The sequence below is a fragment of the Sedimentitalea xiamensis genome (assembly GCF_030164465.1).
Taxonomy (GTDB): domain Bacteria; phylum Pseudomonadota; class Alphaproteobacteria; order Rhodobacterales; family Rhodobacteraceae; genus Sedimentitalea; species Sedimentitalea xiamensis.
Window position 1 is genome coordinate 56,966 of the sequence record NZ_JASNJE010000012.1, and the last position, 56,420, is coordinate 113,385.

Sequence of the window (56,420 nt, forward strand, 5' to 3'; positions counted from 1 at the left end):
CGAGTCCGGTCATCAGGCGATTGAACACCGCGATGCTTTCTTCGCCTTCCTGCGGCGCGAGGCTGCGGATCGTGTCCACCACGGCCGGGACGGTGGTGGCCAGCCCGTAGAACGTGCCCAGAAGCCCGAGAAAGATCAGAAGGTTGACGATATACCGCGTGATGTCGCGCTCTTCGTCGATCCGGGTCGCAACCGAATCCAGGATCGACCGGGTGGACGAGGAACTGAGCTGCATCCGCGCCCCGCGGGAGCGCAACAGCGAAGCCAGGGGCGCGAGAAGCTGCGGCGGGCTGACTTCGCTGTCCGCTTCGCCCAGGGCAAAGCGTTCGATCCACCGGACCGATCCGATCAGCTGAATGACCTGGTAGAAGGTGGCCAGCACGCCGATGACGAAGACGAAAAGGATGAACCCGTTGAGATAGGGGTTCGCTTCGAACACGGGCAGCACCCGGGGCAGGGCGACGAAAACGCCAAAGCCGGACAGGCCGAGCGCTGTCAGCATCATCAGGATCTGACGCACCGGCTGGCTGAAATGTGGCGTGGGTTCGCGGTCTGGCTTCGCCATGCGCCTTGGTCCTGACGGTTTTCTGCTCTTTTCGGGACTCTACAGAATAATCACAGGCTGCGCCAAGGCTTTATGCTGTCAGCGCACGGACCCGCGCGGCGAGCCAATCGAGATCGGGATCGTTCAGATTCATTTCCGCCAGATGGTCCGTCGTGTTGAAGAGGTATTCGGTGTTCGGGCCGCGCCCGCCGACCGCGCGGGCGATGATCCGCGCCTGTTCCTCAAGCGGGAGACCGCCGCAATACTGGCCGTGGTTCCGATCTATCACATAGGTCACGGCGGTCACGGACTCGCCGCTGTCGAGGGTCACGGACAGGTTCTTTTCCAGGTAGGCCGATGAAATCAGCTCGCGTTCGCGCAGGTAGTCCAGGGTCGGTTCTTCCTGACCTTCGGCGACGGCCAGCGCCAGCCCGCGACAGCTTGCGCCCGCGACCTCGTCCAGGGCCAGGACAAGTCCGGGATCGGTCTCCGTGCCGCGGTGATGGATCGAGCGCATGCAGAAGGACCGGGCGTAATGCGGCAAGGTGGCCAGGGCAGTTTGCGCCACCTGGAATCCGGGATTCCACAGAAGCGATCCATATCCGAATACCCACATCGTCATAGTGCTGGTCCTTGTTGATTTCGCCCTATAAACAGCAAAGCGTTGTCCGCGAAAAGGGGTCGGAACATGATCCGCCTGTTGAAAATCTGCATTGGTCTCGGTCTCGTCTGGTCAGCCTACTGGTATGGCTCCGGATTCCTGGTGCGCCAGGGCGTGGCGAGGTGGTTCGATCAGCAGGCGGCCCTGGGCTGGCAGGCGGACTTTGTCGATATCTCGACCAGCGGCTTTCCCTTGCGCCATGTCACGACGCTGACCAACCCGGCGCTGGCGGACCCGGCGAACGGGACGGCCTGGCAGGCCGACTGGCTGGTCATGGACAATCCGGCGATATGGCCGGGTCATCAGACCCTGCTGTTCCCGCCCACGGTGCAGCGCCTGTCCTATCTGGACCAGACCGTCGAGCTCATGGCCGAGGACATGACCGCCGATTTCCACCTGAAACCGGGAACCGACCTGCAGGTGGAACGCATGGCGCTGACCGCCGGCGTGTGGTCCGTTCACGCCCAGGGCACGGACGTGCTGGGCGGCCAGGAACTGATCCTGTCGATGCAGGAAACCGACGGGCCAGCGACCTATCACTTTACGGTTGCGGTGCCGCAGTTCGTCCCGGATGAACGGTTGCGGGGCGCACCGGGCGCCGCATCGGCTTTGCCGGCCAGCTTTCAGACGCTGGAACTGGACATGAAGGTCGGGTTCGACCGGCCCTGGGACCGGCGCGCGCTGGAAGAGCGCCGTCCACAGCCAACGTCCATCGATCTGCGGCTGGCGCGGGCGGAATGGGGGCCGCTCAGCCTGTTCGCGGCTGGCCAGTTGACCGTCGATGCCGGCGGTGTGCCGACGGGGACAGTGACGCTCAAGGCCGAGAACTGGCGCGACATGCTCGCCATTGCGCAACAGTCCGGGACGATCCCGGACATCGCGGTGGAGCCGACGGCGAAGATCCTGAACCTGCTGTCGCGGGTCAGCGGCAACCCGGACACGCTGGACGTGGAACTGACCCTGCGCGACGGGAAGATGTCGATGGGGTTCCTGCCGCTCGGGCCGGCCCCCTACATCTACCTGCGCTAGCGGCAGTAGGGGCCGCTGCGGTAGCTGGCGGTGTCGAAGTGGAAATGATCCTTGTGATACCCGTCGGAGTCAGGCCCAAGGGTGGTGCCGAACGGGCCGCAGGCGCGGTTGTACGCCCTGCGCAGCGGGCGCAGCGTCGTGCCTTTGCCCCAGCCGTTCAGCACCGTGATGACTTCGCCGTCCTTCATGGTGAAAGCCGAAAGGTCGATGGCGTTGCCCTTGCCGTGCTCTGAAACGCGGCCGCCCGCCTGGTTGTTGCGGGTGCGGCAGGCGTAATGGGCCGCGACCCGCATTTCCACCACTGGTCCGCGCTGGCGGAAAGCGGGTTTCAGGCCATTGTCCGTCCATTCCCGCAAGGCAAGCGCCGTCTTGCAGTTCATCAGCGCGGGCGGAGACAGCACCACACCTGAAACCGACCGGACCCGCACCGCGTCCTGGATGCCGCAGGCCTTGATCTTGCCGGGCACGTGACCGACCGCGTCGCCCTGTATCGCGATGTCGCCGCAGACGGCGCCCTTGCGTTGCTGCCGCTTCCTGGCCATCGCCTTCTGTTCCAGTTCGGACGGGCGCAGCCAAGGTCTGAGAGAGGTGCCGGGCGACAGGAAGGCCATGGTTTCCGGACGGGCGGCCAATCCCGCGATCTGTTCGGACAGCGGGCGCAGCGACGGGCGCATCAGGGCGGCGTCGATCAGGGTTTCCGCGGCCGCCGCGGGGCCGGGCCGCTGGACGGGACGCAGCGATTGATCCGGGGCCGCCGGCAGGGCCGGCGAAGCCCAGACCGCAAGAGCGATCACGACCGCGATGTGCCGGGCCGCTGTCACCGCACCGACTTTGCGCGGCCGAAGTCCGGCGCATCCGTGTCCTGGCCCGCTTCGATGATGCCGCGCCGGATCGCGCGCGTGCGGGTGAAATAGGCGTGCAGGTGGTCGCCATCGCCGATCCGGATCGCCCGTTGCAGGGCAAAAAGCTCTTCCGTGAACCGCCCGAGGATCTCCAGCGTCGCATCCTTGTTGTTCAGGAAGACATCGCGCCACATGGTCGGGTCGGAGGCCGCGATCCGGGTAAAGTCGCGAAAACCGGCGGCGGAGAACTTGATCACCTCGCTGTCGGTCACGCGGCGCAGGTCGTCGGCCACCCCGACCATCGTATAGGCGATCAGGTGCGGCGCGTGGCTGGTGACGGCGAGCACCAGGTCGTGATGGTCCGCATCCATGATCTCGACATTCGAACCGATGCCTTCCCAAAGCGCGGTCAGCCGGGCCACCGCGTCGTCGTCGCTGTTTTCCACCGGAACCAGCAGGCACCAGCGGTTGTCGAACAGTTCCGCGAACCCGCTTTCTGGGCCGGAATGCTCGGTCCCGGCCAGCGGGTGCGCCGGCACGAAATGCACCCCGTCCGGAAGATGCGGCGCGACCGCCTCTATCACCGCGCGTTTGACCGACCCGACATCCGTGACCGTCGCGCCGGGCTTCAGCGCCGGGGCGATGTCCCGTGCGACCTGTTCCATTGCGCCGACCGGCACGCAGAGAACGACCAGGTCGGCGCCTTCCACGGCCTCTGCGGCGCTGTCGCAGACGCGGTCGCACAGCCCGATCCGCCGCGCCGTGTCCCGCGTCGCCCGGGACCGGGCATAGCCTGTGACTTCATCCGCCAGCCCGGCGCGCCGGATCGCCCAGAACATCGAGGATGCGATCAGGCCAAGGCCGATCAGCGCGACCCGATCATAGATTTTGGTGCTCATGACGCTCCGTTCTTGAAGGCTGCGACCGCCGCGGCCACGCGGCGGCAGGCGATCTCGTTGCCGACGGTGATCCGCAGCGCGTTCGGCAGGTTGTATCCCGCCACCCGCCGCACGATCAGCCCCTGGGACTTGAGGTAGTCGTCGCAGGCTTCGGCTTCGGCCCGGCTGGCAAACCGGGCGAGGATGAAATTGGCGCAGGACGTGTCGGACGGCACCCCGAGTTCGGCGAGCGCCTCCGCCAGCCAGGTGCGCCACCGGGCATTCTGCGCGCGGCAATGTTCCACATACTCCGTGTCCCGGATAGCGGCCTCGGCGGCGGCCAGCGCGGTTCCGGACAGGTTGAAAGGGCCGCGCACCCGGTTCAGCACGTCGATGATATCCCGCGGTCCATAGCCCCAGCCGACGCGCAGGCCGCCAAGACCGTAGAGCTTTGAAAAGGTCCGGGTCATCACCACGTTGTCACGCGCCGAAACGATCGACGCCCCCCCGTCAAAGCCGTCCACGAATTCCGCATAGGCGCCGTCCAGGACCAGCAGCGCCTGCGGCGGCAATCCGTCCGCCAGCCGCGCGACTTCCGACGCGCCGATCATCGTGCCTGTCGGGTTGTTGGGGTTGGCGATGAAAACGAGTTTCGTGCGGTCGGTGCAGCCCGCCAGCAAGGCGTCCACATCCGTCACCCTGTCGCGTTCGCCCACCTCGACCGGGGTTGCCCCCGCGGCCAGCGCGCTGATGCGATACATGGCGAATCCGTGTTCGGTGTGCACAACCTCGTCGCCGGGTCCGGCATAGGCCTGGCAGAGAAAGGTGATGATCTCGTCGCTGCCGACGCCGCAGATGATGCGCTCCGGATCAAGCCCCATCGCCTCGCCGATGGCCGCCCGCAGCTTGGCATGGTCGGTCGACGGATAACGGTGGATTTCCGAAGCGCTGTTTCGGACCGCCTCGGCGGCCTTGGGGCTGGGGCCAAGCGGGTTCTCGTTGCTCGACAGCTTGATGACGTTCTCGACGCCATCCACATGCGCGGCCCCGCCTTGGTACAGGCTGATATCCATGATTCCGGGCTGCGGCGTGATCTTGGTCATGACAGGAGGCTCCTAGACGTGCCCCGTCATAGCGTCACCGCCGCTGCGTGAAAACCCGCAAACCTCAGGCGACCCGCGACATCGGCTTGAAACGCGCGGTCGCCGAATCCACGGCATAGCGTGGCGCGTAATCTTCGGTCGTGCGGCTCAACGCATTGACGCTGTCGATGATGAACCGCGCCGTTCTGTCATCCATCATGTAGCTGAAATTCAGCCGCACCCATCCGGGTTTGCGCAACTCGCGGCCCTCTGCCAACTCCCTGTGCAATGCGGTTGATTCGGCCTCGCCAATTTGCAGCAGGCGGTGCGCATAGGGTCCGGCGCAGGCGCAGCCGCCGCGCGCCTGGATGCCGTAGACGTCGCTGAGCATGCGGGTGAACAATTGCTGGTGCACCGGGGCGCCCTTCGCGTCGCGGACCCGAAAGGAGAAGATCGGCAGCCGGTGCGGGTGATCGGCGCCCAGCAGTTCCAGGTGAGGATTGCCGCGCCAGCCCTCCAGCGCCATCCGGTTGAACCGCGCTTCGCTTGCGGCGATCGCATCCGTCCCCACCGCGTCCTTGACGATGAAGGCCAGCGCCGCCCGGATGTCGCCGATCACGTTGGGCGTGCCGGCCTCTTCGCGGGACGCGAGGTCTGCGGAATAATCGTGCCGCCAGGGCGAAACGAAGGACACCGTGCCGCCACCCGGCCAGCTGGGCGTCGTGCGGCGCAGGGCGGACTGGTTCACCACCAGCACTCCGGATGCTCCGGGACCGCCCGGAAACTTGTGCGGCGACACCACGACGGCATCCTTGCGCGCTTGCGCCCCGTCGGCCATGTCGATCGGCAGGTAGGGGCCGGCGCCGGCATAGTCCCAGACCGACAATGCGCCATGCGCCTTGAGCAGCCGGGTCACGGGTCCGGTGTCGGTGATCACCCCGGTGACGTTGGAGGCGGCGGAAAAGCTGCCGATCTTCAGGTCGGATTCCGCGTGTTCGGCCAGCGCTTCGGCCAGCGCGGCGATATCGACGCCGCCATGCCGGGCTTCGGGAATTTCCACCACCTTTGCCTTGCTTTCGCGCCAGGGAAGGATGTTGGAATGGTGCTCGTATGGGCCGATGAAGACCGCCGGCGAACGGGCTTCGTTGACGCCGAAGAGGCTGACCAGACGGTTCAGCCCCGCTGTCGCCCCGGACCCGGCAAAGATCACCTTGTCATTCTCGCCCGCGCCGACAATCCGGGATATCTCAGCCCGCGCCGCGCGCCTGAGGCGGGTCATGTGGGCGCCGCAGAACGAGGCTTCGGTATGGCTGTTGGCGTAGAACGGCAAGACATGGGTCGCAATGAAATCCTCGACCTGCCGCAGCGCGCGCCCCGAAGCGACGTAATCCGCGTAGACCAGCGGCACGTCGCCGTTCAGACCCGGTATCAGGATGTTTTCCCCGATCAGACCGTCGCGCAGCGTTCCTGCGTCGGTTGCGGCCAGAATCGTATCGCGGAAGGCGGGCAGGGTCATCGGCGGGCTCCTTTTCATGACTGAAATATGACCTTGGCAATGCGCGAAAACTTCACCTATCTTTACGTTAAAGTGTCAATAATTGGGTCAAATAAATGAAAACAAGTCAAAATCCAGATCAAATTGATATCAGCCTGCTGCGGGAATTGCAGCGGGACGCAAGCCTGTCGCAACGCGATCTCGCGGAGCGGGTGGGACTCTCCCAGAACGCCTGCTGGCGGCGTCTCCGGGCATTGTCTGAGAACGGGGTGCTGCTGGGAACCACCGCGCGCATCGACAGGGCGCGGCTGGGGCTATCGCTGGTGGTGTTCGTGATGCTGCGCACCCGGCACCATTCGGCGGGCTGGCTGCAAGCCTTCCGCCGCCATGTGCTGACGATTCCCGAGGTGGTCGATTTCCACCGCATAGGCGGCGACTACGATTACATGCTCAAGGTCGTGACCGAGGACATGACAAGCTACGACAAGGTTTACCAGCGGCTGATCGAAAAGGTCGAACTGGACAGCGTAACGTCCTATTTCGCGATGGAGGCCATCGCCGAAAGCCGCCCGCTGCCCTTGTAGGCGTCAGGTCGCCAGCACGTTCCGGAACTGCCAGGGATCGCTTTCGTCGATGTCCTCGGGGAAATGTTCCCACCGGTCCTGAAGCGGCGTCCAGTCGGTGTAATGCGCCTCGACCGGCCCAAGATAGGGGCGCTGCACTTCAAGGCAACGGATATGGTCCATCTCGTCGGTTTCAACGATCCCGGCCTCGGGGTTTTCCAGTGCCCAGACCATGCCCGCCAGAACCGCGCTCGTTACCTGAAGACCGGTGGCGTTCTGGTAGGGCGCGAGCTTGCGGGTTTCGGCGTTGGAGAGGCGCGATCCGAACCAGAGCGCGTTCTTCTCGTGGCCATAGAGCAGCACGCCCAGCTCGTCGATGCCCTCGACGATCTCGTCCACGTCGAGGATCTCGTGCGTGCTCTGCTGGCGTCCCGAACCGAACATCTCGTGCAGCGACAGCACCGCGTCATCGCAGGGATGGTAGGCGTAGTGGCAGGTCGGGCGGAACTCCGGCGCGGCGGCGTCGCCGACGGTGTAGTAGTCGGAAATCGAAATCGCCTCGTTATGCGTCACCAGGAAGCCGAACTGCGGCCCCGGAGTCGGGCACCAGGTATGCACCCGCGTGATCGCGCCGGGCCGGTCCAGCCAGATCCCCGCCAGGCAGCCGCTGTCCTGCCGGTGTCCGTTTTCCGGGAACCAGGTCTCATGGGTGCCCCAGCCCAGTTCGGCTGGCTGGAACCCTTCGGAAATGAAACCTTCGACAGACCATGTATTGACGAATGTTCCGCGCGGGCGCGGCAGGCGGCGGGCCTGGGTGTCGCGTTCCGCGATATGTACGCCCTTCACGCCCAGCGACTGCATCAGCGCCGCCCAGCCCGCGCGGTCCGTGGGCGTATCCACCGCGCGTCCGGTATCGCGGGCAAGCGTCAGCAGGGCTTCCTTGACGAACCAGCTGACCATGCCGGGGTTGGCGCCGCAGCAGTTGACCGCCGTGGTGCCGCCGGGGTTGGCCGCCTTTTCGTCGCGCACCTTCTGGCGTAGCGCGTAGTTGGTGCGATCGGCGTTGTTCTCTGTGTCGAAATAGAACCCGGCCCAGGGTTCGGCCACGGTGTCGATATAGAGAACCCCGAGTTCGCGGCACAGTTTCATCAGATCCAGCGACGAGGTATCGACGCTGAGGTTCACGCAGAAACCGCACTTGCCGGGAAACAGGCGGGTCAGCACCTCGCGGTAATTTTCCTTCGTGATGGCGATCTCTTCGTGCCGGATGCCATGCTGGGACAGGAACAGATGCGTGTCGGGGTTCGGGTCGATGACCAGCAGCTTGTCGGCGTCATAGTCGAAATGGCGCTGGATCAGCGGCAACGTGCCTTTTCCGATCGACCCGAAGCCGATGATGACAATGGGGCCGTCGATGTGGCCATAGACGGGGTGGGACATGAAAGGCTCCTGCGGCGATCAGCGGGCGAAAACGGGAAGGGGCCGCGCCGGATCCGGCGCAGCCCCTGAAGAACGGATCGGATCTGCGCTTAGTTCTTGGCGTAGAATTCGACGACCAGATTCGGTTCCATCACCACGGGATAGGGCACATCGCCCAGTTGCGGCGTGCGCACGAAAGTGCAGGTCAGCTTGGAATGGTCGACTTCCATGTAGTCGGGGACGTCGCGTTCCGGCAGTTGCGTGGCTTCTAGAATGGCGGCCATTTGCTTGGAGCGGTCGCGCACTTCGATCACGTCGCCCTCCTTGACGCGGTAGGACGGGATGTTGACTTTCTTGCCGTTCACCCGGACGTGGCCGTGGTTCACGAACTGGCGTGCCGCGAACACGGTCGGCACGAATTTCGCGCGATAGACGACGGCGTCCAGGCGGCGTTCCAGCAGACCGATGAGGTTTTCACCGGTGTCGCCCTTGACGCGTTCGGCTTCGGCATAGATGCGGCGGAACTGCTTCTCGGTCAGGTCGCCATAGTAGCCCTTGAGCTTCTGTTTGGCGCGCAGCTGGATGCCGAAATCGGACAGCTTGCCCTTGCGGCGCTGGCCGTGCTGGCCAGGGCCGTATTCGCGGCGGTTGACCGGCGACTTGGGGCGGCCCCAGATGTTTTCGCCCATGCGGCGGTCGATCTTGTACTTGGCAGACGTGCGTTTGGTCACGGCTGATCTCCTTCTGTGTGGCCCGATGTGGGCATGAAGGGCGTTGTCCTCTGGATTGCTCCTGACAGGCTGTCCCTTGCGGGGGCCACCAACACCAACGAAGCCGCGCTTATACGCGCCAATCCGGCAGAGTCAACAGGGCCCGGTGCCTTGACAGGGCTTGGGCGCATATCCCAACTGAAAGCAGGCATTCGAGGGGGCAGGGATGGGAAAAGTCGTCGTACTGGGGATCTTTGTCGCCGATGCCGCCTTTCGCGCGGACCGGATGCCGCGCATGGGCGAAACCGTGCTGGGCAACGGGTTCCTGCTCGGCCCTGGCGGCAAGGGATCCAACCAGGCGGTCGCTGCCGCGCGGATCGGGGCCGAAACGCATTTCCTGACCCGCCTTGGACAGGACGCCTTTGCCGACATGGCGCGCGGCGTATGGGAAAAGGCCGGGGTTATCGCGCATGTGCGCACCGATCCCGACAGCCACACCGGGGCGGCGTTCATCTATGTGGACGACGCGACCGGGGACAATGCCATCATAGTCTCGCCCGGCGCTGCCGAACGGATTTCCCCGGCGGACGTAGAGGCCCACGCGGCTCTGATCGCCGGGGCCGACGTGTTCATGGCGCAACTGGAACATCCCGTCGCGGCCACGGTCGCGGCGCTGCGAATCGCGCGGACCGCGGGCGTGGCGACAATCCTGAACCCCGCTCCGGCCGCCGATCTGCCGCCGGAGGTGCTGGCGCTCTGTGACTACCTGACCCCCAATGAAACCGAGGCGGAGGCTCTGACCGGACTGGCCGTGACCTCTGTCGCGGGTGCCGAACGGGCCGCCGCGCGGCTGTGCGAGATGGGGGTCGGCACGCCGATCATCACTTTGGGTGAACGTGGTGCCTATCTGCACGGTCACGGTCTAGTGCCGTCGTTCAAGCCGGGTTCGGTAGTTGAAACCACCGGCGCCGGCGACGCGTTCAACGGCGGTTTCGCCGCAGCCCTGTCGCGCGGAGCGGAACCGCTCGAGGCCGTGCGCATCGGCTGCGCGACCGCTGGGCTGTCTGTCACGCGCCGCGGGGCTGCGGCGTCGATGCCGGCCCTGGCCGAGGTCGAAAAGCTGATCGGTTGAACCCGGTCAACCGCCCGCGCGCAGCGCTTCGGTGGCGGGGTAGTCCACTTCGGTCCCTTCCCCGCTCAACGCCACGCCGAACAGGTCCCGTGCCTGAGTGGCGGTGTATCTGTCCAGCCGCACGTCTTCCAGCACCGCCTCGGGCGGGCGCTGGAACGGGTCGCCATAGCCGCCGCCGCCCGGCGTGCGCACATGCACCCGGTCGCCCGGCGCCAGCGGAATGTCCTGTTCCTTGGACAGATGCGAGGGCGTATAGGGTTGGCCCGCCTGCCAGACCGTCACCCGGTTCACGCCCCCATCCGCGCCGCCCAGAACGCCCTGCGGGCCGAACCGGCCGTGATCCATGACAAAGCTGGCCGTCGCCGTGCCGCGCCGCAATTCGACCATGTAGTCCAGCCCGAACCCGCCGCGCTGCCGCCCCGCGCCGCCGGAGCCTTCGTGCAGCGCATAGTGGTGATAGAGCACCGGAAACGCCTGTTCCATGATCTCGACCGGCGGGGCCTTGGAAATTCCGATTGTCGAACAGCCGTTGGACAGCCCGTCGTGATCCGCATTGCCGCCATAGCCGCCGCCGGAAATCTGATACATCACGAAATCCCGCCCCCGCGCCGGGTCGTGGCCGCCAAGGGCGAAATTGCCGCTGGTTCCGGCCGGGGCCGCCGTCACGCGGTCGGGCAGGGGGGCGACCAGGGCGGCGAACACCGCTTCGGCGATGCGCTGGCTGACTTCCGCGGCGCAGCCCGACACGGGCCTGGGATATCGGGCATCCAGAAACGTGCCCTCGATCCCCGTGACCTTCAGCGGTTCGAACGCGCCCGCGCTCATCGGAACTTCGGGAAAGATGTGGCGCATGGCGAGATAGACCGCGCTCAGCGTCGTCGCCCGGACCGAATTCATCGGTCCCCGGCAGGGCGGGCTGGAGCCGGTGAAATCAAACCGCAGGTCGTCACCGTCCCGCGTCACCGACAGCCTGATTTCGAGCGGTTCGTTCACCACCCCGTCGCTGTCGATCCAGGCGCTGGCGCGGTAGGTGCCGTCCGGAATGCCGGCGATGAAGGCGCGCATCTGCACCGCCGCGCGTTGACGCAGTTCGGCGATCGCCCCGGCCACAGTGTCGTCGCCATAGCGGTCCATCAAGGCGTTCAGCCGGTCCTCGCCCACCATCAGGGCGGCGGCCTGCGCCTTCACGTCGCCGATCCGTTGGTCGGCGACGCGGATGTTGGAGTTTATGATCGCCATGATTTCGGGATCGAGCCTGCCCTGCTTGAACAGGCGCACCGGCGGCAGGCGCAGGCCCTCCTGTTCCACGGCCGTGGCGCTGGCCGAAAACCCGCCCGGCACCGCGCCGCCGGTGTCGGGCCAGTGCCCGGTGTTGGACAGCCAGCAGAAAAGCTGTCCCTGCCGGTAGAAAGGCCGCGCGAAGCGCACGTCCATCAGGTGCGTGCCGCCGAGATACGGGTCGTTGACGATATAGATATCGTCCGGCTGCGGCGGAGCGGCCTGGCCCGCGGCGATCATCTCGATCAGCGTCCGGGTGGAATATTGCATGGTGCCTACGAAGACCGGCAGGCCGCCGGCGCCCTGCGCGATCAGGGATCCGTCCTTTGCCGCATAGATCCCGTCGGAACGGTCGTTGGCTTCGGCGATCACCGGCGAGAAGGCGGCGCGGGAAAAGCTCAGGTCCATCTCGTCGCAGACCTGCTGCAAGCCCGCCTCGATGACGGAAAGCGTGATCGGGTCCAGCGTCATGGCCTGTCTCCGATCCGGATCAGGATATTGCCGCCCGCATCCGCGGTGGCGGTGTCGCCCGGTTCTATCAGAACCGTGGTGTCCATCTGTTCGAGGATCGCCGGGCCGGGCAGGGAGAACTTGAGCGGCAGGTGGTCGCGCCGGTAGACCGGCGTGTCCCGCCACATGCCGTCAAAAAAGACGGGGCGCTGGCCGGATTGCGCCTCTTGCACGGTGGCCTTGCGCCCCGCCGGGTCGATCAGCGCATCGAGATCCAGGTCGGCCCGCACGCCGATCACCGAGGTGTTGGCGTTCACGAGATTGGCGCGGATATTGTCCAGTTCGACCCGGAAACGGCGAAAGTAGGCCGCTTCGAACAAGGCTTGCAGATCCTGCGGCGTCACGTCCGGGCTGTCCAGCGGCACGCGCAGCAGGTGGGTCTGGCCGATGAACTGCATGTCGACGCTGTGAACGTGCCGGATGGCGCGGACAGCGATGTTTTCCTGCGCGATCTGCGCGTTGCCCTCGGCGGTCTGGGCGGCGAAGACCGATGCCAGGTGATCCGGGTCCAGGTTGTCCAGCGGGCGGTTGATCGTGTTGACGAAGTCGTGGCGCAGATCGGCCACGACGCAACCGATGGCATTGGTGATGCCCGGACGGCCCGGCACGATGACCCGCGGAATGCCCAGTTCCCGCGCCAGCGCGGCGGCGTGCAGCGGTCCGGCCCCGCCAAAGGCGAAAAGCGCGAAATCGCGCGGATCTGCCCCGAGCGAGATCGACACCATCCGGATCGCCCCCGCCATCCTGGTGTTGGCGATCCTGATCACCGCATCCGCCGCCTGCACCGGGTCCAGCCCCAGCGGTTCCCCCAGTTCGCGGGCGAACACCGATTTCACCTGATCGAGCGGCACGCCGCCCCGGACCGCGTTCAAACCGGACGGGTCGAGCCGCCCGAGCAGCAGATTGGCATCCGAGATCGTCGGCTGCGTGCCGCCCTTGCCATAGCAGATCGGTCCCGGATCCGCCCCGGCGCTGTCCGGACCGACCGCCAGCAACCCGCCGGGCGTGACCCGCGCGATCGACCCGCCGCCCGCGCCCACGGTGCGCACATCGACCATCGGCACATGGATCGGCATCGCGTATTCGATCTCGATCTCGTTTGACACCGCCGGTTCCGCGTCGCGGATCAGGGCCACGTCGGTCGAGGTGCCGCCCATGTCGTAGGTGATGAGGTTCCGGACGCCCGCCTTGCGCCCGGTATAGGCCGCCGCCATGACCCCTGAAGCCGGCCCGGACATCACGGTCTTGGCGGCCTCATCGGCGACGCGGGCGGCACTGACCATGCCGCCGTTTCCGTTCATCACCAGCACCTCGCCGGCGTAGCCTTTGCCGTGCAGTTCCCGAACCAGCTGTTTGATGTAGCGATCCAGCAACGGCTGCACCGCGGCATTGGCCGCCGCCGTCACGCCGCGTTCGAATTCGCGGCTTTCCGACAGCAGCGCATGACCCATCGTGATGTGGTCGTTCGGCCAGACCGCCGTCAGGATTTCGGCGGCGCGGCGTTCATGCGCCGGGTTGGCATAGGCGTGCAGGAAATGCACGACCAGCGATTCACATCCCATGGACAGCAGCCGAAGCCCCGCGGCCCGCACCGCATCCTCGTCCAGCGGCACCACCACGTCGCCGGCGGCATCCATGCGCTCGGGCACTTCGAGCCGCAGGTCGCGGGGGATCAGCGGCGTGAAACGCCCGGTCATGCCATAGGCCTGTGGACGGGTCCGGCGGCCCAGTTCCAGTACGTCCCGAAAGCCCTGGGTGGTGATCAGCCCGGTCCTGGCCAGCTTGCGTTCCAGGACCGCATTGGTGGTGGTCGTGGTGCCATGCACGATCAGGTCGAGCGCCGCGAGATCGCAGCCCGCCTGATCCAGCGCCTCCAGCACACCGAAGGCCTGGTTGTCCAGGGTGCTCGGCACCTTGGACAGGCGCACCCGGCCCGTGGCCTGATCCAGTTCGATCAGATCGGTGAAGGTTCCGCCGACATCGACACCGACAACCTTGCCCGGAGAGTCACCCGTCATGCCGGCCCAGTTCCCAGAATTCGCTCTTCGGTGGATGGTGTCTGCAAGGCCCCGGCAATGTCAACGCTCCGCAAGGCGTGGGCCGGATATCAGGGAACGGTGATCAGCGCCGTGGCCGTCACCGGATCGTCGCCGACCACATAGGCGCGGTGATCGTTGGTGTTGAGGGTGACGCGGACTTCATGGGTTCCTGGCGGCAGCGCCCCGATCCGTACTTCGGGCTCAAAGAACCGCTGAAGCTTCAGCCCGCCGAGATAGAGGTGTCCGTGCCCGGTTCCCGGCACATGCGGTCCGTCCAGCATGTCCTGCGAAAAGGTGAAATCCTCGGCCTTGACCGCGACGATCCAGTCCGCGCCGTCCGGGCGGACCTCGAGCGCGAGGCGCGGCGCGGGTTCGCCTTCTTCGACGGTGCAGATATCGCCGATACCGAACAGGCCGTAGGCCCCGGCGATGCCGGTCGTCCGCGGCATGACCAGACGGGCCTGGGTGCGCAATTCTCCCGCGGTTTCGAACCGGAGCGTTATCGGGATCATCCGGCCTTCCTTGAGATCGCCGCCGACGCCGTCCAGCAGGATGAACGCGCCGTCGGGCGCGAGGGACGCGGAACTGTCCGCCGGGATCGGCAGCCCGGCGTCGGCGATGGAGGACTCCAGCCGGGCGCGCTGGGCCACGATGGAGCGCGCCGCCGTCAGCCTGTCGGGTCCGCCGGAATTCTCGATGGTCAGGAAGACGCCGACGGTGGCCGGTTTGCCCAGAAGCGGCGCGGCGGTCGCGCCGGTGATCAGCAGCGTGTTCCTGTCCGGCAGGAGAACGAACAGAACCGCGAGCAGCGCAGCCATCGCCAAAAGACCGACCAGAACGACAGGTTTTGCGGCTTTCATCCGGACCTCCTCCGGCTATCATCGCGTGTCATGAGCTTGTTCCACAATAGGCGGCAGATCAAGAGTCTGGCCATGGCTGCGGTTCTGCCCGCGCGGGCAGGGCGGGCGCATGTGTCAGAACAGGGCTTCGTGCTCCTGCTGCCGACGGATGTCTATATCTCCGCCGGGGCCGCCTGTGTCGCGCTGACGGTTCTCGTGCTGACTCTGCTGCCGGATCGTGCCGTGTCCGGGCTGTTCCGCCCGGTCGCAACCCTGCGCTGGCCGCTCTGGACCGGGGCGCGGCTGCTCACGAGCTGCCTGTCCTTCGCCGGTTTCCTGGCGCTGCTCTGGGTCGGACTGGCCGGGCCGCGGGATCCGCTGGCCAATCCGCTGACCCTCGTGGTCTGGACGGTCTGGTGGATCGGCTTGGTCACCCTCCAGGGGCTGTTCGGGAACCTGTGGCGCTGGATCAATCCCTGGACCGGCCCGGTCGCCCTGACCCGGCGGCTGCTGAATCTGCGCCCCGCCCTGCGGCTGCCTGCCTGTCTCGGACAGAGCTTTGGGATCCTGACCTTTCTGGCCTTCGTCGCGATCCTGCTGGCCGATCCGGCCCCGTCCGACCCGGCGCGGCTGGCTGGCTATGCGGGGGGCTACTGGCTGTTCACCTTCGCCGCCCTGCTGGTGTTCGGGCCACGCTGGGCGGCGCGTGGCGACGGCATTTCGATGCTGATGCGCCATTACGCGGCGCTGGGGCTGTTCGGACGTCTGCGCGGACGGCTGGCGCTGGGCCTGACCGGTTGGCAGGCGCTGCATCGTCACCCGCCGCGGGCCGGGGCGGCGGTCTTCATGCTGCTGATGCTGGGCAGCGGCAGCTTTGACGGGCTGAACGAAACCTACTGGTGGCTCGACCTGATCGGGATCAACCCGCTGGAGTTTCCCGGCCGTTCCGCGGTGATCGCGCAGAACCTGACCGGGCTGATCCTTGCCAATGCATTGCTGGTGGCGGCCTATGGGCTGGCGGTCTGGATGGGGGTGCGGCTGGTCTCTTCCGGTATCGGGCCGGGGCAGGCATTCTGCCTGTTCGCGCCGTCGATCCTGCCGATCGCACTGGGCTATCACATCGCCCATTACCTCACCAGTTTCCTGGTCGACGGGCAATATGCGCTGGCGGCGCTGAACGATCCGCTGGCGCGGGGCGACGATCTGCTGGGCCTTGGCACCTTTTACGTGACGACGGGTTTTTTCAACGCTCCGGACAGCGTCCGCACGATCTGGCTGACGCAGGCGGGGGCCGTCGTCGCGGGACACGTTCTGGCGGTGATGATGGCCCATACGATCGCGCTGCGCCGGTTCGGCGATACCCGCAAGGCGGCGCTCAGCCAGGCGCCGCTGGCGCTGTTCATGGTGCTCTACACGCTCTTCGGGCTCTGGCTCCTGGCTTCGCCACGCGGTGCCTGACCCGGCCTCCGATCCGCCAAAACACTGGACAAGACAGTGCCGGGATCGCAAGATCGACCGACAGCCAGAGATCGCGGGCCGATCCGCCCGAGGCTGATCCAAGGGGGTATTCCATGACCGATGCTTTGAAGGCACAAACCCGCCGCGCGGCGCTGAAGACGCTTGCCCTCGGGGGCGCGGCGGCGGCCGCGGGAGCGAATCTGCCACTCTGGGCGCGCTTCGCCGAGGCCCAGACATCCGAGCCGATCCGCATCGGCTTCCAGGTCCACCGCACCGGGATCGGCGCGGCCTACGGGCGCTGGTATGACCGGACCACGATGGCGGCGGTGAAGCGGATCAACGACGCCGGCGGCATCAACGGACGGATGGTCGAGATCATTGCCGAGGATGATGGAACGGACCCCAAGCGCGGTGCCGAGGTGGTCGAGAAATTCGCCAACCAGCACAATTGCGACATTGGCTTCGGCACCCTGTTTTCCCATGTGGTGATCGGCTCCGCCCCGCGCGCGGGGGAATTGAAACTGCCGTATTTCGTGGTGTCCGAAGGCCATCATGTCGCCTCGGGCATGCTCAACCGCTACACGCTGCAACCGGGCATCACCGACGTGAAAAGCCAGGTGATCGCGATGGCGCCCTTCGTATCCGGAAACCTCGGCAAGAAGGTCACGATGATCTACCCCGACTTCGCCTTCGGCCACGATCACCGCGACTATTTCAGCGCCGCGATCGAGGCGCAGGGCGGCGAGGTGGTCGCCAGGATCGCGATTCCGCCGACGGAAACCAGCTTCACCAAATATTTCCCCAAGATCCCGCGCGAGACCGAAGTCGTCTATCATGTGATGGTCGGCCCGGCGGTTCTGACCTTCGTCAAGGAAATGGGCGAATTCTTCGGCCCGAGCCGGCCCGAGATGTTCGGCTTCATCGACAGTCTGGAAGCGGTGGACATTGCCAGCCCCGGTCTCGAATTTCTCGAAGGCACCTATTTCTGGGAAGGCAACCCGCGCTATGCGCAGCCCGGCCAGACCAGCCACGACAAGATGTATCGCGCTGCCGTGGGCGTGGACGAGAACGGCGCATCGGTCAGCGATCCGAAGGATATTTCAACCTACGCCCATATGTTCGGCTGCTGGGAAACCCTGAACGTGGTCAAGGCCGGGATGGAAGCCGCGGGCTACCAGGGGCCCGCCGACCGGCCCGCTCTGATCGAAGCGGTGGAGGCGATGGGAGACATGCCCCTGTCCGACGACCATCCGCAGGGCGCGAAACGGTTCAACGGCAAGACCCACCAGGTGTTCGGCCACCAGTATATCAGCAAGGTCGAGAACGGCCGCCTGAACGTCGCGCACATGACGTCGATCGAGGATACGCTCTATCCCGACGAGGTCGATTACACGCAGCAGAGTTTCTGAAGCGGCTCAGTACTGCGGCGGTGGCGGCAGGCTGGCGCAATCGACCTGGGTTTCGCGCGCATAGGCCAGCCCGTCCAGCATGGCGCGCTGGCCGCACAGCGACATCTTGCAGTCATGGTCCGGGTCGGCGATGCGGATGCCGGCTTCGGGGGTGACGCGGATTTCCATCCGGCAGAGCCGGCCGTAGAAATCCTCCTGGTAGATCCAGCCGCCCGCGACCGGCTGCGCGGTGCCCGCCGCGCTGCAGGAATGCCCGCCCCCCTGCCAGCTTTCCAGCGTGAACCGCGCGCTGCCGTCGCCCGCCACATAGAGCCGGAACTCGTCGCTCCCGGAGCGATAGCAATAGCCTGTCTCGCCCGCCGGCGCGGGCGCCGCCGCCGGTCGCGGGTCGCAGGTGACGCCTGACAGCGCCCAGCCGGGATAGCCGATATCATTGATCCGCCAGAACCCGTCTTCGACGATGAAATCGTAATGGATCTGCGCCGGAGTCCCGAAATTGGTGAACCGCGCGGTGATCCGCTGGCGCGTCGTATCGGCTTCGGTGGTGAGGCTCAGGGTCCTGTTGATTTCGGCGGCGTCCATGTCGTTGCCGGGAATCTCGAAACCCCGCTCGAAACAGGCGTTCATGAGATTGTCGCCGAAATTGCTGTTCAGATCGTCGGTGTCGTAGAGCCGCACCAGGCGCTGCGACAGGTAGGTGCCGCGCCGCTCCGGCACTGTAAGATAATGCAATCCCTTGGCCTGTCCGTCCGGCGGCAGCGCCAGCGAGCTGTAGATCCAGCGCACGATCTCCTCGGGTGTCTGTGCCATGGCGGCTTCAGCCCCTACGGCCCAGACCAGCAGGGCAAGCCATCCAAACTGCCGTCTCATGCGCGAACCTCCCATCCCGTTCCGGAAAAGAATATCCCGGAGCGTTGCCCGGGCAAGCGCCAGTTCACGACGGGTGCCGATTTTTCGCCCGCGAACAGCCGCTTGCCCTTGCCCAAGCCCCGTTCCTGCGCAATCGTGCGCCTCGATGGACATCGGACCCTATCTCCTGCTCGCCTCGCTCGAAGGGGCGGTGACCGCAGCGGTGCTGGCGCTGACCGCCGTCGGCCTGTCGCTGGTCTTCGGGGTCATGCGCGTGGTCAACGTGGCGCATGGCGAGTTTTTCATGCTCGGCGCGGTGCTGGCCTGGTGGGTCACCAGCCTGGTCGCCGGGCATGCCGCGCTCGGCTTCGTGCTGGCGCTGCTGGTGGTGCCGGTCATGGTCGGGGCGCTCGCGGCGCTGGCCGACATGACGATCCTCAAGCGCATCGCCTATGATCCGGAGCGCACCATCGTCGCGACCATTGGCATCCTCTACATCATCCAGCAGGTCACGCTGATGACCTACGGCCCAGATGCGCGGCCTGTGGAGCCGCCTTTCAACACGCGGCTTGCCCTTCCCTGGATCGAGTTCGTCGACGGCAAGCCGCATATCTATTGGCCCTGGGGCCTGTCGACCACCACCTACAAGCTGGGCGTGATCGCCGCCGCCGTGCTGGTCCTGATCGGGGTCTGGCTGGTCATGGCGAAGAGCCGCATCGGCCTGATCATGCGCGCGACCCAGCTCGACCGCGACATGGCGCTGGCCTTCGGCATCCCGGTCGAACGGGTCTATGCGCTGGTCTTCGGACTCGGGGCCGCGCTCGCGGCGCTGGCGGCGGTGCTGATCGTGCCGATCCAGCAGGCGCATTACCTGATGGGGGGCGATCCGCTGCTGCTTTCGTTCATCGTGGTCATCATCGGCGGGCTGGGCAGCCTGCCGGGCACCGTGGTCGCGGCGATCCTGATCGGCCTTTCCGACGGCATCATCTCGGTCTTTTTCTCGCCGACGCTGGCCAAGATCCTCGCCACGTTGCTGGTGGCGCTGGTGCTGGTGTTCCGCCCGCAGGGCCTGTTCGGCGTGCGCCGCGCATGAGCGACACCGCCAAGACCGTGGCCCTGCATGGCGGGCTTCTGGCGCTGCTCTTCGCGCTCGGGTTCCTGCTGCCCGCCTATCACCACGGCAATCTCGCCCGTATCATGGTGCTGGCCAGCTATGCCATCGGCTACAACATCCTGTTCGGCTATACCGGGCTGCTCAGTCTCGGCCACGCGCTGTTCTTTGCCGCCGGGATGTATGGCATGGGGCTGGCCGTGCAGTATCTCGGGCTGTCGCCGGGTCCGGCCCTGACCGCCGGGCTTGTGGCGGGCGCGATCGTCGCGGGCGCGGTGGGTCTGCTGGCGCTGCGCACCGCCGGCGTCGCCTTCATGATCGTGACGCTGATGTTCGCGCAGGCCGGATACCTGACGGTGCTCTATTTCGGCGCATTCACCCGCGGCGACGAAGGTTTCGTTCTTCAGCAGGCGCAACGTGTTCTCTGGGGGATCGACCTGTCCGACCCCGTGCACCGCTATTTTGCCGCCTTCGCGCTGTTTGCAACCTGCCTGGCGGCGGTGCTGTGGATGGTGCACCGTCCTTTCGGCAAGGTGCTGATCGCCATCCGCGAGAACGAGGATCGGGCCCGGATGCTGGGCTATGACGTCTTTGCCTACAAGCTGGCGGCGGTGATCCTGTCCGGCACGATCTCGGCGGCGGCGGGGGCGGCTTACGGGCTTCTGTTCGGCTATGTCGGGGCCACGTTCGCCTCGGTCCAGTATTCGATCTTTCCGCTGCTCTGGGTGCTTCTCGGCGGGGCCGGAACGGTTCTCGGGCCGTTCATCGGCACGCTTTTCATGTTCTACCTGATCGACCTGTCGAGCGGGATCACCACCGCCTACATGCTGATCGCGGGTGTCGTGCTGGTGCTGCTGACCCTCTTCGCGCCACAGGGTCTGGCGGGCGAGTTGCGCAAGCGGATCTGGCGGGGGCTGCCATGATGCTTATGTCGACGCGCGGCCTGACCAGGCAATTCGCAGGGCTGCATGCGGTGGAAGACGTGGATTTCGATCTTCCGCAGGGGCAGGTGCGGGCGCTGATCGGCCCCAACGGCGCGGGCAAGACCACCTTTGTCGGCATGCTTTGCGGACGCATCGCCCCGACCTCGGGCACGGTGGTCTTTGACGGGCAGGACATCTCGCGCCTGGCCGCGCACAAGCGTATCAATCTGGGCATGGCCTACACGTTCCAGATCACTTCGGTTTTCGCCAACCTGAGCGTGGCGGAAAACGTCGCGCTGGCGGCCCGGCGCAGGCGGCACGGCGGGGCGGTGCAAGACGCCGTCGTCCGGGCGCTGCAACAGGTCGGCCTGCAGGATCGTCTGGCGCAGAATGCGGGCGATCTCAGCTATGGGCACCAGCGCCTGCTGGAAATCGCGATGGGCCTGGCGCAGCACCCGCGTCTGCTGATCCTGGACGAACCGACCCAGGGTCTGACCGACAGCGAAATCGCCGCCTTCAAGGCGCTGGTGCGGGGGCTGGCGGATACGACGACGATCCTGCTGATCGAACACAACATGTCGGTGGTGATGGAAACCGCAGACGTCATCACGGTGCTGAACTCCGGCCGGGTTCTGGCCGAAGGCTCGCCACAGGCGATCCATGCCGACCCCGCCGTGCAGCGCGCCTACCTGGGGACCGGCGGCTGATGCTTGAGGTGTCCGGGATCAACGCGGCCTATGGGCGGGCGCAGGTCTTGCGGGACCTGTCGCTGAGCGTGGCGGCGGGCGAAATCCTGTGCCTGCTGGGGCGCAACGGCGCGGGCAAGACCACGACGATGAAGGCGATCATGGGTCTTCTGCCGCTGTTGTCGGGCCGGGTGTCGCTGGATGGCCAGTCGATCAGCGATCTGCCCCCACATCGCGTGCCAGGGGCCGGGATCGGCTATATTCCGCAGGGACGCCGGCTGTTCGCCGAACTCACAGTGGCGCAGAATCTCGAAATCGGCCTGATGGTGCGCAATTCGGGTCGCGAGGTTCTGGAGGGCGTGCTCGCCCTGTTCCCCCGCCTGCGGGAACGGTATCGTCAGCGCGCCGAAACCCTGTCGGGCGGGGAGCAGCAGATGCTCGCCACCGCCCGCGCGCTCTGTCTTGAGCCACGCGTGCTGTTGCTGGATGAACCGACCGAAGGCTTGCAGCCATCGATGATCGAACTGATACGGCAGGTCATCGTGGTCATGCGCGACCGGGGCGTCGCGATCCTGCTGGTGGAACAGCGCGTCGATGCCGTGCTGTCCGTCGCCGACCGGGTGGCCTTCATGGAGAACGGCCGGAATCTCGAAACCCTGCCGGCGGCCCGGTTGCGCGACGATCCGGAGATCCTGCACCGCCATCTGGGGGTCTGACTCCGCGGCGACCGGACCATGCAGAGCGTTGACAGGCCGCGACCCAGACCGCAACAATCCGGTATCGAGATTTCAGCGCTCCTCACGCCAAGGGACCATCGCGGTGGATGAATATTTCCGGCCCCAGACCCTGACCGATGCGCTTGCCGTTCTGGACCGGACCGGCGCGACGGTGGCGGCGGGCTGCACCGACCTGTTCGCGGGCACTCAGAAGCAGACCCTGCCCGGACCTGTGCTCGACCTGACCGCGATTGCGGCGCTGCGCGGAATCGCGGCGACGCCGGAAGGATGGCGGATCGGCGCGACCACGACCTGGAGCGACGTTCTGGGCGCCGACCTGCCGCCAGCGTTCGACATGCTGAAACAGGCCGCACGCGAGGTCGGATCGGTGCAGATCCAGAACGCCGGGACGGTCGCCGGCAACCTGTGCAACGCCTCGCCCGCCGCCGACGGGGTGCCGCCGCTTCTGGCGCTCGGGGCGCAGGTCGAACTCCGCTCCGCGTCGGGCCGCCGAACGCTGCCGCTGTCGCACTTCCTGACCGGCGTGCGCGCGACACGGCGCGGCGCGAGCGAACTGGTAACGGCGATCCACGTGCCGCGGGCGGCGGCGCGCGGGCGCAGCGGGTTCCTGAAGCTGGGCGCGCGCCGGTTCCTGGTGATCTCGATCGCGATGGTCGCGGTTCGGGTTGCGGAAACGGCAGGCCGGGTCGATGACATAGCCCTGGCCGTGGGGTCGTGCAGCGCGGTCGCGACCCGGCTGCCCGAGGTCGAGAGCGCCTGCCTAGGGCAACCTGTGGCCAGCATTGGCGATCACGTCCGCGACGACGCGGTGGCCCGCGCCCTGTCGCCGATTACGGACATCCGCGCCGATGCCGCCTATCGCGCGACCGCTGCGACGGAACTGTTGCGGCGGGCCTTGCGGGACGTGACCGCCGGGGCGCTGGCATGAAGGATGCGGACGCCGTTTCCCTGACCGTCAACGGCGCGACGGTCGCGGTGCAGTCCGCGCCGGGGCGGCGGCTGTCGGATGTGCTGCGCTCGGACCTGGGCCTGACCGGGACCAAGGTCGGCTGCGATGCGGGAGATTGCGGTACCTGCACCGTGCTGATGGATGGCGCGGCGGTCTGCGCTTGCCTGACGCCGCTGGCCCGAGCCGCGGGGGCTGATATCCGCACGGTCGAAGGGCTGAGCGAGGGCGCGGCGCTGTCCGCCCTTCAGGCTTCGTTCCTGCGCCACGGGGCCGCGCAATGCGGCATCTGCACACCGGGCATGCTGATGGCGGCGACGGCCTTGCTGTCGCGTAACCCGGACCCCGAGCGCGCCGAGGTGGAAGAAGCGCTTGGCGGCGTCCTGTGCCGCTGCACCGGCTACGCGGCGATCGTGGACGCGGTTCTGGATGCGCCGAACCCGCCGCCAGCCGCAGCCTGCCCACGGGCCGGAGGTGCGGTCGGTGCGGCGGTCGAGCGGCTGGACGGGCGGCCCAAGGTCGCCGGGCGCGAAATCTTTGGTGCCGATCATGTCCCGCAGGGTGCGCTTCTGGTGCGCGCGATCCGGTCGCCGCACGCCTCGGCGCGGTTCCGGATCGGCGATGTGCAGGCCTGGGTCGCGGCCCAAGCCGGTCCGATCCGGGTGTTCACCGCTGGCGATATTCCCGGCGACAACCGGTTCGGCGTGATCCCCGTCTTTCGCGACCAGCCCGCGCTGGCGGAGTCCCATGTGCGGATGCGCGGCGAAGCCGTCGCGCTGGTCGCGGGTGATCCAGAGATCGTCGAAACGCTCGACCTGTCGGATTTCCCGGTCGCGTGGGAGGCGCAGGATGGCCTTGCCGACGCGGAAACCGCGAAGGACCCCGGTGCCCCGCAGGTGCATGAAACGCGCCCCGGCAACATCCTGATCGCCGGCAAGGTGCGCCGGGGCGATCCGGATCAGGCGCTTTCGGATGCGGCCCATCTGGCCGGGGCGACCATCCGGACCGCCTGCGTCGAACACGCCTATATCGAACCGGAGGCCGGCGCGGCCTGGATGGACGGCGAGACGCTGGTGATCCAGGCCTGCACCCAGGCGCCGGCGATGGACCGTGACGACACCGCCCGCGTTCTGGGTCTTGCGCCCGATCGCGTCCGCATCATTCCGTCGGCGTCCGGGGGCGGGTTCGGATCCAAGCTCGATCTGTCTTTGCAGCCGCTGATCGGGCTGGTGACGTTGAAGACCGGGCAGCCCTGCCGCATGGCGTATTCCCGCCGCGACAGCATGACCAGCACCACAAAGCGCCACCCGGCGACCATGTCCGCCCGCGCCGGCGCGGATGCGGCGGGCCGCGTCACCGGCATGGTCTTTGACGGGGATTTCGACACCGGCGCCTATGCCAGCTGGGGGCCGACCGTGGCGGTGCGGGTGCCGGTGCACGCTTCCGGTCCCTATCGGGTGCCGAATTATCACGCCGAGGCGCGCGCCGTGCACACCAACGGCCCCACCTCGGGTGCCTTCCGCGGCTTCGGCGTGCCGCAGGCGGCGATCCTGCAGGAAACGCTGTTTGACGATCTGGCGGAACAAGCCGGCATCGACCGGTTGCGGTTCCGCTTGCTGAACGCCCTGCGCGACGGCGACAGTTCCGTGTGCGGGCAGGTGTTGCACGGCGTCGGCATCCATGACTGTCTGACGGCGCTGCAGGATCCCTGGACCGAAGCGCTGGAGGCGGCACGCCGGGTCAACGGCCGGTCGGGCCGGGTCCGGCGCGGCGTCGGTATCGCGTCCTGCTGGTATGGCTGCGGCAACACGGCACTGCCGAACCCGTCGACCATCCGCATTGGCCTGACGCCGGACGGGCGGCTGTGCCTGCATCAGGGCGCGACCGATATCGGGCAGGGCGCGAACACGGTCATCGCCCAGATTGCCGCCGATGCGCTGGGTCTGCCGCTGTCGGATGTCACCTTGGTCGGGCCGGACACGGCGCTGACGCCGGATTGCGGCAAGACCTCGGCATCGCGCCAGACGGTGATCACCGGCAAGGCGGCGCTTCTGGCGGGCGCTGCGCTGCGGGCGCGGGTCCTCGCACTGACCAATATGGGCGACGGGGCGGCGTTGGCGCTGGAGGGCAGGCGGCTTGTGGTGCGCGACGGGCCGGGGCAACGCGTGATCGACCTTGCCGCGTTGCCGCCAGATGCGCATGGCTATGTGCTGGCGGCGGAAGAAAGCTACGATCCGCCGACGCGTCCGCTGGACGAGAACGGGCAGGGCGTTCCCTATGCGGTCTATGGCTATGGCGCGCAGGTGGTGGAACTCGACGTCGACATGACGTTGGGAACCGTCAAGGTGCGCCGGATCACCGCGGCTCACGATCTGGGACGGGCGATCAACCCGATGCTGGCGAAAGGGCAGATCGAAGGCGGCATCGCGCAGGGTCTGGGCATGGCGCTGATGGAGGAATATATTCCGGGCCGCACCGAGAACCTGCACGACTACCTGATCCCGACCGCCGGCGACATGCCCGACATCCGCTCGATCCTGATCGAGAAACCCGACCCCGAAGGCCCGATGGGCGCCAAGGGGCTGGGCGAACATGTGCTGATCCCGACCGCGCCCGCGATCCTGAACGCGATCCGCGATGCCAGCGGCGCACGGATCACCCGGCTGCCGGCGCTGCCGCACCGGGTGCTGGCGGCGATCCGGGCGGCAAGCGAGGGCGCATGAGCGAAGATCGTAGCGAAATTCCGGCGAAACGCATAAAACCGTCCGACAAGATCCGCTGCGACGCCTGCCCGGTCATGTGCTATATCGCCGAGGGCGGGATCGGCGCTTGCGACCGCTATGCCAACCGGAACGGTCGTATCATCCGCTGCGACCCGCTCACGGTGCTCGACCGGCGCATCGAACAGGGCGGCGAGATCCGCCCCTTCCTGAAATCGGAATGGGAAGGCGATCTCGTTGGCGGCGACGATCTCTTTGTGACCGCCGTGGGTTCGGGCACCACCTATCCCGACTACAAACCTGCCCCTTTCATCGTCAGCCGCGAGATCGACGGGGTCGATTTCGTCACCGTCGTAACCGAGGCGATCTTTTCCTATTGCGGTGTCAAGGTGAAGATCGACACCGACCGCCATATCGGCCGCGAAGGCGCGGTGGTGCGGGCACAGGGTGAAGCCGTGGGGCTGATGATCACCAGCGAATACGGCAGCCAGATGATGAGCCTTGGCGGCGTCGAACACCTGACCGGGGGCTCCAAGTCCGAGGGCCGCGTCACCTGCGACACGCTGATGCGGCTCTGCAACCGCGCGGCGGTGGACCTGACCGTCGACGGCGGCGCAACCGTCACCGTGCAGGCGGGCCACGCCCCCATCGTCGACGGCCACCGGGAAGAACGGATGCGGGTCGGCTGCGGTTCGGCCACCATCGGCATGTTCGCGGTGCAGTGGCAGGGGCTGGTCGACGAGGTGGTGGTGGTCGACGATCACATCACCGGCGTGGTCAGCGAACACCAGGCCGGCAAGGTGCTGGGCTGGCCCGATACCGGCATCCGCATCAACGGGCGGCGCTCGACGCCGGGGCGCTATTTCCAGGTGGCCGGGCCGGGTCTGGGCTGGGGTGGCACCGATATCACCGACCCGCTGACCATCCTGGGCGAGTGGAACCCGAAAAAGGGCGCGCGGCCCGGCCTGACCCTGCTGATGGTGTCCACCACCGGCGAGCAATGGGGCTATTACGTGCTTGACGACGGCCTCGTCCCGCAGCCCGCCGATCTGCCCGCGCGCCTGAAACCCTCGGTCGATCTCATCGCCGAGAATTGCGAACCGGCGCTCTGCACGGTGATGTTCATGGGCGGCGCGGGCGGCTCGCTGCGCTCGGGCGTTACGACGAACCCGGTGCAGCTCACCCGCTCGGTGCAGGCGCTGAAAACCCGCGTGACCGTGGGCGGGGCCGACGCCTATGTCTGGCCCGGCGGCGGCATCACGCTGATGGCCGATGTGACCGGCACGCCCGACAACGCTTTCGGTTACGTCCCCACGCCCGCCATCGTTGCGCCGCTGGAATTCACCCTGAGCCGCGCCGATTACCAGCGGCTTGGCGGGCATGACGCGGCGGTGCGGTCGATTGCGGATATCCTCGAACATGGCGGCGAATACGGCGCAGATATGCGCGCGGTGTCGCGCGACAAGGGCTGAGATGCAGGCGCCGCAGGTTTCCTTTCTGCCGGACGGGCGGCGGCTGCACCTACATCACGGACCGATCGACCTGATCGTGGACGCCACGGGGCCGGGGCGCGAGGCCGGGCTGCGCCGCGCGGTGAAACGGTTCGACTCGGTCCTGACCGAACTGGCCGGCGAACTCGTCGCCCTGCGCCGCCCGGTCGCTGAACCTCACGTCTTCCAAGGACGGATCGCCGCCACCATGCAGCGCGCCGCCCGTGCCCATCTGCCGGGATTTGTGACCCCGATGGCCGCCGTTGCGGGTGCCGTGGCCGACGAGATGCTGGCGCAGATTTGCGTGCAGGGCGACATGACCCAAGCCTATGTGAACAACGGCGGCGACATCGCCTTTCACCTCGCGCCGGGCGAAAGCTTTACCGCCGCCCTGCCGAACGCCCGGCTCCAACTCACCGCCGACCTGCCGGTGCGCGGCCTCGCCACCTCTGGCTGGCGCGGGCGCAGCCAATCGCTCGGCATCGCCGACAGCGTCACGGTGCTGGCCCGAACCGCCGCGCAGGCCGATGTCGCCGCGACCCTGATCGCCAATGCGGTCGACCTGCCGGGCCATCCGGCCATCCGTCGCGCCCCGGCCCGCGACCTTGTGCCTGACAGCGACCTCGGCGCACGGCTCGTCACCGTCGCGGTGGGCGACCTGCCGCCAGAGGACGTGGCGATCGCGCTCGATGCCGGGCAGCGATACGCCGAAACCTGCCGTGCCCGCGGATTGATCGCGGGGGCCTGCCTGCAGCTTGGCGCGCTGCGCCGGGTGATCGGCATGCCCCACACCCTGACACAGCCCGAAAAGGACGAGCTTCATGCCTGACTTCCCCCTGCGCAAGACCATGCTCTTCATCGAGGACATCCACCATGACGGCGGCCCGGCCCCGGCCACCCCGCGCCGGCGTGCGGCCATCGTGGCGCTGGTGAAGAACCCCTTTGCCGGCGCTTATGTCGCCGAGTTGCAACAGGCGATGGACGATCTCAAGCCGCTCGGATTGATAATGACCGACCGGCTGATCGCCGCGATGGGCGGCATCGAGGGGATCGACGGCTATGGCAAGGCGGGGTTGGTGGGCGAGGGTGGCGAACTCGAGCACACGGCGCTCTGGCATGTGCCGGGCGGCTACGCGATGCGCGAGCGGCTGGGCGAGGCCAGGGCCATCGTGCCCTCCTCGATGAAGATGGGCGGCGTCGGCACCCGCATCGACATTCCGCTCGGTCATATCAACGCGGCCTATGTGCGCAGCCATTTCGACGGCATGGAAGTCGGGGTGCCGGACGGGCCGCGCGCGGATGAACTGCTGTTCGCGCTGGCGATGGCGCGGGGGCCGCGTATCCACAACCGCATGGGCGGCCTCGCGGCGGAGGATGCGGTCGGAGAAGACGGGTTGCGCTGATCAGTCCGACAGATCGGCCCGCATCAGCGGCAGCGTTATGTCATCCGGATTGGCCGCAATGGCCGCGTCCAGCGTCTTGCGCGCCTCCGCGCGGTTGCCAAGCGCGTCATGGATGCGGGCGATCATCACCCAGGCGCGGGTCAGTTGCGGGTCCAGCGCGACGGCTTCGCCAAAGGCGGACAGGGCGGCGGGCATGTTGCGGGTGGTCAGGCCGATCCCGCCCAGAACCAGCTGTGTCTCGGGAAAATCGGCCTTGTTACGGATCGATCTCTGCCATTCCGTCATCGCGCCGTTCAGCGCCTCGGTCGCGTCCTTCGGCATATGCGCGATGCGCAGCCCCAGGAATTCGCGCGCCGCCGCCATCCGCACGGTGCGGCTCGGATCGTCGAGAAGGGAAACCAGCCGCTGCGCGACATCGGTCTGCGCCGCGCCGCGCTGGCTGGACACCGCCGCCGCGCGCACCATCGGATCGGGATCGGACAGGAATGGTTCGGTCCGCGCGGCGATCGCCGGATCGGACACCTGCGCCAGCAGGTCCAGCGCGGTGGCGCGCAGGATTGCCGGCAAGTCCTCGTGCTCGACGATGCCGATCAGCCCTGAGACCGAATTCGCAGGGTCTTGCCGCGCCGGGGCAAAGACCTGTGCCACATGCGGACCCCGGTGGCGGCTGTCGGGATACCAGGCGGCGACGGTGTCGGTGGCCCATTGCGCCGACCGCTCGGCGTGGCAATCGTTGCAGGCGTTGGGCGCGCCGGTTTCCAGCGTCAGGTCCGGGCGCGGCACCCGGAAGGAATGGTCGCGCCGCCCGTCGATGCCCATGTAGTCGCGCTCGATCATGTGACAGTTCCGGCATTGCGCCCCGTCGCTGCCGGCAGGGTGAAAATGATGCCCGGGATCGTCGTAATTCGCCAGTGGCAGCGAAGGAAAACGGTCGTTCCCGGCCTTTGAATGGCATTGGGTGCACAGGCCGTTGCCTTCGGCCACATGTCTCGCGCTGTGCGGGTTGTGGCAGTCGGTGCAGGCCACCCCCTTGGAATACATCCTGGATTGCAGGAACGAGCCGTAGACATAAACCTCGTCGAGGATCTGCCCGTCCGGATGATAGAGGCCCTCGCGCAGCGGAGACAGGCGGTAGGCGTCGTGATAGGCCGTGCCGGGCAGCGGGTTGCCGTCCTCAAAGGGTTCGCGGCGCGAATGGCAGCCGGCGCATTGCTGGATTTCCGCCTCGGCCCCGGCGGAGAAATCCATGGTCAGCGCCGTGTCGCCCAGCCCCGCCCAGCGGTCTGGGTCATAGGTGCCGTTGGCCAGCGCCCAGTCACGATGCGCCTCGCCCGGCCCGTGGCAGGCTTCGCAGCCGACGCCGATTTCCGACTGCGTGCTGGCGTAGGCCTGCGCCTGCGGATCGTAGTTTTTTTCGAAACCCGTCGCGTGGCATTCCGCGCAGCGCGCGTTCCAGTTCTTGTAAGGTCCGGTCCAGTGCAGCCCGTCACCGGCGTGAAGACCCTGGTCGGGATAAAGGTGATACCAGCGTTCCCGTTCCACATCCCAGACCACGTCAAAGGACTGTAGCTTGCCGGGTTCGGTTTCGATCAGGTATTGCTGCAACGGCGCGATGCCGGCGACCCCGGCCACCGGCCAGGTGGTCAAGGCGCCTTCGGGGCCATCGCTTTCGATGAAATACCGGCCATCCCGCGTGGTGAACCGGGTCGTTATCCCGTTCAGGGTAAAGGCGGCATCGTCGAAATCGCCCAGCACATGCACGGCGTCCGGCGGCGTCCATGCCAGTTGATGATGCGAGCCTTGCCAGTCGCGGGTTTCCTCCTGATGGCAATCCGCGCAGGCGGCGCTGCCGATATAGGCGGGCGTTCCGCCAGCGTCCTGCGCCGCCGCGCCATCCGCCGTCGCAAGAAACAGCCATGTGGCCGCAAACACTGTCATCATGGCGCGCATGGGGTATCCGTTTCGTATCCCGTTCCGTCCGGACCGTTATCGGATGTGGGTGGGGCGGATACAAGCAAAGAGGCTGCCAGCGCCAAACACGATTTCAGGTCGCGCAGAATTCCGACATCCGGCCCCGGTCGCCGACCCGCAGGCGACCGTATCCGAGTTCGATCAATCCCTGATCCGCCAGTTTCTTCAGGATCCGGCGCGCCGTGGGCAGCGAAATCGCATTCATCATGGCAATCTGTTCCTGCGAACACAGAATCCACCCATCCGTGTCCGACAGGCTTTCATCCGAGAACAGAAGCCACGCCGCCACACGGCGGGTGGTGTCCGGAATCGACATATTGGCCAGCAAGCGAAGCGCGACCGCCGTATTTTGATGGTTCAAGGCATAGAAATCGGCCAGCAGGTCAGGGTGCGGCCGCAGCAGATCGGTCAGAGCGGCCTGCGGCAGGAACCAGACATCCACCGGCGATCGGGCGGTGATCGTGATCAGACGGGGGGATCTGGCGAAGAGAGCCAGATCCCCGATCCAGAAACCGGGATAGGCAATGTGGCAGTCAAAGACGCTGCCGGCATCGTTGGGCGTGGACAGGCAGACCCGGCCTCGCAGAAGGCCATAGATTCCGTCTGGCATGTCTCCGACCCGGTATAGCGTCTGGCCGGATTCGTAGGACCGGGCGCGGCCCAGCGGCAAGAGCAACCGCCGCACGGATTCGCTGCGTTTGGACAACCAACCGGACCGGGAAAAAATATCCAACTCATCCGGAAGCTGAATTTTTTTTTGCGCATTGGGAAGGGAACCGATCATTTGAACATATTAACCCGTCCGCGCTCGTGTCACAACTGCCCGGAGTGTCATGTGGAATTTACGGCGAAGTTCAACATTGTAAAAACCGTCTGGCATTCTGTCGCTAGTGTGCTAGCTGATTGAAAATGCGGTCCGCACCGACCAAAGATGCCGGAATTGTATTCGAAACCAAAGACATGTCCGGGACCGCACCGCTGCATCAATTCTGAACAGGGAGTCTTCACAAGATGTCAAACCCACCTTCCACTGTCTCGTCCTGGACGGACCCGATACGGAAGCTCGCGGTCCTTGCCTGCGCCGTTTCCCTCGCGGTGCCGGCCTGGGCGCAGGATGAGAAACCCAACATCCTCGTGATCTGGGGCGACGATGTCGGACAGTCCAACATTTCCGCCTACACGTTGGGTCTTATGGGGTATCGCACGCCCAACATCGACCGCATCGCCGCCGAGGGCATGATGTTCACCGACTATTACGGCGAACAGTCCTGCACCGCTGGCCGGTCCTCGTTCATCATGGGGCAATCGGTGTTCCGCACCGGCCTGTCCAAGGTCGGCCTGCCCGGCGCCGAGGAAGGCATGCAGATCGAGGACCCGACCATCGCCGGCCTTCTGAAGGCGCAAGGCTATGCCACCGGCCAGTTCGGAAAGAACCATCTCGGTGACCGGGACGAGCATTTGCCGACGAACCACGGTTTTGACGAGTTCTTCGGCAATCTCTATCACCTCAATGCCGAGGAAGAGCCCGAGAACGAGGATTATCCGCAGAATCCCGAGTTCCGCGAGCGCTTCGGCCCGCGCGGGGTGATCAAGTCATCGGCCGATGGCAGCATCGAGGATACCGGCCCGCTCACCAGGAAGCGGATGGAAACCGTCGACGAAGAAACGGCGGCGGCCGCCATCGACTTCATCAAGCGTCAGGAAGAGGCAGGCACACCCTGGTTCGTCTGGTGGTCCGGCACCCGGATGCACTTCCGTACCCATGTGAAGCCGGAGATGCGCGAAAAGGCCAATGAGATCGCGGGCCGCAATGTGGACGAATATTCCGCCGGCATGATCGAGCACGACCAGCACATCGGCCTGTTCCTCGACACGCTGGATGAACTGGGCATCGCAGACAACACCATCGTGTTCTATTCGACCGACAATGGCCCGCATATGAACACCTGGCCGGATGCCGCCATGACTCCGTTCTGGGGCGAGAAGAACACCCAGTGGGAAGGTGCATGGCGCGTTCCGGCGATGGTGCGGTGGCCCGGCAAGATCGCCGAGGACACGGTGTCCAACGAGATCGTTCACCACATGGACTGGTTGCCGACCTTCCTGGCCGCTGCCGGCAACGAAACCGTCAAGGAAGACCTGCTCGACGGCATCACCGTGGCCGAAGTCGGCGGCGGACGCGACTATCGGGTGCATCTGGATGGCTACAACATCCTGCCGATGCTGACCGGCGAGACCTCCACCAGCCCGCGTAACGAGATATTCTACTTCACCGATGATGGCGACCTCGCGGCGCTGCGCTATCGCGACTGGAAGATCACCTTCCTCGAGCAAAAGGCCTGGGCGACTTTGCGGGCCTGGATGGAGCCGCTGACGCCGTTGCGGACGCCGCTGATCTTCAACCTGCGTCGCGACCCCTACGAGCGTGGCTACCGGACCTCCAACACCTTCTACGACTGGATGCTGGATAGGGCCTATATGCTGGTGCCGGCACAGCAATACGTGGCGCAGTTCCTCGAAACCTTCCAGGAATACCCGCCGCGGCAGGAAGCGGCATCCTTCAGCCTCGACAAGGTCATGGAGAAGCTCAGCAGCCCACAAGGCACGCCCTGATCTACGGAAGACGGCATGACAAAGGAACGAAACCGCGCCCCAAGGGGCGCGGTTTTTCGTTGTGCCGCTGGCTTGTCGGGCGCGCGGGGCGATGACGGGATCGGGGTTTCTCAGGGGTTCAGCGGAGGGAGTGAGCGGCCGGACCCGGCCGTGCCAGCCGCGCGTCGTGCCGCCCTGCGCGCGCTTTGTGCGGCGCGTTCGGCACCGTTCCACGCCGGTTTGCCTGTCTCTGCCTGCCGGCCGAACCGGGCCGCGCCGATCCCGGCCAGCGCCCGCCGCACCGGCAAGGCCGCCTGCGGCAGGTCGGGGAAGAAGCCCGCCCATTTCTCGACCGCGGCGAGGCTTGCCGAAAGGTCGCGTGTCCTGAGCGCCCGCATCAGCCTCCGATGCGCCGCACGCTCGGACGCCTCGTAGCCTGCCCGCGCCTCTGCCAGCGCGCGGAACAGGGGCGGGCGGAGGACTGTCCACGCCAGCCACAACCCCAGCGCGCCCAGAAGGCCCCACCCGACACGGCGGGCGATCTCGCGCGGGCTCATCGGCGGCGCGGCGGATAGTGCCGATCCGGTCACCGTCACGACGGTCTCGGGCACTGTCGCCGTCTCGACCTGTCCTGACTCGACATTGAACCAGTCGATGGTCAGTCCCGGCAGGATCGCCTCGCCCGCCGACTGCCCGACATAGGTGGTCGTCTCGACCCGTGTTCCCGACAGCACCCCGCGCTCCTCGGTTTCGCTGATCACGGGTTCCTTGCCATAGGCCCGCACCGCCGTCGCCTCCGTTTCCGCCGTAAGCGTCGGGATCAGGACCGGGGTCGTGCCCTCGATGCGCGCGGTGATCGTCCGCGTGATCGCGTCGCCGGCGGCCAGTTCGGTCGCGCCTTCCAGCGTCTGATCCAGAGCGAAGCCCCGCGCGATGACCGGCGGGTTCAGCCCGCGCGCACCGGCAGGCACCCGCGCGGCAAAGCGGATGTCCGGCAGCGGCGCTCGAAACTCGACCGGGTCGCTTGTGTCGGGATCGGCATAGGTCACAACGATTTCGCCATCGGGCAGTTCGAACGGCCCCGCCGCCAGCGGATAGAGCCGATAGCTGCGCTGCACCCCCGACCATGTCGCCCCGCCGATGCGCTGGCTGACCGGCCCGGTCGCCCGTTCCGGCAGGCGCACCATCAGCGACGGCACCTCGACATTGGGAAAAACCGCAGGTTTCGGCATCCAGGTGGGCACCAGCACCTGGATGCGCAGCGTCACCGGCTGGCCGACGATGGCGGTTTCGGAGTCCAGTTCGAACGAGACCTGCGGGTCTTGTGCCAACGCACTCTGCCCGAGGCACGACAGCCCCGAAATCACCGCGACAGCAAGCCGGATCATTCCGCGTCTCCCGACGTGTCCAGCAGGAACCGGCTGCGCAGGAAATCGCCCATGTCGGTGTCGATGCTGTCGATCCACTGTTCCGCGGTCAGCGGGGCCGAGTCTTCTTTCGGCGCTTCGATCTGGGTTTCCGCCCCGCGGTTGGATTCGTTGTCGAACACCAGCTCGTCGGCGCCGATGCCGGTGTCCTCGCCGGTGTCGGAGGCTTCGGCGGTTTCCTCCACAAAGGCCACGATGGCCCAGGCCACGTCTCGGTTCGTCTCGGCTTCGGCCCAGCCTGGCCGCCGCACCAGCGCGGTTTCGAACGCCCGCGCTCCGGGGCGGTATTCGCGGTTGCGGATCCGCGCGGTGCCTTCGGCGAACGCGGCCTCGGCGCTGTCCAGTCGCGCAAAGAGTGCTGCCGCGTCGGCGTAGCGCCCGGCCTTCATCATCGCATGGCCCCGCCACATCGGGTCCTGAAACAGGTCCGCCGCCTTGGCGAAGTCCTTGTTCTCATAGGCCAGCCGCCCTTGCTGATCCGGTGTCAGGAACCAGTCCAGCCAGCCATCGGCCCGCGCCGCCCCCGGTGTCTGCACGGCCAAAGCCAGGATGATCGCGATCCCCCAGCGAATCGTCCAGCCTTTCCGGAACGACAACAGCGCCAGGAGCGCCGCCGGCCAGACCAGCCACCATCCGCGATCGTCCCAGGCCAGCCGGTCGTCCGCCAGCAGCGCGGCGCGATGCGCCGACCGCAAGCGCCTTTCGATAAGGTTGATGTCGCTGTCGTCGGGAGAGATCTGCACGATGGTGGCCCCGTCGATCCCGTCCAGTTGAGCGACCTTGCGGCCTTCCGGCAGGACCAGCAGAAACACAACGGGCGGACCGTCGTCCACGTCGAATGCGGCAATGTCGACCGGATCTAGGTCGTCCAGCACGAAGAGCACGGCGCCATCGCTGTCCGCGTCGTCCAGGATGTCGCGCGCCATGGCGAAGGCGGCGGTGGCGTTCTGCCCCGCCTTCGGCATCACCTGTGGCGACAGCCCTTCGAGCAGCGGGCGCAGGATGTTGGGATCCTCGGTCAGGGGCGACACCCGATGCGCGGTCCCGGCATAGGCGACCAGCGCGGTGCGCGCGCCGGCGCGGGCAGCGATCAGGTCCAGCACCTTGAAACGCGCGCGGTCCAGCCGGGTCGGGGCAAGGTCCGGCGTTTCCATCGACTCCGTCACCTTGAGCGCCACCACAAGCGGCGCGGTTTCCGCGATCAGCGGGTTCGGCACCCGGCTCCAGGTCGGCCCTGCCGCGGCCAGCGTCAGCAGGACCAGCCCCGCCGCGACGCCGTCGCCGGGATGAACCCGGCGCCCTTGCCCGGATCCGATCTGCAAGGCCGCGAAAAGGTGGGGCGCGAACTGCCCGGGCTCCGTTGCGGCGCCCGATCCGCGCGGCCGGGTCAGATACCAGACCGCCGCGACGCCGAGCAGGGCCAGCAGCCAGGCCGGGCGCAGGAAATGAAAGGCGGCCAGCGTGTCGATCATGCGGTTCTCCGCCGCCGGGGCAGAAGCAGACCGGTCAAGGCCGCCAGCGCGGTCAACACTGCCGCGCCGGCCGCGACCCATGTCAGGTCCTGCGTCGGGCGGAAACTGGTCTGTTCGACCTTGCGCGGCGCCATCGCGTCGATCCGGTCATAGACCTCGGTCAGGGCCTCCGAATTGTCGGCATAGAAGTATGCGCCGCCGGTGCGCTTTGCGATATCTTCAAGCGTATCGAGATCGACCCGATCCTCGCCGCTGGCCTCGGGATCGCCGACACCGATGGTCTGGATCGTCACGCCGCGGTCCGCTGCGATGGCCGCGGCGTTGATCGGCGTCATCCGGCTGCTGTTGTCGGCGCCGTCGCTGAGCAGGATGACCAGGCGTTCCGGAACGTCGCTGGCGTCGAACAGGCGCACCGACAGCCCGATGGCATCGCCGATCGCGGTGTTCGGCCCGGCCATGCCGACAACGGTCTGGTCCAGGAAACCGTTGAGGCTGACGAGGTCGTCGGTAAAGGGCGCCTGCACGAAGGCCTTGGTGCCGAACACGATCAGCGCCATGCGATCGCCGTCCCGCTGGCCGATGAAGGCTTTCAGAACCTCCTTGACGGCCGCCAACCGTTGCTGGACCTGCCCGTCCGGCAGGGCGAAATCCCTTTCATCCATCGACCCCGAGATATCCAGCGCCAGAACGATGTCGCGCGCGGATTTCTCGATCACCAACGGCTCGCCCAGCCGTTCCGGGCGCGCCAGCGCCACCACGATCAACCCCCAGACACACAGGGCGGCAAACATCTGCCACCGGCTCCGTTTCGGCACACGGGCGCCGGGGCGGGCCTCGATCCCCGCGGCGTCGGTCAACCGGCGGAAGAAGGGCACACGCGTCGCGGCGACCTGTTCGCGATGCGGCGGCGCGAAACGCCAGACCAGCAGCGGCAGCGGCAAGAGCGCGAGAGCCCAGGGGATCGCCAGCGAGATCATGCGTCCTCCCGTTCCGGGGCGGCGTGCCGGCGCACCCATCGCTGCGCCAGCCGGAATAGGGCCGGGTCGGGCGCGGTGGCGCGATAGGGGGCTTCGGCGACGATCCGTCCGGGTCCGCTGACGAAGCCGTCGCCGGCCATCGTGCGGTCGAGAAACCGCAGCCAGTCCGCTCCGGTGAGGTTTGCGACCTCGGCGCGGGGAAAGCCGGCCAGCGCCGTGCGGCGCAGGATGTCGGCGATCCGGGCGGGGTCGTCGCCGGCTGCCGCCAGCGCCGCCAGCCCGGCGCGGCGGTAGGCGGTGGCGCGGCGATGCAGGATCAGCAAGCGCAGCCCGGCCAGGATCAGCGCCGCCAACGCGATCCCGAGCCAGATCCAGCCGGCCGTCTGCGGCATCCACGACACCGGCGGCGGTTCCGGCACCGGTTCCAGCAGGTCAAGCAACTGGACGAGGTTCAGCCCGTCGAACCGGTCCTCCATCAGCGGCCCCCCCTGTGGCCGAACAGTTGCAGCATTTGCCCCAATGCCGGTGCATCGGTGCTCAGCGACAGGAAGGGCGCGCCATATCTGCGCGCCCAGTCCGACACATCCCGAAGCCGGTCGCGCATCGCCGCGCTCAGCCGTTCGCGGGTCCGTTCCTGCGCCGAGTCGAATTCCGCCTGGAGCTGCCCGTCGGACGCGGTCAGCCTGAACCGGTCCGGTAATGTTCCGGCCAGCGGATCGGAGACGCTGAACAGCAGCAGGTCGTTGTTCATCGCCAGCGCCCGTAGCAGCGGTTCGGTGTCCGCAGTGACCCCGTCGAAATCCGAAAAGACCAGAACCAGGTAGTTGGTCTTGGCGATCCGCGTGGCTGCCTGCAAGACCCGGTTCAGGGTGTCCTGTCCGCCGGTGTCGCGGGCTTCGGCATGGAGCCGCGCGTTGGCTCCGGCGATCGACGCCAGCAGGCGGGTCAGGGCGGCGTGCGACCGCACCGGGCGGTGTTCCGCGATGCTGTCCCCGCCGAAAACCAGTCCGCCGACCCGGTCGCCCTGCGCCAGCAGCCGATGCGCCGAGATGGCCGCGGCCTCGGCGGCGACCACCGATTTCATGTAGACACGGCTGCCAAAGAACATCGACATCCGCTGATCGACCAGCAGCAGCGCCGGGCGGTCGCGCTCTTCGGTGTAGACGCGTACGTGGGGCGTCCCGGTGCGGGCCGTCACCTTCCAGTCGATGCTGCGGATGTCGTCGCCGGTCTGGTAATCGCGGAGTTCCTCGAAATTCAGTCCGCGCCCGCGCAGTTTTGACGCGTGGCGACCGTTCAGGACCGAATGGCTGGGCTGACGCGGCAAGAGGCTCAGGTGCCGGGCGCCCTGGGCGAGGGCGCGCAGCTGGGGCAGGTCCGCATGCACGCGGGGATCGTGCGGTGCGCTGCTTGCAGCGGGCTGCGTCATGTCGCTCTTCCTTTCCGCCGAACCGGCTCAGGGCAGCGCCACCAGCCGGACAATGGCGTCGGTGACGTCATCGGTCCGCCGGTCTTCGCCCTGGGCCTCGAAGCTCAGCGATATGCGGTGGCGGAATACGTCGTGGACGATGGCGCGCACGTCCTGCGGGTCGACATAGTCCCGCCCCGCCATCCAGGCATGGGCGCGGCTACAGCGGTCCAGCGCCAGCGATGCGCGCGGGCTGGCCCCGACGGAGATCCAGCGCGCCAGGTCCTCATCCAGCGCCGCCGGGGTGCGGGTGGCCTGCACCAGATCGGCCATGTAGCGATCCATCGCGTCCGAGGTGTGAACCTGCCCGATCTCTGTGCGGGCATCGAACACGGCCTGCTGCCGGATCGGCGCGGGTTTTTCGGCTTCAGACGGATTCGCCGCGTCGGCCTGCGCGGCGATTTCTTCGCCCCGTACCAGCCGGATCACCTCGACCTCGTCCTCGACCGGCGGATAGGTGATGTTCACATGCATCAGGAACCGGTCCATCTGCGCTTCGGGAAGCGGATAGGTGCCTTCCTGCTCGATCGGGTTCTGCGTCGCCATCACGATGAACAGGGGGTCCATCTTGTGGGTGGTTCCGGCGACCGTGACCTGCCGTTCCTCCATCGCTTCCAGAAGGGCGGCCTGAACCTTGGCGGGCGCGCGGTTGATCTCGTCCGCGAGCACGATATTTGCAAAGATCGGCCCCGGTTCGAAGCGGAATTCCGCCTCGCCGCCGGCCTGGTGGTAGATTTCGGTCCCGGTCACGTCCGACGGCAGCAGATCGGGCGTGAACTGGATGCGGCTGAACTTCGCGTCGAGATTCCTGGCCATCGCCTTGATCGCGCGGGTTTTTGCCAGTCCGGGCAGGCCTTCCACCAGAAGGTTGCCATTGGCGAGAAGCCCGATCACCAGCCGGTCGATCACATCGGTCTGCCCGATGATCGACTGCGCCATGCGTTTTTTCAGATCGCTTATGGCATCATTGGCGGACATCGACCGCTCTCCTTCTTTTTCTGACCTGACGGCGCGTTGGCTGCGCCCATCATGGATTTGCCCCGGATCCGAGGGCGGAAAACGGCGCAAGAGTATCCGGGTGGACCTTCACCGAGACCGGGCACGCACCGACTTGTAGTGTAAAACCCGACCAAGCGTGTTCAAGAGGATTTGTGCGGCCAGGATCGCGGTGGAACCGGTATGGTCATAGTCCGGCGCGACCTCGACCAGGTCTATCCCGACCACGTCGCCGCGCCGCGCCAGGCCGTCGATCAGTTCCAGCACCTCATAGTAAAGAAAACCGCCGTGGCTCGGCGTGCCGGTGCCAGGCGCTATGGACGGATCGAACGCGTCGATGTCGATTGTCAGGTAATACCGCGCGCCTTCGGGAATCCGCGCCAGCATGGCGTCGGTCCCCATGCGTCGCACCTGCCGCACCGACTGGATGTCGGATCCCATGGCGCGGGCGTCGGCATAGCCCTCGCGGGCCGTCGATGAAACATTGCGGATGCCGATCTGGCTCAGCCCGGTGACATGGGGCCGTTCGGCCGCACGCCGCATGGGGTTTCCATGGCCGAAACGGACCCCGTGGCGTTCATCGACGAAATCCAGATGCGCGTCGATCTGCACCACATGGATCGGCGGCTGGTCGTCAAAGGCGGCGATGCAGGGAATGTTGATCGAATGATCGCCACCCATCACCACCGGCAGAGCGCCGGCCGCCAGCATCCGTCGCACTCCGAATTCGATGTTGGCGTGGCTGCGGATCGTGTCAGTGTGCACGATGTCGGCATCGCCGATATCCACGATCCGGACCCTGGCGGGGTCCAGGTAGGTCACGTCGTCTTCGAAGTCATAGGCTCCGGCGTGGCCGAAGGAAAACAGCGTTGATGCTTCGCGGATCGCGCGCGGACCCATCCGCGCACCGGATCGGAACTGAGCGCCGAAATCGAAGGGCGCGCCCATCACCGCCGCTTCCGCGTCGATGGCGTCCCAATTGGCCACGTAGGGATATTTCCCGAATGTGCAGATCCCCACGAAGGGCAGGTTCAGCCGCCTTTCGTCATAGCCATGCCCCGCCATTCACCATCTCCGTATCGCGAGAAAGGGCCGCCGCGCATCGGCGCGGCGACGCGTTCGTCAATAAAGGGCCACCGGATTGATGATCATCTGCACGGTTCCGCGAATTCGCGCCTGTCCCAGCACGAACATGAACTCGTTTACGCCATCGCGCAGCACCGGGCCGGTGTTCATCGTCTCGAGGATATAGATGCCGTTCTCCTTCAGCAGCACCACATGACCGTAAAAGGCCCCGTCCCCAGGCGCCGGGGGAATCGGCTCTATGCCCCAGGTGTCGGCGCCCACTGCCATCACGTCGAGCGAGGCCAGATAGCGCGCCCCTTCGACATTGATGCCGGGCTCACCCGAGACCCAGGCGGTGGGGTCGCTGTCGAGCATGTTCTCGGTCCATCCGGTGTGGAACAGCACGATGTCGCCCTTGCGCAGTTCGACGCCCTGGGCCTCGGCGGCGGCCTTGATCTCGGCTTCGCCGAAATGATCGCCCGCGGCGAGGAATTCCTTGCCTCCTTGGGCGGCCATGTCCAGGATCACCCCGCGCCCGACCAGCGGCGGAATGTCATGCACCCCCAGCTTGGTCAGCCCGGTGATCGCGGAAATTTCCTTTTCGTCGCTGCAATTGTAGTAGTAGCCGTTCTCGCCCAGGTGGCCGAGCCCGTCGATCTGGCTGCCGATCCCGACCCAGGTCTGCAGGATGTCGTCGTTGTAGTTGCCGGGGTAGCCGAACTGCGTCAGTTTCTGGCCACCCTGCTGGTTGGGCTGCACAACCTGCAGATTCAGGGACCGGGGCGCAAAGGCCGGCGTGTTCGAATCGATGACGATGCCCAGCGGCATCGACTTGCCCTGCTTGATCAGCTCTGCCGCGGCCAGCGTGTTCTCGGGTGTGACCAGGTTGGCCGAGCCGATCTGGTCCGCCGCGCCCCACTTGCTTTGCTTGCAATCCTGCGCGACCGCGCCCGACGCGATCAGCCCGATGGCGCAGGCGAGTCCTGCGATAGGTCTTTGTTTCAAAATCAATCCTCCCAGATTCTTCTGCAGTTCCCAAGACAGGAACCGGCAGACAACCGGAAGGATAGCATATTTTCTTTTGATGTTAATCAATGCTTGAGTCCGGCTGCGGATTGCCGCGTCGCCAGCCCGGCCCCTTTCAAGACGATCGGGATGCCTTTCGCTGACCGGTTTCCGGCCGGCCGGATCGCGTTGGCCTGGCAAAAACCCGTTCCAGAAAATCGATCCATACAGGCCCTGCCGTGCTGACTGCGGGGCCGGGTATCGACGTCCCTTCGCAAAGGCTGTCCAGCGCCCGGTTCTGAAAGAGATGGAGCAACGGCGCGGCGGTTTTGTTTTCCGTTGGCCCATCCGGGCGCGGTGACATGCGTTGCGCTTGGTCTTTGCCAGGTCAGACGATCTCAGACCCCTGAAATATCAACTCCGCATGTGGCCGCGGCAGAGTCGCTGTCAAATCAGCCGATTGCGACCGTCGGGTCTTTCCGGTTGGCGAAATGACAGTCATTCCTCTGCGACGCGGGGTGATTTTTTTGCAATCTCGCCGGAGGCCTCCGGCGGGAGTATTTCGGCAAAGATGAAGACCGCTTGGTGAAAGGATCGGCGAACACGGGCGTGTCCTTGCCGCGCCGCGCCGGTTCTGCTGGACTGAAGATGCAATCCGGCGCGGTCGGTGGGGTCAGGATGCGGAAGGTGCCTCGCGCCGTTCCGGAGATTATCCGGGGGCTTGGCGCCGTGGTGCTGGCACTGGCCCGCAAGGAGGCCGGCCGCCGCTGGCCCGGAGGCAGGAAATCGACGGTCGGCCCTATGGCCGATAGGCCCGAGCCGCCGGCCATGGCGTCTGACCCGGTCACCGTGACCGGGCGCTGCTGGAACGGCTGGCCGTGATTGCCCGATCTCAGATGGCGACTTCCACTCCGGGCAATCGGAGCGTTTTCATCATGTCCCGAAGTTCTTGTCGCGCGGCGATGTTGGAAATGTTCAACTGCTTCACCCCGATGTCCTTGAGATCGAGCAGCGTCAGGCCGCGCGGGAACAGCTCGCGGAAGATCACCCGTTCGCTGAAGCCCGGAGAAACCCGGAATCCGATCCGGCCGGCCAGAAGATCGATGGCCCGTTCCATCTTTTCCTTGTTGACCATGCGTTGCGTGCCGACCCGGTTGCGCACCACCACCCAGTCGATCGGTTTCAGCCCCGCCTGGGCGCGTAGCTGCCGCGCGCTCCAGACCATCTCCGAATAGACGGACGGCCCCTTGATCTTTTCACCATCGGAATCGATCCGGGCGAGCAGGTCGAAATCGACGAAACTGTCATTCAGGGGCGTGATCAGCGTGTCGGCCAGCGAATGCGCCACCTGGCTGAGTCGCGTGTGCGAGCCGGGGCAATCGATCAGGATGAAATCGCAGTCCGGTTCCAGCGCCGCGACGGCGGCGGACAGGCGGCGGTCGTAGATGTTTTCACCGGGCTCCAGGTCGGCCTGGTCCACCTCGGGCAGATCGTGGCATTCCGGCCCGGCGAAATCCAAGCCGGACTGGCATTGAAACTCGCGCCGGTTTTCCACATACCGGCCCATCGTCCGTTGCCGCAAATCCAGATCGAGCGCGCAGACCTTGTGGCCCAGCCGCGCCAGAGCCGTGGCTACATGCATGGAGACCGTGGACTTGCCGGCACCGCCCTTTTCGTTTCCGACGACAATGATATGCGCCATGCCTGATCCTTCTGCCTGCACGCATGGGAGCGTTTTTTGAAAGCACTCTTAGGGTCTAGCCGCAGAGAATGAAAGATTCGTGGATGCTGAAAAACCGGCTTCGATCAAAATAGTTCGCATTGGATCGACCTGGCGGGTGCGGTCCCGGATCGCCCGCGGCGACCCCCTTTCCGCGCCTAGGACGTCTGCGCAGGCGGGAACGTCAGCGACACCCGCAATCCGGGCGCATTGTCGTCCAGGTGCAGCGCAGCGTCATGGAGACGGGCGACCACCGACACGAAGTTCAGCCCGAGTCCGCTTCCCGGCGTGCCCCGGCTTTGGTCCAGCCGATAGAGACGTTGCAGGACGTTGTCCGTTTCCGCGCTCGGGATACCGGGGCCGGTGTCCGAAACGCCCAGAACCGCGGATCCGTCGCGGAATGCCAGCGACAGGCGGATCTGCGTCCCGTCGGGCGTGTGGCGCATGGCGTTTTCCACGAGATTGGCCAGAAGCTGCATCAACAGATTCCGGTCGCCGGAAACCAGTGGCACGTCCGGCGAAATCTCCGTCGTGACGTCGTGGCCCGTCTCTGCGGCAGCCGGGCCGTAGAGATCGGCGCAGGTGCGCAGAAGCTCCGCCAGGTCTACCGGCGCGAAACCGGATTTCGGGCTTCCGGATTCGATCTGCGCGATCTGAAGCAAGGAACCGAACACCGAACCGATCGCCTCCAGTTCTTTCTGCGCGCTTTCCAGGTGCCGGCGCGCGTCCGTGGGCAGGTCGGAACTGTCCGACAGGTCCTGAAGGTGCACCGAGACCCGCTGGATCGGCGTCTTGAGATCATGGGCGATATCCGACGACACCTGCCGGATCGCCGCCACCGAGGCTTCCTGCGCCCGTGCCATCTGGTCGATCCGGTCCGCGATGTCGGCCAGATCGCCGGACCAACCTTCGACCATGCCGACCCGCGCCTGCAGATCGCCGTTGGTCAGCCGGTCCAGCGTCCCCGCGATGGCGTTCACGTTCCTTGCGCCGCGATGGGCGAGATACAAACCGCCGGACAGCGCGATCAGGATTGTCGGAACGAGGCTGAGGCCGAGGATATTCAGGAAAACGCCGCGCAGCGCTTCGATTTCGGACCGGCTGCGCGCGATCGTAAGCTGGCCACCGTGCAGGACTGCCGTGAGCGCGAGATAGCGCCCCTTGAGATCCGGGCTGTCCTGATCCAGCGAGACGATGTGATAGCCTTCGTCGTCACGCGCGATTGCGGCATTGCCGAAATGGCTGCGGTTGGGTGCGAGGTAGCTCAGAACCATCCTTTCCGGGTCGGTTACCCGCGCTTCCGCCTTGACCAGCGCGGCGACCGCGGTGGCGTTCGGGGCCGCGCGGAACCCGGCCATCCGCTGGGTGAGATCGGCGCGCATCGCCTGTTCGAAGGACCGCTGCGTGACCAGAAAGCTCGCCGCCAGGCTGATCAGGCTGATCACGGAAAACAGCACCACCAGCCCCAGCGCTAGGCGCAGCGGCATGGATCGCAGCAGCGGAGCCAGCCTTTCGCTCATGCCTCGATCCGGTAGCCGGCGCCGCGCACCGTCTTGATCAGTTCGGTTTCGAAGGGCTTGTCGATCTTGGCGCGCAACCGGCTGATATGGGTTTCCACCACGTTGGTCATCGGATCGAACCGGATGTCCCAGATCGATTCCAGCAGCATCGTCCGCGTCTGCACCCGCCCCTTGCGGCGCAACAGATGTTCGAGAATGGCGAATTCCCGCGGGAGAAGATCGATCTGGACGCCGCCCCGCGAGACCCTGCGGGCGATCAGGTCCATTTCCAGGTCGCCGGCGCGCAGGACGGTTTCCTGCTCCAGCGCCGCCGGTCGGCGTGCGAGTGCTGCGACACGCGCCGACAATTCGCCAAAAGCGAAAGGCTTGATCAGGTAGTCGTCGCCGCCCGCGTTCAGGCCGCTGATCCTGTCATCGACGCTGCCCAGGGCGGTCAGGAACAGCACCGGCGTCCGGTTGCCGGCGCCACGCAGGGTCTTGACCAGCGTCAGCCCGTCGATTTCCGGAAGCATCCGGTCGACGATCAGAACATCATATGCGCTCGTCGTGGCCTGGATCAGGCCATCGCGCCCGGTTCTGACAAGATCGACACTCTGGCCTTCCTCGCGCAGACCGCGGGCAATGAAGGCCCCGGTGGTTTCGTCGTCTTCGATCACAAGCAGTTTCACGTCTTCCCCGCACCCTGATCAGCCCGGCCCGAATTCCGGCCTCCGCCCCTAGATAGGCACGGCGCGGAAATCTGCGACCCGGCGCCAACATGACAAATGCGCGCGGCCTTGTCGCGGGCCCGCGGGAATCCTGAACTATTTGTATAGTTGCCAAGACCTGCCTGTAACCCGCCGGTTCCAGATATCCTGTCATATCCCTTCATGGAACGGAGTATGCACCATGACAAATCTGAAAACCCCGGTTCTTTTCCTGCGCCGGATGACCCTGACCGGCGCGCTTGCGGCGACGACGGCGCTGGCTGTGGCGCCCGGCGTGGCGCTGGCCGTGCCTCCGGGCGGCTACGGTGATCTGGTCGAGGCGGTTTCCCCCAGTGTCGTCTTCATCGAAGTCACGACCAAGGCCGGCCCCGTCGAGGACGCGGGAGCGTTGCCCGAAGGTCTGCCGGAAGCGTTCAAGCGCCGCTTTGGCCAAATGATGCCCGACCAGGGCTCGTCGAAACGGCAGGGTGTCGGGTCCGGCTTCATCATCTCCGAGACAGGCGAGATCGTGACCAACCACCACGTGGTACAGGGTGCCGACTCCGTCCTCGTGAAGTTCGCCGACGGGCGCAGCCTTCCGGCCACCGTTGTCGGCAGCGATTCCATGACCGATATCGCGCTGCTGAAGGTGGAGAGCGACGAAACCCTGCCGGTCGTGCCCTTTGGCGACAGCGCCACCGTCCGGGCCGGCGACGAGGTCGTCGCGGTGGGCAATCCGTTCGGATTGGGCGGAACCGTCACGTCCGGCATCGTGTCGGCCACGTCGCGCAACATCCATTCTGGTCCCTATGACGATTTCATCCAGACCGACGCGGCGATCAACCGGGGCAATTCCGGTGGGCCGCTGTTCAACGCCGCGGGCGAAGTGATCGGTGTGAATACCGCGATCTTCTCGCCGGACGGCGGGTCTGTCGGGATCGGCTTCGCCGTGCCGTCGGATCTGGTCCAGACCGTCGTCGCCGATCTCAAGGACGACGGGCAGATCACCCGTGGCTGGCTCGGTGTGCAGATCCGGCCGATGTCCGACGAGATCGCGTCGGTGCTTGGTTACGACAGTCCGAAAGGCGCGGTGATCGAAGCCGTGACCGAGGGCAGCCCGGCGGACAAGGCCGGCCTGATCGACGGCGACATCATCCTGGCCTTCAACGACACCGAGATTTCGGAACTGCGCGATCTGACGCGCGCGGTGGCGTCCAGCCAGCCGGACAAGCCGGCCACGATGACGGTCCTGCACAAGGGCGAAACCGTCACCCGAGAAGTCGTTATCGGCACATTGCAGCCGCAGGACGCCTGAGCGGACACGCCGCCGCCCACCCCAAGGGGCGGTGGCGTTCCCTGCGGTTCACGGTCGACCTGAGGGGAGGAAGGTCCCGGAACGCGGGGAAATCGCCGGGGCATTGCTCCGGCGATTGACTTTCCTGTGTCACCGTCCGCCCTGGGCCTGAACCGGAACGGTCCGACGTCTTGTTTCACGACAAGGCCTGCGAGACCGGCGAAACATTTTGTCTTTTCACCTACCCCTCTGGTAAATGTCAGGCTGCGAAACAGGTTCGCGCGTCGTCAACGACCCGTCGGGAAAGCCATTTGAACGGTTTCACTAGGAAAAGCCCGGCTCGCCGCAAGGCATCCTGCCGCGGGTCTCTGTGGGCGGTTCGGATTGCGGTGTCGGGACTTGTGCTTGCCGCGCTTGCAATCGGTCCTGCATCCGCGCGCGATCGTATCTTTGATATTTCCACGTTTTCGGAAGACACGGAAGATTGGCGCACTCTCCGGTTGTTCACCGGGCAGACCATTACCTTCTACGGCCTGATCAGCCCGATCGTGTTGAACTATGACGACGGGCTCGTGTCCAGGACCTATGCGCCTGTCGGCAATTCCAACAAGACCTCCCGGCTGGGGTTTCGATGGCGGATCAGGTCGTTCGGGGACTGGTCGCCGATCGCACGGGTCGAGATCGGCCTGTCCGCGCGGCCGTCCAAGGAGGTGAGCCTTCTGGAGCCCGGCACCAACACCTGGAGCATCAAGGACGGTGATCTGCGCAAGCTGGAAATCATCGTGAAACACCCGAAATACGGGGCGTTCTCCTTCGGGCAGGGCAGCATGGCGACGCATGGGATAACCGAGGTCGATTATTCGAAGACCGATTCCGCCTCCAAGTCCAATGTGGGCCGGATCGTCGCATCGCAGATTCTGCGCAACTCGGACGGGACCCTGGCAAGCGCCGAGGTCGGGGCGTTCATCGACAATTTCGACGGGTCGAACATCACCGGCACCTATTCGGACGGCAGTCGGAAGATGCGGTTGCGGTATGATTCGCCGGCCTACCGGGGATTCGCCCTGTCGGTCGCGCTCGGCAACGAAGTCCTGCGCGACGACGCAGAGGCGAACGCCGACGCCGCGCTGACCTATGAGGCGGACTTTGGCGATTACAAGCTCGCAACCGGGCTTGGCTACAGCTGGCAGAGCGATACGCGGATCCTGTCAGGCTCCGCCTCGGTGCTGCACGAACCGACCGGGTTCAACCTGACCGCGGCGATGGGGCATGAACGCGGCGGCGGCAATTTCGTCTATCTCAAGGCCGGGGTCCTGCGGTCGCAATGGAAGATGGGCGAGACCGCCCTGGCGCTGGATTACTATCGCGGCGACAACATCTACACCGGCGGGTCGATGGCGGCGTCCTACGGGCTGTCTTTCGTGCAATTCTTCGACAGGCTCAACTTGCAGGGCTATGCGCTGGTCAGGTCTTTCGATTTCAAGCAGCCCGGCGCCAGCTACGAGAACAGCCTCGCCGTGATGACCGGCCTGCGATGGGAATTCTAGCCCTGACCGGCGCGGTGGGCAGCGCCGAATGTCCGCGGGACAGGTCGCATGGCGGACCGGATGACGCGGAATTCGTGCCCGCGCTGCCCCTGTTCGCCTTCGTGTCCTCAATCACGCCGGGGGGGGCGAACGCTCTGATTCCGATGGCATCGGTGGGCCAATGTCGGGTTCGGCAGGACGAGACCGCCGACAGCGCCCGTCGTGACGGCGGGCAAGGGCAACACCAGCATCGCAAAAGCGCGCAATTGCAAACCGGACTGCCATTGGTCATATACAGGTCAATCGAGGGAGCCCGGCAATGACGCAGTATCTGGATTTCGAAAAACCTCTGGCGGAAATCGAAGGCAAGGCCGAGGAATTGCGCGCGCTGGCGCGGGCGAATTCCGAAATGGACGTGGCCGACGAGGCGGCGGCGCTGGATGCCAAGGCCGCCAAGCTGCTCGACGATCTCTACCGGGATCTGACGCCCTGGCGGAAATGCCAGATTGCCCGCCATCCCGAAAGACCGCACTGCAAGGACTATATCGGCGCGCTGTTCACCGAATTCACGCCGCTCGCCGGGGACCGGAACTTTGCCGACGACCTGGCCGTCATGGGCGGGCTGGCGCGGTTCCAGGACCGGCCGGTGATGGTGATCGGCCACGAAAAGGGTCATGACACGAAATCGCGCATTGAACGCAATTTCGGCATGGCCCGTCCCGAAGGCTATCGCAAGGCCGTGCGCCTGTTGCAAACCGCCGACCGGTTCAACCTGCCGGTGATCACCCTTGTCGATACCGCTGGGGCCTATCCCGGAAAGGGGGCCGAGGAACGCGGCCAGTCCGAGGCCATCGCGCGGTCGACCGAAGCCTGTCTTCAGGTCGGTGTGCCGCTGGTCAGCGTCATCATCGGCGAAGGCGGGTCCGGCGGCGCGGTTGCCTTTGCCACCGCCAACCGCGTGGCGATGCTGGAACATTCGATCTATTCGGTGATTTCGCCCGAGGGCTGCGCGTCGATCCTGTGGAAGAACGCGGAAAAGATGCGCGAGGCCGCCGAGGCGCTGCGCCTGACGGCGCAGGATCTCAAGCAGCTTGGCGTGATCGACCGGATCATACCCGAACCCAGGGGCGGCGCTCACCGGGCCAAGACCAAGACGATGCAGTCCGTCAAGGAGGCCATCGCCCAGATGCTGAAGGACCTGTCCGGCAAGGACCGCTCCGCCCTGATCGCGGACCGCCGCAAGAAATACCTCGACATGGGCTCGAAGGGTCTGGCGGCCTGAGAAAGAAGCGGTCTGGCGGGTCAAAGCAGGACCGCTTGCAGCCTCGCCAAGGGTCTCGTGTTGACTGGAAGCGTCAGCTCCGCCAGCGCAGCAGGCGCATTTCCAGCCGTCCGATGCCCCAGCTGGTCAGAACCCCGAGCGCCGAGAGGATGACCACCCCGGCGAAGAGCCGTTCCAGGTCGTAGAGTGATCCGGCCTGCAGGATATAGGCGCCGATGCCGTATTCCGCCCCGAGCATTTCGGCCGCGACCAGCAGGATGATCCCGATGGCGACGGACACGCGCAGGCCGGACAGGATGCCGGGCAGGGCGCCGGGCAGGACGATCTTGCGCACGATGGACAGCCAGCTCAGCCCGAAACTCTGGCCCATGCGGATCAGCGTGCGGTCGACGTTGTCCACCGCGCCATAAGTCGCCACCACCGTCGGCGTAAAGGTTCCCAGTGCGATCAGGGCGTATTTGCTGGCTTCGTCGATCCCGAACCAGATCACGAACAACGGCAGCAGCGCGATCTTCGGGATCGGAAACAGGGCCGCGACCAGCGGGATCAGACCGGCCCGCACATGGCTGAACAAGCCGATCAGGACGCCGACGCCGATCCCTGCGGATATGCCCATGGCCGACCCGATGACCAGGCGCGACAGGGACGGCGCCACATGCGTCCACAACATGCCCGACCGGGCCATGTCGATGAGCGTCACCGCCACGTCGGAGGGGCGCGGCAGGGTCAGGTTGGAAATCCAGCCGGCCCGCGTGCCCCATTCCACCAGAGCCAGTAACAGGACGAACACCACGACGCCGGTGCCGGCCTTGGCGACGGGGCGAAAACCGCCGCCGCGAAACGGCACCGGGCGCGCTTCGGTCTCTTGTGACAGGTCAGACATGCAGCAGTTCCTGATCCGCCGCCGCTGCCTCGTCCTTCATGACCTGCCAAAGCTGCGCCTGAAGCGCCTCAAGCCGCGGATCGCCGGGCCTGCGCTCTGCCAGCGGCACGTCCACGTCCAGAACCTCGCGCAGTTGCCCCGGCCGCCGCGACAGGACGGCGATGCGATGGCCGAGGCGAACCGCTTCGGCCAGGTTGTGAGTCACATAGACGGCGGTGAAGGGCTGGCGCGACCACAGGGCGACGAGATCCTCCATCAGGAGATCGCGGGTCTGCGCATCCAGCGCCGACAGGGGTTCATCCAGCAGCATCACCGCCGGGTCAACGACCAGCGCGCGGGCAATCGCCACGCGCTGCTTCATGCCGCCGGACAGTTGCCGTGGCAGGGCAGCGCGGAAATCGCGCAGCTTGGTGCGGTCCAGCACGTCGTTGATGATCGCATCCGCCGCGCCGCCCCTGATCCCGTGATCCTCAAGCACCAGTGACACGTTCCCCGCGACCGTGCGCCAAGGCAAAAGGGCGAAATCCTGAAACACGTAGGTCAACGGGTTCAAACAACCTTCGGGCGCGTCGCCGCGTTGCAGGATGCGCCCGACATCGGGCCGCTCAAGCCCGCCGATGAGCCGCAACAGGGTGGACTTGCCGCAGCCAGACGGACCGACGATGCACAGGATTTCGCCCGAAGCGATGGTCAGGGACACGTCCTGTAGCACCGGCACGTCGCCATACCGGTGCGTCAGGGATTGGACGTTCAGTTCCAAAAGGCGTCAAACCATTTCGGCATAGGACGGATCGACCAGCGTTTCGGTGGTGATGCCGTCCTTGATCAGCCCTTCGGAGCGGAACCAGTCCAGCTGGTCGGTTACGGAACCCATGTTCAGCGCCGCGTTCTTGTTGATCCGCATCGCGCCGTTGATGATTGACGGAGCCGCCTTTTCCAGCGGCTGATCCGTATAGACGTATTTGTGAATCAGCTTGACCATCTGGTCGGCGGCGTCCTCGCCCGCCGTCTTGTCGACCAGCGCCGCGTTGAAATCGTCCGCGCCGCGTGAAAACGCCCGCAGGAAGGCTTCGGTCATGGCCCGTTCATTCGCCGCATTGGCGGCCGAAGTGAAGACCGTCGTGACCTGATAGTCGGGGATATAGTCCGCCACCATGCCGATCTGCTGCACCGCGCCGCCGCCGACCAGCGCCTTGCCGATATGTGGCACGATCGCCCAGGCATCGACCTGCCCGGACTTCATCGCGCCGATGATCGCCCCGACCTTCTGAAGCGGCTTGTAGCTGACGGAAACGCCTTCGGCGCCGCTGACCTTCGCCCCGATGTAGTGGAACGACGATCCGGTCTGGGTGACGGCGAAGCTCTTGCCGTCCAGCATCGCCGGGCTGGTCAGGCCGGCTTCAAAGGCCGCGTTGCTGGCCAGGATCATCTGCCCGTCGATGCCCTTTTCCTCGCTCAGGGCGCCGCCGATCACCTTGGTCGCGCCCTTTTCCGCCAACGAGATCAGCCCGCCCGAAATCGCGGTGACGGCATAGTCCGCGTCGCCGGACGCGACAGCCACCGCCATCGGCTGCGCCGCCTCGAAGAACCGGAATTCCACGTCCAGTCCTTCGTCAGAGAAATAGCCCCGCTCGAACGCCACGAAACTGGCGGCGTGGCTGGTGAACCGCAGCGCGCCCACGTTGATCTTCGTGTTGGCGAACGCCGGCGTGCCGATCGCCGGCAACACCGCCGCCCCGCCGATCAGGCCCAAGGCGTTCCGGCGCGAAAATTGTGTCATGTCCTGTCCTCCCAAACAGTTCCGGCCCTTCGGGCCTTCGGTTTTCCTTCCCGCTTTATTGCGCCAAGTCCGGCAAAGGGCAATCGCCAAGCCCGCCTGCGGTCCGGAATTGTCCGTCCTCGACCGGGAACCGCCGCGCCGGGACCGGCTCAGCCCGGCGGCAGCGGGCGTTGCAGCGCCGCGAGGCAGGCCCCCAGCGCCAGCGCCGCGGCGGCCGCGAGCAGCCCGTCGCCGATGTCGCCGGACCTGTCGCCCAGCCAGCCGGCGGCAAAGGGGCCGATGGTCTGCGAGATGGCGAAGACCACGGTGAACCGGCTGATGGCCGGACCCCATCCCTGCAGCGGCAGGTTGTGGCGCACGAAGGTCGTGACCGCCCCCGGCGCCATGAAGACCGAAAGACCGAACACCACCGCCGACAGGATCAGCCCCGGCGCGTTCGGCACCAGGACCGGCAGCGCGGAGCCGGCCGCGATGCAGCCGAGGATCATCGCCAGCGGCAGGCCGGAGGCGAAACGCGCGAAGACCGGGCGCCAGACAAAGGGCGAGACGCTCTGACACAGCCCCAGCATGATCCAGACGGCGGCGATCAGCCCCGCGCCCGCATTCTGCGCCGTCATCCAGGCCGACAGGAAGGTCATGTAGACGATGTAGCCCAGCCCGAAACTGGCATAGCCCGCGTATTCCGCGAGCATCGCCCGCGTTGGCAGCGGGCGGGGATCGGTGGTTTTCTGCACCGGCGCGTGCAGTTGCCGCGCCGACCACAGGCTCAACGGCAGGAAGGTGACGCAGGCCAGGCCGATGACGATCCAGCCCCAGGCCCAGGATGCGGGACCAAGCCGGTCGAGCATCAGAGGCAGCGCCGCCCCGGCGAGCACGATCCCGAGCCCGCCGCCGAACCCGAAGAGCAACGCGATGGCCAGCGCGTTGCGCCGGGCGTCGTCCCGGAACAATTGCGCCGCCAGCGCGCCGCTGGTGGAAAACGACATCGCGCCGAAGACACCGGCGGCGACCCGCCACAGGGTCTGCCACCACAGCGCCTCGTGCAGCCCGGTCGCGAGCAGCGCCGCCGTCGTCGTGATCATGCCGAACCCGAACAGCCGCGACGGCGCCACCCGTGTGATCAGCCCCATGGTCAGTACTGCGCCGATGATATAGCCGATCGCGTTGGCGGTGTTCAGCCAGCCCGCCTGGGCATAGGTCCAGCCCAGTTCGGACCGCATCGCCGGCAGCAGCAGCCCATAGGCGAAACGCGCGAAGCCGTTGGTCACGCACATTCCCAGGGCAAGCCCGACCAGGACCAGCCAGGGCCGGGAAGGAGAGGCCGTCACGCGGTGGCCGTGCCGTCAGAGTGCCGCATAGACCGCCCGTTCATAGGCGTCGTAGGTCTGCATGAACCGCGGTTCGCCAAAGGGCAGGGACTGCGTCATGATCACGGCGGCCAGGTTTTTCTTCGGATCGACCCAGTAATGGGTGTTGCAGACGCCGGCCCAGCTCTGCGTGCCCGCGCTGCGCTTGCCGGGGATATCGGTTTCGGTGCGCACCGCGATGAAGCTGTGGGTGCTGCCCGGCGGCAGTTCCACATCCGCCGAAACCGGTGGCGCGGAGGTCTTCATGGTCTGGAATGTCAGCCCTCGCATCTGGTTTGCCAGCATCTCGTCAAAGCTGTCTTCGGACAGCAGCCGGTTGCCGTCTAGCTGCCCCCGGTTCAGCACCATGCGCAGGAACCGCATGTAATCCGGCGCGGTGGAATAGAGCGCGTGGCCCATGCCATAGACCTCCGGATGCGGCGGCGGGGCCAGTTCGAACGGGCCGAAACCGCCGTCCTCGCCGCGCATCCTGACCGTGCAGAGCCGATCCTGCAGCGCATCCGGTTCGAAGGCCGTGTCAGCCATACCCAGCGGTTCGAAGATCTCGGCGGAGCAGAACGCATCGATGCGCCGCCCGTCCACCGCTTCGACCATCCGCCCCAGCCAGTCGATCGACGGGCCATAACCCCAGCGCGTGCCGGGGTCGGTGGTCAAGGGATAGTTCAGCGACGCCTTCAACCCGGACAGGACCGAGGGATGTCCGGTCAGTTCCATGTATTTCGGCACATCCGCGTTCCAGAATTCGTACTCCATCCCGCTGGTGTGGGTCGCCAGGTGCCGCGCCGTCGCCACCGTCTTCGGAGCGCGCAGGACCGGCGTGTCGCCGTCGAACCCTTCCAGAACCCGCAGGTCGTTCCATTCGGGCAGGATGTCGCCCACCGGCGTGTCCATGCGCATCTTGCCGCGGTCGATCAGGATCATGGCCGCCAGCGATCCGATGGCCTTGGTCATCGAAAAGATCCGGAACGCCGTATCCTCGGCCGCCGGGCGACCGGCCGCCGCCTCGCCCGCCGCGCCGCTGAAGGTGATCCCGTCCGCGTTGCCGACCATGCCGACCGCGAAGGGCACGTCCTGCGCCGCCACCGACTTGTCCAGGGCTTTCTGAATTCCGTTCATTGCAACCTCCCGAATGCCGTTGCGCCACGCTAGCCGCGGCAGTGGCCATATGTCCATCGCCTCCTTGCAATCGCGGAACGGGGCGGCTAGCAGGACGCAACCACGTTACGGGGGCCGTCATGGACGATCTGAAAGCGAAATATCTGGGCCAAATCGCCGGTGCAGCGGATGAAAACGCGCTGGAAACCATCCGGCTGGCCGCCGTCGGCAAGAAGGGCGAAGTCGCCCTGAAGATGCGCGAACTGGGAAAGATGACGCCCGAGGAACGCCAGGTGGCCGGCCCCGCGCTCAATGCGTTGAAGGACGAGATCAACTCGGCGCTGGCGGCGAAGAAGGCTGCACTTGCCGATGCCGCGCTGGACGCGCGCCTGCGCACCGAATGGCTCGACGTGACGCTGCCGTCCCGGACGCGGCGGCAGGGCACGCTGCATCCGGTGTCGCAAGTCACCGAGGAAGTCACCGCGATCTTTGCCGAACTCGGTTTTTCCGTCGCCGAAGGGCCGCGCATCGACACCGACTGGTATAATTTCGATGCGCTCAACATTCCCGGCCATCACCCGGCACGGGCCGAGATGGATACGTTCTACATGCACCGTGCGCCGGATGACGACCGCCCGCCGCACGTGCTGCGCACCCATACCAGCCCGGTCCAGATCCGCACGATGGAAAAGCGCGGCGCGCCCCTGCGCATCATCTGCCCCGGCGGCGTCTATCGCGCCGACTACGACCAGACCCACACGCCGATGTTCCACCAGGTCGAGGGGCTTGCCATCGACAAGGACATCTCGATGGCCAACCTGAAATGGGTGCTGGAAGAGTTCTTCTCGGCCTTCTTCGAGATCAACGGCATCAAGACCCGCTTCCGGGCCTCCCACTTCCCCTTCACCGAACCCTCCGCCGAGGTCGATATTCAGTGTTCCTGGGTCGACGGGCAGTTGCGCATCGGCGAGGGCGACGGCTGGATGGAGGTTCTGGGCAGCGGCATGGTGCATCCCAAGGTGCTCCAGGCTGGCGGGATCGACCCGAACGACTGGCAGGGCTTTGCCTTCGGTATGGGCATCGACCGCATTGCAATGCTGAAATACGGAATTCCCGACCTGCGCGCATTCTTTGATAGCGACCTGCGCTGGCTGCGCCACTATGGCTTTGCGGCGCTCGACATGCCGACGCTGCATGGCGGCTTGTCGCGCTAGACGCGGCGGGCGGCTTTCGGGACGCAGACCGAAGATCGGGAAATACCGCCTCCGGAGCGAGGCTGAAGCCTCCGGGTTGCCGTTCCGCGGTCCCGACCGGTTGCGCGCCGTCAAGGATGAACCCGGTGGCTTGCATACCCGGAGGCCGCCGTCGCGCATGCCTCATGGGAAGATGCGCCCGGAGGCCCGGTCGTCGGTCAAAACCCGGTAGTGGGTCAGTTTGAAATCTAGCGCCTCACACGCGCGCGAGGTTCCGTTTGCGTCGGATCAGGACTGCACCTATCTTATAGGCATGACAGACAAACCCAAGAGACCCAGAGACGCGAA

At 66.1% G+C, this 56,420-nt stretch carries 50 protein-coding genes (1 of these 50 cut by a window edge); 20 read left to right on the forward strand and 30 right to left on the reverse strand.

From position 1 onward, the window contains the following. Both QO034_RS11440 and QO034_RS11445 read right to left on the reverse strand, forming a co-directional pair. A protein-coding gene (locus QO034_RS11440) for a biopolymer transporter ExbB (RefSeq protein WP_284485669.1) crosses the window boundary here: on the reverse strand, positions 1-565 show its 5' portion. It extends 617 nt beyond the left edge of the window; the window shows 565 of its 1,182 coding nt (coding positions 1-565); its start codon is at positions 563-565; the stop codon falls past the left edge of the window. Positions 566-635: 70 nt separating this feature from the next. Next, a complete protein-coding gene (locus QO034_RS11445; RefSeq protein ID WP_284485670.1) occupies positions 636-1,166 on the reverse strand; it encodes a gamma-glutamylcyclotransferase in 531 nt (176 codons plus the stop codon). 66 nt (positions 1,167-1,232) lie between these two features. On the opposite strand from QO034_RS11445, the gene QO034_RS11450 reads away from it, so the two are divergent. Next, positions 1,233-2,234, forward strand: a complete 1,002-nt coding sequence (locus QO034_RS11450; protein WP_284485671.1) for a DUF2125 domain-containing protein — start codon at positions 1,233-1,235, stop codon at positions 2,232-2,234. On the opposite strand, the gene QO034_RS11455 is transcribed toward QO034_RS11450, so the two are convergent. The 4 genes from QO034_RS11455 to QO034_RS11470 form a co-directional block, all read right to left on the reverse strand. Next, on the reverse strand, positions 2,231-3,055 hold the full coding sequence (locus tag QO034_RS11455; protein WP_284485672.1) for an extensin-like domain-containing protein: 825 nt from the start codon (positions 3,053-3,055) through the stop codon (positions 2,231-2,233). The two genes, QO034_RS11450 and QO034_RS11455, sit on opposite strands and share 4 nt — an antisense overlap. Continuing rightward, on the reverse strand, positions 3,052-3,975 hold the full coding sequence (locus tag QO034_RS11460; RefSeq protein ID WP_284485673.1) for a prephenate/arogenate dehydrogenase family protein: 924 nt from the start codon (positions 3,973-3,975) through the stop codon (positions 3,052-3,054). The genes QO034_RS11455 and QO034_RS11460 overlap by 4 nt, the downstream gene beginning before the upstream one ends. Next, positions 3,972-5,057 (reverse strand): histidinol-phosphate transaminase, encoded by a 1,086-nt coding sequence (hisC, locus tag QO034_RS11465; RefSeq protein WP_284485674.1) that lies wholly within the window; start codon positions 5,055-5,057, stop codon positions 3,972-3,974. Before hisC ends, QO034_RS11460 begins: the two co-directional genes overlap by 4 nt. Positions 5,058-5,121: 64 nt before the next feature. Further along, the gene (locus tag QO034_RS11470) at positions 5,122-6,552 is read right to left on the reverse strand and encodes an aminotransferase class V-fold PLP-dependent enzyme (protein WP_284485675.1); all 1,431 of its coding nucleotides are present in this window, start codon (positions 6,550-6,552) and stop codon (positions 5,122-5,124) included. A 95-nt stretch (positions 6,553-6,647) separates the two neighbouring features. Between QO034_RS11470 and QO034_RS11475 the strand changes: the two genes are divergently transcribed. Then, positions 6,648-7,115, forward strand: coding sequence for an Lrp/AsnC family transcriptional regulator (locus QO034_RS11475; RefSeq protein WP_284485676.1), 468 nt, complete (start codon positions 6,648-6,650; stop codon positions 7,113-7,115). Between the two features lie 3 nt (positions 7,116-7,118). Here the strand turns inward: QO034_RS11475 and QO034_RS11480 are convergent, their stop codons facing one another. Both QO034_RS11480 and rpsD read right to left on the reverse strand, forming a co-directional pair. Next, positions 7,119-8,534 carry a homospermidine synthase gene (locus tag QO034_RS11480; protein WP_284485677.1) on the reverse strand — a complete coding sequence of 472 codons (1,416 nt, stop codon included), beginning with the start codon at positions 8,532-8,534 and terminating at the stop codon, positions 7,119-7,121. Positions 8,535-8,623: 89 nt separating this feature from the next. Next, a complete protein-coding gene (gene rpsD, locus QO034_RS11485) occupies positions 8,624-9,244 on the reverse strand; it encodes a 30S ribosomal protein S4 (protein ID WP_284485678.1) in 621 nt (206 codons plus the stop codon). A gap of 205 nt (positions 9,245-9,449) precedes the next feature. On the opposite strand from rpsD, the gene rbsK reads away from it, so the two are divergent. Beyond that, a complete protein-coding gene (rbsK, locus tag QO034_RS11490; RefSeq protein WP_284485679.1) occupies positions 9,450-10,355 on the forward strand; it encodes a ribokinase in 906 nt (301 codons plus the stop codon). Positions 10,356-10,361: 6 nt separating this feature from the next. Here the strand turns inward: rbsK and QO034_RS11495 are convergent, their stop codons facing one another. The 3 genes from QO034_RS11495 to QO034_RS11505 form a co-directional block, all read right to left on the reverse strand. Next, a complete protein-coding gene (locus QO034_RS11495) occupies positions 10,362-12,104 on the reverse strand; it encodes a hydantoinase B/oxoprolinase family protein (protein ID WP_284485680.1) in 1,743 nt (580 codons plus the stop codon). Beyond that, entirely contained in the window at positions 12,101-14,161 is a 2,061-nt protein-coding gene (locus QO034_RS11500) for a hydantoinase/oxoprolinase family protein (RefSeq protein WP_284485681.1), read from the reverse strand. Before QO034_RS11500 ends, QO034_RS11495 begins: the two co-directional genes overlap by 4 nt. Before the next feature lie 89 nt (positions 14,162-14,250). Beyond that, positions 14,251-15,042 (reverse strand): copper chaperone PCu(A)C, encoded by a 792-nt coding sequence (locus tag QO034_RS11505; protein WP_284485682.1) that lies wholly within the window; start codon positions 15,040-15,042, stop codon positions 14,251-14,253. 72 nt (positions 15,043-15,114) lie between these two features. Between QO034_RS11505 and QO034_RS11510 the strand changes: the two genes are divergently transcribed. Further along, positions 15,115-16,479 (forward strand): hypothetical protein, encoded by a 1,365-nt coding sequence (locus QO034_RS11510; protein ID WP_284485683.1) that lies wholly within the window; start codon positions 15,115-15,117, stop codon positions 16,477-16,479. A 113-nt stretch (positions 16,480-16,592) separates the two neighbouring features. Next, positions 16,593-17,888, forward strand: a complete 1,296-nt coding sequence (locus QO034_RS11515) for an ABC transporter substrate-binding protein (RefSeq protein WP_284485684.1) — start codon at positions 16,593-16,595, stop codon at positions 17,886-17,888. 6 nt (positions 17,889-17,894) lie between these two features. Here the strand turns inward: QO034_RS11515 and QO034_RS11520 are convergent, their stop codons facing one another. Beyond that, entirely contained in the window at positions 17,895-18,758 is an 864-nt protein-coding gene (locus QO034_RS11520) for a hypothetical protein (RefSeq protein ID WP_284485685.1), read from the reverse strand. A 145-nt stretch (positions 18,759-18,903) separates the two neighbouring features. Here QO034_RS11520 and QO034_RS11525 point away from each other — a divergent pair, with 145 nt between their 5' ends. The 9 genes from QO034_RS11525 to QO034_RS11565 all read left to right on the forward strand — a co-directional run bounded on the left by QO034_RS11525 (position 18,904) and on the right by QO034_RS11565 (position 28,753). Then, complete coding sequence (locus QO034_RS11525) at positions 18,904-19,830, forward strand: branched-chain amino acid ABC transporter permease (protein ID WP_284485686.1); 927 nt, start codon at positions 18,904-18,906, stop codon at positions 19,828-19,830. Beyond that, complete coding sequence (locus QO034_RS11530; RefSeq protein WP_284485687.1) at positions 19,827-20,771, forward strand: branched-chain amino acid ABC transporter permease; 945 nt, start codon at positions 19,827-19,829, stop codon at positions 20,769-20,771. Before QO034_RS11525 ends, QO034_RS11530 begins: the two co-directional genes overlap by 4 nt. Then, positions 20,768-21,478, forward strand: a complete 711-nt coding sequence (locus QO034_RS11535; RefSeq protein ID WP_284485688.1) for an ABC transporter ATP-binding protein — start codon at positions 20,768-20,770, stop codon at positions 21,476-21,478. Before QO034_RS11530 ends, QO034_RS11535 begins: the two co-directional genes overlap by 4 nt. After that, positions 21,478-22,173: an ABC transporter ATP-binding protein gene (locus QO034_RS11540; RefSeq protein WP_284485689.1), complete on the forward strand. Its 696-nt coding sequence runs from the start codon at positions 21,478-21,480 to the stop codon at positions 22,171-22,173. The genes QO034_RS11535 and QO034_RS11540 overlap by 1 nt, the downstream gene beginning before the upstream one ends. Before the next feature lie 103 nt (positions 22,174-22,276). Next, on the forward strand, positions 22,277-23,122 hold the full coding sequence (locus QO034_RS11545; protein ID WP_284485690.1) for an FAD binding domain-containing protein: 846 nt from the start codon (positions 22,277-22,279) through the stop codon (positions 23,120-23,122). Beyond that, positions 23,119-25,863 carry a molybdopterin-dependent oxidoreductase gene (locus QO034_RS11550; protein WP_284485691.1) on the forward strand — a complete coding sequence of 915 codons (2,745 nt, stop codon included), beginning with the start codon at positions 23,119-23,121 and terminating at the stop codon, positions 25,861-25,863. Before QO034_RS11545 ends, QO034_RS11550 begins: the two co-directional genes overlap by 4 nt. Then, positions 25,860-27,332, forward strand: coding sequence for a 6-hydroxynicotinate reductase (locus QO034_RS11555; protein ID WP_284485692.1), 1,473 nt, complete (start codon positions 25,860-25,862; stop codon positions 27,330-27,332). The genes QO034_RS11550 and QO034_RS11555 overlap by 4 nt, the downstream gene beginning before the upstream one ends. 1 nt (position 27,333) lies before the next feature. Beyond that, positions 27,334-28,179, forward strand: a complete 846-nt coding sequence (locus QO034_RS11560) for a UPF0280 family protein (protein ID WP_284485693.1) — start codon at positions 27,334-27,336, stop codon at positions 28,177-28,179. Continuing rightward, positions 28,172-28,753 carry an amino acid synthesis family protein gene (locus QO034_RS11565; RefSeq protein ID WP_284485694.1) on the forward strand — a complete coding sequence of 194 codons (582 nt, stop codon included), beginning with the start codon at positions 28,172-28,174 and terminating at the stop codon, positions 28,751-28,753. Before QO034_RS11560 ends, QO034_RS11565 begins: the two co-directional genes overlap by 8 nt. Here the strand turns inward: QO034_RS11565 and QO034_RS11570 are convergent, their stop codons facing one another. Continuing rightward, on the reverse strand, positions 28,754-30,694 hold the full coding sequence (locus tag QO034_RS11570; RefSeq protein ID WP_284485695.1) for a HEAT repeat domain-containing protein: 1,941 nt from the start codon (positions 30,692-30,694) through the stop codon (positions 28,754-28,756). A 103-nt stretch (positions 30,695-30,797) separates the two neighbouring features. Then, positions 30,798-31,430, reverse strand: a complete 633-nt coding sequence (locus tag QO034_RS11575; protein WP_284485696.1) for a Crp/Fnr family transcriptional regulator — start codon at positions 31,428-31,430, stop codon at positions 30,798-30,800. 305 nt (positions 31,431-31,735) lie between these two features. On the opposite strand from QO034_RS11575, the gene QO034_RS11580 reads away from it, so the two are divergent. After that, positions 31,736-33,337: an arylsulfatase gene (locus tag QO034_RS11580; RefSeq protein WP_284485697.1), complete on the forward strand. Its 1,602-nt coding sequence runs from the start codon at positions 31,736-31,738 to the stop codon at positions 33,335-33,337. Between the two features lie 110 nt (positions 33,338-33,447). On the opposite strand, the gene QO034_RS11585 is transcribed toward QO034_RS11580, so the two are convergent. From QO034_RS11585 to QO034_RS11620, 8 genes are all read right to left on the reverse strand, one after another. Next, entirely contained in the window at positions 33,448-34,704 is a 1,257-nt protein-coding gene (locus QO034_RS11585) for a hypothetical protein (protein ID WP_284485698.1), read from the reverse strand. Beyond that, complete coding sequence (locus tag QO034_RS11590) at positions 34,701-36,215, reverse strand: VWA domain-containing protein (RefSeq protein WP_284485699.1); 1,515 nt, start codon at positions 36,213-36,215, stop codon at positions 34,701-34,703. Before QO034_RS11590 ends, QO034_RS11585 begins: the two co-directional genes overlap by 4 nt. Beyond that, a complete protein-coding gene (locus QO034_RS11595; protein ID WP_284485700.1) occupies positions 36,212-37,192 on the reverse strand; it encodes a VWA domain-containing protein in 981 nt (326 codons plus the stop codon). Before QO034_RS11595 ends, QO034_RS11590 begins: the two co-directional genes overlap by 4 nt. After that, complete coding sequence (locus QO034_RS11600; RefSeq protein ID WP_284485701.1) at positions 37,189-37,668, reverse strand: DUF4381 domain-containing protein; 480 nt, start codon at positions 37,666-37,668, stop codon at positions 37,189-37,191. Before QO034_RS11600 ends, QO034_RS11595 begins: the two co-directional genes overlap by 4 nt. After that, positions 37,668-38,621, reverse strand: coding sequence for a DUF58 domain-containing protein (locus QO034_RS11605; protein ID WP_284485702.1), 954 nt, complete (start codon positions 38,619-38,621; stop codon positions 37,668-37,670). The genes QO034_RS11600 and QO034_RS11605 overlap by 1 nt, the downstream gene beginning before the upstream one ends. A 27-nt stretch (positions 38,622-38,648) precedes the next feature. Continuing rightward, positions 38,649-39,638, reverse strand: a complete 990-nt coding sequence (locus QO034_RS11610; RefSeq protein ID WP_284485703.1) for an AAA family ATPase — start codon at positions 39,636-39,638, stop codon at positions 38,649-38,651. 108 nt (positions 39,639-39,746) lie between these two features. Next, positions 39,747-40,721, reverse strand: a complete 975-nt coding sequence (gene speB / locus QO034_RS11615) for an agmatinase (protein WP_284485704.1) — start codon at positions 40,719-40,721, stop codon at positions 39,747-39,749. A 57-nt stretch (positions 40,722-40,778) separates the two neighbouring features. Then, complete coding sequence (locus QO034_RS11620) at positions 40,779-41,726, reverse strand: cyclase family protein (RefSeq protein ID WP_284485705.1); 948 nt, start codon at positions 41,724-41,726, stop codon at positions 40,779-40,781. Positions 41,727-42,413: 687 nt separating this feature from the next. Here QO034_RS11620 and QO034_RS11625 point away from each other — a divergent pair. Beyond that, positions 42,414-42,608, forward strand: a complete 195-nt coding sequence (locus tag QO034_RS11625) for a hypothetical protein (protein WP_284485706.1) — start codon at positions 42,414-42,416, stop codon at positions 42,606-42,608. A gap of 10 nt (positions 42,609-42,618) precedes the next feature. On the opposite strand, the gene QO034_RS11630 is transcribed toward QO034_RS11625, so the two are convergent. The 3 genes from QO034_RS11630 to QO034_RS11640 form a co-directional block, all read right to left on the reverse strand. Then, positions 42,619-43,428: a division plane positioning ATPase MipZ gene (locus QO034_RS11630; protein WP_284485707.1), complete on the reverse strand. Its 810-nt coding sequence runs from the start codon at positions 43,426-43,428 to the stop codon at positions 42,619-42,621. Between the two features lie 176 nt (positions 43,429-43,604). Further along, on the reverse strand, positions 43,605-44,966 hold the full coding sequence (locus QO034_RS11635) for a sensor histidine kinase (protein WP_284485708.1): 1,362 nt from the start codon (positions 44,964-44,966) through the stop codon (positions 43,605-43,607). Further along, positions 44,963-45,634, reverse strand: a complete 672-nt coding sequence (locus tag QO034_RS11640; protein ID WP_284485709.1) for a winged helix-turn-helix domain-containing protein — start codon at positions 45,632-45,634, stop codon at positions 44,963-44,965. Before QO034_RS11640 ends, QO034_RS11635 begins: the two co-directional genes overlap by 4 nt. 220 nt (positions 45,635-45,854) lie before the next feature. On the opposite strand from QO034_RS11640, the gene QO034_RS11645 reads away from it, so the two are divergent. From QO034_RS11645 to QO034_RS11655, 3 genes are all read left to right on the forward strand, one after another. Continuing rightward, positions 45,855-46,967 carry a trypsin-like peptidase domain-containing protein gene (locus QO034_RS11645; RefSeq protein WP_284485710.1) on the forward strand — a complete coding sequence of 371 codons (1,113 nt, stop codon included), beginning with the start codon at positions 45,855-45,857 and terminating at the stop codon, positions 46,965-46,967. A 368-nt stretch (positions 46,968-47,335) separates the two neighbouring features. After that, positions 47,336-48,493: a hypothetical protein gene (locus QO034_RS11650; RefSeq protein ID WP_284485711.1), complete on the forward strand. Its 1,158-nt coding sequence runs from the start codon at positions 47,336-47,338 to the stop codon at positions 48,491-48,493. 298 nt (positions 48,494-48,791) lie between these two features. After that, a complete protein-coding gene (locus QO034_RS11655) occupies positions 48,792-49,754 on the forward strand; it encodes an acetyl-CoA carboxylase carboxyltransferase subunit alpha (RefSeq protein ID WP_284485712.1) in 963 nt (320 codons plus the stop codon). A 73-nt stretch (positions 49,755-49,827) separates the two neighbouring features. Here the strand turns inward: QO034_RS11655 and QO034_RS11660 are convergent, their stop codons facing one another. From QO034_RS11660 to QO034_RS11680, 5 genes are all read right to left on the reverse strand, one after another. Next, on the reverse strand, positions 49,828-50,637 hold the full coding sequence (locus QO034_RS11660) for an ABC transporter permease (RefSeq protein WP_284485713.1): 810 nt from the start codon (positions 50,635-50,637) through the stop codon (positions 49,828-49,830). After that, positions 50,630-51,397 (reverse strand): ABC transporter ATP-binding protein, encoded by a 768-nt coding sequence (locus QO034_RS11665; protein ID WP_284485714.1) that lies wholly within the window; start codon positions 51,395-51,397, stop codon positions 50,630-50,632. The genes QO034_RS11660 and QO034_RS11665 overlap by 8 nt, the downstream gene beginning before the upstream one ends. 6 nt (positions 51,398-51,403) lie before the next feature. Continuing rightward, positions 51,404-52,417 carry an ABC transporter substrate-binding protein gene (locus QO034_RS11670; RefSeq protein WP_284485715.1) on the reverse strand — a complete coding sequence of 338 codons (1,014 nt, stop codon included), beginning with the start codon at positions 52,415-52,417 and terminating at the stop codon, positions 51,404-51,406. 149 nt (positions 52,418-52,566) lie between these two features. Then, positions 52,567-53,745: a YbfB/YjiJ family MFS transporter gene (locus tag QO034_RS11675; protein ID WP_284485716.1), complete on the reverse strand. Its 1,179-nt coding sequence runs from the start codon at positions 53,743-53,745 to the stop codon at positions 52,567-52,569. Positions 53,746-53,760: 15 nt separating this feature from the next. Next, a complete protein-coding gene (locus QO034_RS11680; protein ID WP_284485717.1) occupies positions 53,761-54,900 on the reverse strand; it encodes a serine hydrolase domain-containing protein in 1,140 nt (379 codons plus the stop codon). A 119-nt stretch (positions 54,901-55,019) separates the two neighbouring features. Here QO034_RS11680 and pheS point away from each other — a divergent pair, with 119 nt between their 5' ends. Next, entirely contained in the window at positions 55,020-56,093 is a 1,074-nt protein-coding gene (gene pheS / locus QO034_RS11685; protein WP_284485718.1) for a phenylalanine--tRNA ligase subunit alpha, read from the forward strand. Positions 56,094-56,420 lie beyond the last annotated feature (327 nt).

Coding starts and splice junctions, on each gene's coding strand:
- QO034_RS11570 (WP_284485695.1), bottom strand. CDS start 30,694: ATGATGACAGTGTTTGCGGCCACATGGCTGTTTCTTGCGACGGCGGAT.
- QO034_RS11535 (WP_284485688.1), top strand. CDS start 20,768: ATGATGCTTATGTCGACGCGCGGCCTGACCAGGCAATTCGCAGGGCTG.
- QO034_RS11460 (WP_284485673.1), bottom strand. CDS start 3,975: ATGAGCACCAAAATCTATGATCGGGTCGCGCTGATCGGCCTTGGCCTG.
- QO034_RS11595 (WP_284485700.1), bottom strand. CDS start 37,192: ATGATCTCGCTGGCGATCCCCTGGGCTCTCGCGCTCTTGCCGCTGCCG.
- rbsK (WP_284485679.1), top strand. CDS start 9,450: ATGGGAAAAGTCGTCGTACTGGGGATCTTTGTCGCCGATGCCGCCTTT.
- QO034_RS11515 (WP_284485684.1), top strand. CDS start 16,593: ATGACCGATGCTTTGAAGGCACAAACCCGCCGCGCGGCGCTGAAGACG.
- QO034_RS11530 (WP_284485687.1), top strand. CDS start 19,827: ATGAGCGACACCGCCAAGACCGTGGCCCTGCATGGCGGGCTTCTGGCG.
- QO034_RS11555 (WP_284485692.1), top strand. CDS start 25,860: ATGAGCGAAGATCGTAGCGAAATTCCGGCGAAACGCATAAAACCGTCC.
- QO034_RS11480 (WP_284485677.1), bottom strand. CDS start 8,534: ATGTCCCACCCCGTCTATGGCCACATCGACGGCCCCATTGTCATCATC.
- QO034_RS11590 (WP_284485699.1), bottom strand. CDS start 36,215: ATGATCGACACGCTGGCCGCCTTTCATTTCCTGCGCCCGGCCTGGCTG.
- QO034_RS11560 (WP_284485693.1), top strand. CDS start 27,334: ATGCAGGCGCCGCAGGTTTCCTTTCTGCCGGACGGGCGGCGGCTGCAC.
- speB (WP_284485704.1), bottom strand. CDS start 40,721: ATGGCGGGGCATGGCTATGACGAAAGGCGGCTGAACCTGCCCTTCGTG.
- QO034_RS11445 (WP_284485670.1), bottom strand. CDS start 1,166: ATGACGATGTGGGTATTCGGATATGGATCGCTTCTGTGGAATCCCGGA.
- pheS (WP_284485718.1), top strand. CDS start 55,020: ATGGACGATCTGAAAGCGAAATATCTGGGCCAAATCGCCGGTGCAGCG.
- QO034_RS11520 (WP_284485685.1), bottom strand. CDS start 18,758: ATGAGACGGCAGTTTGGATGGCTTGCCCTGCTGGTCTGGGCCGTAGGG.
- QO034_RS11670 (WP_284485715.1), bottom strand. CDS start 52,417: ATGACACAATTTTCGCGCCGGAACGCCTTGGGCCTGATCGGCGGGGCG.
- QO034_RS11655 (WP_284485712.1), top strand. CDS start 48,792: ATGACGCAGTATCTGGATTTCGAAAAACCTCTGGCGGAAATCGAAGGC.
- hisC (WP_284485674.1), bottom strand. CDS start 5,057: ATGACCAAGATCACGCCGCAGCCCGGAATCATGGATATCAGCCTGTAC.
- QO034_RS11510 (WP_284485683.1), top strand. CDS start 15,115: ATGGCTGCGGTTCTGCCCGCGCGGGCAGGGCGGGCGCATGTGTCAGAA.
- QO034_RS11475 (WP_284485676.1), top strand. CDS start 6,648: ATGAAAACAAGTCAAAATCCAGATCAAATTGATATCAGCCTGCTGCGG.
- QO034_RS11660 (WP_284485713.1), bottom strand. CDS start 50,637: ATGTCTGACCTGTCACAAGAGACCGAAGCGCGCCCGGTGCCGTTTCGC.
- QO034_RS11630 (WP_284485707.1), bottom strand. CDS start 43,428: ATGGCGCATATCATTGTCGTCGGAAACGAAAAGGGCGGTGCCGGCAAG.
- QO034_RS11645 (WP_284485710.1), top strand. CDS start 45,855: ATGACAAATCTGAAAACCCCGGTTCTTTTCCTGCGCCGGATGACCCTG.
- QO034_RS11450 (WP_284485671.1), top strand. CDS start 1,233: ATGATCCGCCTGTTGAAAATCTGCATTGGTCTCGGTCTCGTCTGGTCA.
- QO034_RS11495 (WP_284485680.1), bottom strand. CDS start 12,104: ATGACGCTGGACCCGATCACGCTTTCCGTCATCGAGGCGGGCTTGCAG.
- QO034_RS11565 (WP_284485694.1), top strand. CDS start 28,172: ATGCCTGACTTCCCCCTGCGCAAGACCATGCTCTTCATCGAGGACATC.
- QO034_RS11600 (WP_284485701.1), bottom strand. CDS start 37,668: ATGGAGGACCGGTTCGACGGGCTGAACCTCGTCCAGTTGCTTGACCTG.
- QO034_RS11605 (WP_284485702.1), bottom strand. CDS start 38,621: ATGACGCAGCCCGCTGCAAGCAGCGCACCGCACGATCCCCGCGTGCAT.
- QO034_RS11540 (WP_284485689.1), top strand. CDS start 21,478: ATGCTTGAGGTGTCCGGGATCAACGCGGCCTATGGGCGGGCGCAGGTC.
- QO034_RS11680 (WP_284485717.1), bottom strand. CDS start 54,900: ATGAACGGAATTCAGAAAGCCCTGGACAAGTCGGTGGCGGCGCAGGAC.
- QO034_RS11610 (WP_284485703.1), bottom strand. CDS start 39,638: ATGTCCGCCAATGATGCCATAAGCGATCTGAAAAAACGCATGGCGCAG.
- QO034_RS11525 (WP_284485686.1), top strand. CDS start 18,904: ATGGACATCGGACCCTATCTCCTGCTCGCCTCGCTCGAAGGGGCGGTG.
- QO034_RS11500 (WP_284485681.1), bottom strand. CDS start 14,161: ATGACGGGTGACTCTCCGGGCAAGGTTGTCGGTGTCGATGTCGGCGGA.
- QO034_RS11505 (WP_284485682.1), bottom strand. CDS start 15,042: ATGAAAGCCGCAAAACCTGTCGTTCTGGTCGGTCTTTTGGCGATGGCT.
- QO034_RS11580 (WP_284485697.1), top strand. CDS start 31,736: ATGTCAAACCCACCTTCCACTGTCTCGTCCTGGACGGACCCGATACGG.
- QO034_RS11550 (WP_284485691.1), top strand. CDS start 23,119: ATGAAGGATGCGGACGCCGTTTCCCTGACCGTCAACGGCGCGACGGTC.
- QO034_RS11585 (WP_284485698.1), bottom strand. CDS start 34,704: ATGATCCGGCTTGCTGTCGCGGTGATTTCGGGGCTGTCGTGCCTCGGG.
- QO034_RS11470 (WP_284485675.1), bottom strand. CDS start 6,552: ATGACCCTGCCCGCCTTCCGCGATACGATTCTGGCCGCAACCGACGCA.
- QO034_RS11635 (WP_284485708.1), bottom strand. CDS start 44,966: ATGAGCGAAAGGCTGGCTCCGCTGCTGCGATCCATGCCGCTGCGCCTA.